Source organism: Lepagella muris (assembly GCF_004793975.1).
Lineage (GTDB): Bacteria > Bacteroidota > Bacteroidia > Bacteroidales > Muribaculaceae > Lepagella > Lepagella muris.
In genome coordinates this window covers 1-57,671 of sequence record NZ_SRYB01000010.1, presented here as the reverse complement: position 1 = coordinate 57,671, position 57,671 = coordinate 1, and the positions used below count along the sequence as shown (strand labels likewise).

The window sequence follows — 57,671 nt, the reverse complement described above, 5'->3', positions numbered from 1 at the left end:
AGAGGACTGAGAAAAGTAAGTTGTCGGTGAGTGATGTAAGTCAGTCCGGAGTCGCAGGTTCCGTGAAGGAGGAGAGGAATAATGCCGGGATGGCAACCATGCTGCTCAACCTGACAAAGGGGATACGTAGTATCAACACTACTTTCCATCTCAATGCCAATGCTCTGTTGCGTTCGGGGGAAAGCATGCGGTCTGCCATGACGGTGACCACAAAGAACTCTATCCTTGTGTTGAACGGACGTATCGAGACCTATCAGTTTTCAGATATGGTGTCGATAACCGCGGGAGCTACAGGTACGTGGCAACGCCAGACTTTCGGAGGTGTGCTTCCCTCCAATTCCACAAATTCCTTTTCCATTACCGGGAAACTCGGAGTCTATCCGCTTAGGAATATCGAGATTTTCTATAAGACAGATTATTCACGGGTGAAGATGGCTACCGACAACTATCGCACCAACCTTTTCATGGATGCCGGTGTGATATGGACGCTGCGTAAGATCGACTTTCAGCTTGATGCGCGAAACCTTACAGACCGTAACCAATACGCATACACTCTCTATAATTCACTTGACATAAACTATTATTCATATTCACTACGTCCATTCGAGATTATCCTGTCGGTGAAATACCGTTTCTAATCAGACAGACCCATATACTGATGCTGATTGCACGCACTGATACCGACAACTGACAAAACAAAAGACCGCACGCGGAATTTCCACGTGCGGTCTTTTGTCGGTTGTCTTTTTATTTGGTTGTTTTTTATTTGATGGTGAGGGTGGCGGGGCGGAGAAGGGGGGAGGTGAGCGTTATGGTCATCGGCTCTGCCGGATTGTCGGTGCGGACGTAGGCGAGTAGCCTGCCTCGGAACACGCGCTGACGGTTGTCGCGGTAGTTGCCCATGTCGGAGTTGTCGCCTGCCTCAAGTCCCAAGAGTTCGCCACCTTTCACGTTGACGCGTATCTCGTTGTCGGCAAGTTTCACAGGCACGCCGTTCTCGTCAACGATCTCTATTGTGACGTGTGCCACCTCTCCCGGTTTCGTGAAGGATGTCTTGTCTGACGAAGCTTGTATGGCGAAGGGGCGTCCCGAAGTAGTGATGTCATATTTGGATTCCACATTTCCGTCGTTGCCGATCCCCTCAGCCGTCAGCTTGCCGGGTGAGAATGGGATATCCCAATGGATTATGCCGGAAGCGTCATCCATAGGCTTGACCGCACCCACCTCTTTGCCGTCAAGAAGAAGACGTGCCTTCGGGGAGTTGGTGTAGCATACCACCCTTATCATTTCGTCAGGTTCATAGTTCCACGAATCCCACGCATCAATGGAGAGCCAGTCGCCATGACGCGGTTTCGGATAGGTGCCGATGTAGGTTACAGGTGTCTCGCTCCAAAGCGATGCGCGGAACATGCCGCGCGGTTTCGGATTGCCGGTGAAGTCAAGGAGTCCGGTGTAGAGTCCGCGTGAGGGCCATGCGCCTGATTCTCCCAAATAGTCGATACCCGTCCAGATGAATTGACCGAAGATGAAATCCTTGTCGCGTACCGCCTTCCATGCCTCGTAATCCGAACGGTTCTCGCTGCCGTAGATCACACGGTCGGGATAGGTCTTGTGGTCCTGGTCATAACGGTCTTCCGTATAGTTATAGCCGACAACATCGACAGCCTCCGGATATGCAGTCTCGTTCGACATGACCACCCCTGCAAGTGCGCCGGTAGTTGGGCGAGACGTGTCGATACTCTTCACCACCTTAGTAAGCCGCTTTGCAATCTCCCCGATACGCATGGCATCCGGAGCCTCCGGATTGTAGCCGCCATACATGGGCTGGCTTATGCCCGAATCCTCGCCGTCGAGTACAGAGTGGGAATATGGGTCGTTGGGATAATCCACCTCATTGCCGATGCTCCATAGGAATACGGAGGGATGGTTGCGGTCCCTGCGCACCATGTCCGCCACGTCGCGGTCTATCCATTCCTCAAAGAAATCGTAAGTGCCGTCAAAACCGGGGGTGCCTTTGTTCCAACCCTTTATCCATTTGCGTTTCGGAAATTCCCATTCATCGCTTGCCTCATCCATTATGAGCAGACCGATGCGGTCGGCAATGTCATACACCACCGGAGCCTGTGGGTTATGACTCATGCGGAGGGCGTTTACACCGAGATTCTTCAGGTTGCGCAGACGGCGTTCCCACACCTCTTCCGGCACAACGGCACCGAGCGCGCCGGCATCATGATGGATGCAGACTCCCTTAACCTTCATATTCTTCCCATTGAGGGCAAAACCGGTATTGGGATTGAAAGCGAGAGTGCGTATGCCTACGGGTATATCTGACGAATCCACGACCTTGCCGTCGCGAGTCACCTCCGTGCGGAGTGTGTAGAGGTAAGGATTCTCAAGGCTCCAGAGCTTTACGTCGGGCACTGTCATGGTCAGGGAATTGTCGGCAGACGCACGCTTCTTTGCAGACGCTACACATTTGCCGTCGGCATTGATGAGCGACATACTGACCTCCATACCCTTTGCAGGATTCTCGATTGCCACGTTCCCCTTCACGGTGGCTTTCTTCCCCTTTACCGCCACGGTCTCGAAGCCCACGCCCCATTGCGCTATGTGGGAGGCGGGAGCCTTCACGAGCCACACGTCGCGGTATATGCCGGAGCCGGTGTAATAGCGGGAGTCGGCATAGCGGCTATGGTCAGCCTTTACGGAGAGAACGTTGTCACCCTCCTTCAGATAGGGGGTGAGGTCATACATGAATGAGGCGTATCCGCTGGGACGCTTGCCGAGGAGATGACCGTTGAGATAGACTTCACTACGATTGTAGACCCCTTCGAAATAGATGTAGGTCTTCTCCAGCCCCGGTGTGGGGGTATATGTGAAATGCTTGCGATACCATCCTATGCCGCCGGGGAGATAACCGGTGCCGCTGGCGAGGTCGGGGGAGTAGGTGCCCTCAATGCTCCAGTCATGAGGAAGGTTGAGGGTGCGCCATGTGGAATCTGCAAATTCCGGACGTGAGGATTCCTCGATGTTGTCAAGATTGAAGAGCCAGCCGTCGTTAAACTTTTCCGGATGTCCGAAGCTTACCTGTGCTTCTCCGCAGAATGTGGTTAGAGAAAGAGCCGCGCACAACGCGGCTCTCCCTATATTGATGAATGATAATGTTCCCACTTATCAGAAATGTATTAGAAATTATATACGATGGTAGTGACACTCGCCGGATCAACAAACACCTTATCCTTAAGATTGAACTGCGCCTGTTTCATCTGTTTTGTGGCGGTTGTGGTGTAGGTGTAGACTGATTTTGCATCCTTCGGTGCATCCATTGCCAGGCTTATGCCGCGCTCCTTGTCGTAGTTGGTTATGACGAGCACAAGGCGGGTATTGTCAGGTGCGATGTAGGCTGTACCGAAGAAATCCTTGCTCTCATCGAGAGTAAGGTCCACACGACGGTAGCCGGGACGAACGAAAAGACTGTAGTTGCCGAGCACCCATAGATTGGGAGTGGCGACTGCATTACCCTCAGCCGTGAAGTCATCACTGTAGTTGCCCCCTGCCGGAGTGGTCTTGATAAGTTCGAAGCGGTTCTTCTGCCCGTATCTCTCCACCGACATTGCCGTCCAGTAGCTCCATGATGAGCAGCCTGCCACGGTTATGTCGTTGTGGATGATGCGCGACATATATTGTGCAATGTCGAACTCACTCACGTCGTCATAACTTCCTCCGAGTTCCGACGGCTCCTTGTCGAGCATTGACCATTCGGTCTGCCATACCTTGATGCCACGTGCATCGGCGGAAGTCTTCACTTTCGCACGAATGTCGCGCATGTGGTTCCAGTTGTCGAATGTCCAGTAGCTGTGTCCGGCGATGGCTTTCTCGATATGACCGAGATCACCTACGTATGCTTCCGATGCCGGATCAAAGAATGCGTTGATGGTGTTCTCTCGGTTATTGTTACCCTTATAGGTGTATTCCCAAGATGCCGCCTCTCCGATGAGAATCTTTGTGGAGAGACTGCGGCTCTGGAGAGCTTTGTCGAGTTCGCGGGTGAGACGTGCCACCTCAGTATTCTGCCAGCCGGAACCCTCCTGATCACGTCCGTCCCAGTTGTACTGCGGCTCGTTGACCGGAGAGATGTGGGAGATGTTGTATCCTTCCAGTGTGAAATGCTTTGCCACTTCCGCCATATATTCAGCAAACGGGGTGTAGCAGTCATCCTTCAGGTTTGCCGAGCCGCCATTGTCGGAACGTCCCTGACCGTTGAGCGTGTACTGCACGAGCGGGGAGTTGCTGAATAGCACGAATTTCTCCACGCCGTTGTTCTTCGCCTGTTGCATGAAATATTGCTGTCCGTTGCATCTCTTCCAGTCGTAGGAGCCTGACGTCTGAAGATAGCTTTCCGCGCGGTTGTTGATGTTGTCCACACCACCGGCATCACCTGCCTCTTCTGTGCCGGCACCGAGGTTAACGCGCCACATCGAGAGCCCGATTCCTTGCGGCTGTCCGTCGGACGATACATTCTTGGAGAATAGCCAGCGGGCTATCTGAAGGCGGTTGCCACCCCAATATGTGCCGATTTTATTCGGTAGCCAGCAGTCTGATGCGCCGAATCCTTCCATCTCCTGGTAGGTCTTTGCCGTGTTGACCGCTACGGTGCGGTTGTTGAGAGTGAAAGATGGAGTGGGGGATACCACATTGTCATCACCTCCCGGTTCGGGGGTGGGTTTTGGATCGGGGTCTTGTCCTGCCGGGCGTTTGGTGGATTCTCCGGAAGGTGTGTCGGAGCATGCGCAGAATGAGAGCGCGAGTCCGCCACAAAGGATTAGATTTATCAATTTCATGGTTTCGGATGTTTAAAACAAACGGGGGCATGTCGGCAGTGATGTCGGCGTGCCCCCTGATTGACTAACTTATAATTTTACCTTAAGATTGTATCCGTTAAGAATTTTTAGGGAAATCACCATCCCGGATTCTGTACGATTGCACCGTTGGAGTGCTGTATCTCGTATAGAGGAATAGGATAGAGGAGGTCGCGGTCCTCTTGGAAACGGGTTCCTTTGTCGCTGGGCTCACCCTGATTCCATTTCTCATACATGTCGGCATTTTCGCCTGTGTTGTATTTCACGAAGGAACCGTTAGGACCGAACACGTTGCACATCATCTTCTTGCCGTTCTCGCAATCCCAGCGACGGAGGTCGTACAGACGGCACTGCTCGTGGGCGAGCTCGAGACGACGCTCAGCACGGATGGCATCGCGGAGTGCTGTGCCTGTTGAGGTCACGTTGACAAGACCTACGCGGTTGCGCACCTGGTTGAGTGCCCACTGAGCGTTGGTGTTGTCGCCGGTCTCTGCGCATGCCTCGGCATACATCAGAAGCACGTCGGCATAGCGGAGAATGCGGTGGTTCAAAGGAATCTTGTCGGTGTTATAGATTTCCGGACGATCCTCAAGTGGCACGAAATATTTGCGGATGATGCGTGCCGACTTATGCTGTGCCGGGTCGATGATGTAGGAGCCGTAATAGGTCTCGTCAGTCCAGCCGAATTTCTCCTTATAGTCTACAAACTTCTGGTCTGTCACCTTGCAGAGACTCGTGTTGTTGGCGATGAACTTGTCAAACTCGTTCTCTCCGGCAATCTCGGTGCATGCGGTTTTGATGATGGTCCAGCGCAGACGCTCTGTGTCGCCGGCGGCGATGAAGGCGTTTTCAAGGTCGGATGTGGGCTGACCCCAGCTCCAGCCGTCGCCTACACCGTTACGGCAGCCGGTGACGATTGTCAGTGAGCCGCCTGTGGCATACTGGTCGCCGTTATACATCTGCTGAGCCTCGAAAAGCGACTCCTTGCTGTTGTTGTGGTTCACGCTCCACACGTCGCCGAAATTGGGAAGGAGCTCATACTCACCCTCGTCGATGATGGTCTTGAGTGTGGCTTTAGCCTCGTCCCATTTCCCCTGATAGAGCTGAGCCTTGCCGAGGATGCCGAGAGCGGCACCACGTGTGGCGCGACCCATGTCGGCTGCGGCATACTGGCTGCGCTGAGGAAGCACTGCGGCTGCATCCTTGAGTTCCTTCTCGATAAACTCATAGCATTCCTCCTGGGAAGAACGGGTGAGTCCCTCAACCGACTGTGCATACTGGAGCACCAAGGGAACGCCGCCGAAGTTGCGGACGAGGTCGAAATAGAAGAAAGCACGGAGGAAACGCACCTCAGCCGTGCGCTGGTTGCGCAGTGTCTCGTTCATGTTGGCTGTCGGAATCCTTTCCAATCCGAGGTTGCAGGATGCGATGCCCTGATAGCGTGCGCCCCAGAAGTTCTGGAGGATACCGCTGTTCTGTCCGTTGGGCATGAAGTGGGAGATGTCCTGATAGCCGTCGTCCTGGGTGGTGTTGCCGTCCCAGAGGTCGTCGGTGGTCATGTCGGCGAGGAGCCATGTATTGTAGACCTGCCACCATCCGCCGCCCTTGGCAATCTGGAAATAGCAGCCGCCTACGTAGGAGTTCACCTCCTCTTCGCTTGAGAAATAAGTCTCGAGATTCTCCTGTCCGCGCACATCTTCTGTGAGGAAGTCGTTGCACGATGTCAGTGTCGACAATCCTGCGATTACTGCGAGAGAATATATGAATTTTTTCATTTTATTAGCTGTTTATTGGGAATGCACGAAATTATTCGCTCATTATTTAGAATTTGAAGTCAACACCGAAAAGGAAAGTCTTGGGTGTAGGATATTTAGCCTTGTCGATACCTGTCTCGATCACGCCGCCATCGTAGAAGGGGCGTTCCGGATCCATTCCTTTGTATTTTGTGAATGTGAAGAGGTTCTGTGCCGAGAAGTACAGACGGAGGTTGAAATCACCGAGCCATTTCTCCGGGAAAGTATAGCCGAGGGTGAGGAGCTTGCAGCGGAAGTAGCTGCCGTCTTCCACGAAGAAGCTCGACACGCGGGTATAGTTCTGGTTGAGGTCATTGTATGACAGACGCGGGATGTCGTTGGTAGAGCCTTCGCCGCTCCATGCCTTGCCGAGAGTGCCGGCATATACGTTCTGACCGCCGCCACCGGAGTAACGCACCTTCTGAAGGTTGAAGATATCGTTGCCGAATGTGCCGTAGAAGTTGGCGAGGAAGTCCCATCCCTTGTAGTTAAGACCGAGGTTGAAGCCCATCATCAGGTCAGGATAGGGGTTGCCGATATATTTCTTGTCGTCGTTGTTGAGCTGACCGTCGTGGTTAAGGTCGAGGAAGCGGATATCGCCGGGCTGTGCGTCAGGCTGGATGAGCTTGCCGTGCTCGTTGGTGTGGGCATAGACCTCTTCCCAGTTCTGGAAAAGACCGTCTGCCTGATAGCCATAGAAGCGAGAGATGAGACCGCCGTCTTCGTTGCGGATGATGCTCTCAGGCATACCCTCGCCTGCCCATACCGGACCGTCGCCGGAGAATTTTATGGCTTTGTTGCGCACTCCGGAGAGCTGCACGCCGAGGTCATAGCCGAAGTCGCCCACCTTGTCGTTCCAGCTCAGAGAGAGTTCCCAACCGCGAGCACGCATCTCGCCGATGTTCTGTGTCACTGCGCCCATCCATGAGGGGTTACCGGTGATGAGAAGGCTCTGGCGTGCATAGAGCATGTCGTGGCTCGTCTTCTGATAGAGGTCGAATGTGAGGTTCAAGCGGTTGCTGAGGAATGTTGCGTCGATACCGAAGTCAATATCCTCCACAGTCTCCCATTTCAGAGCGGGGCTGCCCATCTGTCCGACGATAGAGGAGGGATAGCGTGTCGGAGTTGTGCCGAAGACGTAGTTCACGCCGTTGTCAAGAGTGGAGAGGAAGAGACCGGGATTGATTGCCTGGTTGCCGACCTTACCCCATCCGAGACGGATCTTGGCATTGTCGAGCCATCCGCGTGCGCCTTCCATGAAGTTCTCCTCAGAGAGACGCCATGCCACGGAGACAGAGGGGAATGATGCCCACTTGTTGCCTTTCGCGAATTTGGAGCTGCCGTCATAACGGATTGATGCAGTCAGATAGTAGCGGCTGTCGTAGTTATACATCACACGACCGAGCACTGATGCGAGAGTCTGATATGTGGTGCTGCCGGAAGCGAACTGGTCGCCTGTGCCGGCACTCACTTCGTGGAGAAGGTCGCTGTTGCCGGGGATGTCCTGACGTGATGCTTTTGCCCACCAGTCGGCGTAGCGTTCAGCGGTGAAGCCTACCATAGCTGTGAGGTTGTGCTTCTCGGCGAAAGTATCCATATAGGTCACGGTGTTGTTCCATGTCCAGTTGAGGGCATCGGAATAGTTGCGTCCTGCGCTGTTCTTTGCGCTCTGTTCGAGTGCATCGATATGGAATGCGTAGTTATAGTAGTCGTTGCGCTGATACCATGCGTTGACACCAAACTGTGTGCGGAGAGTGAGCTGCTTGATGGGCTGCACCTGGATGTAGGGGTTCATGAGCACCTGCATCTTGGTGGTATTGTTGTCCATACGGGCGAGAGAGCCGGCAGGGTTCCATTCCTGGTTGTTGTATGAACGCTGATAGTTGTTCATCGGGTTTGCCGGATCCCACTCCTCTTCGGGACGGAACACGGGAGTGGTCGGGTCCATAGCCATTGCTGCAGAGAAGAGTTCGGGGGAGTTTTCCCATTTCTCCATGTTGGGAGCTATGTCAAGACCTGCCTTCAGCCAGTCGGTGAAATTGTATTCTGTGTTCAAGCGCACGTTGAGCTTGTCCCAATAGCCATAATCAAACTGAGAGTTGTTCTTGAAGTAGCCGACGGAAAGGCTGTAGACAAACTTGTCGTTACCGCCACGCACGCTCAAGGAGTAGTTCTGGATGAGTGCAGTCTTGTTGACAACCTCATTCCACCAGTCGGTGCCGTCAACGTCGGCATAATCCACGTAAGGAGAGTTCCACGGAGCCACACGTCCGTCGTTCTCGTAGCGTTTGTTGAATACCTTCTCGTATTCGTTCGCGCCTGCGATTGAGGGCTTGGAGATGTGCTGCCAGCCTACGGATGCTGAGAAGTCGACGTGTGTCTGACCTGACTTACCCTTCTTTGTGGTGATGATGATGACGCCGTTAGATGCACGCGTACCGTAGATGGCGGAAGCGGAAGCATCTTTAAGCACCTCCATGCTCTCGATGTCGTTATTGTTGATGAAGTTGATGTTGCTCGTATTGAGAGGCACACCATCCACCACGTAGAGAGGGTTAGAGCCGTTGACAGATGTGACACCACGGATCATGACCTTAGGTGTGGTGCCGGGACCGCCGCCCGAAGCCACCTGCACGCCCGGCACACGGCCTTGAAGTGCATCCATTGCGTTGCCTGCAACCATCTCGTTGATCTCTCCACCCTTGATAGTGGAGATTGAGCTGGTAAGGTCGCTCTTCTTTGCGACACCGTAGCCCACAACCACCAGCTCATCGAGTGCGGAAGTAGTCTCGGTGAGCGCGGCATTGACAGTGGTCTGTCCTCCGACAGGGAGTGAAAGCTCTGCGAAGCCAACATAGTTGAATATGAGGGTTGCATTCTTTGCAACGTTCGGTAGGGTATAGTTGCCGTCAATGTCTGTGGCTGTGCCCTGATTCGTGCCCTTCACGCGCACTGTTGCGCCGATCAGCGGCTCACCGTCGGTCTTCGATGTGACAACACCGCTGACGGTTATGTTCTGCGCCATCATCGAAAGACCGATGAGCGCGAGGCATAAAGTTAGAATATACTTTTTCATGATATATGAAAATCGAAATGTGGAATTAGTCTGAATATGGATCACTTCTGGGGCACAAGACGAGCGCGTTCCAGATGTGCGTCAAAGATTAGTTTATAGGTTCCTCCGGTGGTCACGGTCGGTTTTACCCAATTGTCGGGTACGTAGTTCTTACGGTAGCCTTCATCTGGCCAGCTGTTGGCATCAAAGCCATCGATATCGCCATACTTATACTCGAAATAATCGGCGTTACCCTGATAATGGTCATTATCGGGATGAAGGTTGCCATAATACATGAACTTGTCAGGATCAGAAGAATTGTCAACGCGCCATGTCACACAGTTCCACCATCCGTTGCTGTGCCAGTTGTGGAGAATGAAGTTCATCTCCTCACCTGATTCCAGTTTCCAGTCTTCCAGATAGTAGATATGTGGGTTTTTCGGATCCTGTGTCATGCGGGTAACGTTGTCCGGACCGGATGCCGGACCGAAATAAAATTCCTGCCACCAAATGACATTAGGATCTTTCCAATCCCACCATGTGTTGAGGTCGTTGCCGCCATAGTGCATGTGCATGACGGGGTCGATTGCCTCAGCGACAGAGTAGGTAGACATGCTGTAGGTGCGGTTGTAGGTGTCTACATCTATCAGATAATATACGCCCGCCTGGTCAAGCTTGATGCGTCCTACCTCGTTCGGGTCGTCGCCGAGTGTGGAGGGATCGTTGTTGTCAGGTGCGAAGCAGATAGGACCAAAGTCTGTCTTCTGAGCGAGGAAGCAGATCTCTGTGCCCGCTTTCTCGTTGTAGTATCTTGCACGATACTTGTATTCGCCGACATGATCGATCAGCATAGGCACGCCGAAGACATCGCTGTTGAGCTCGGCAGCCGTAGCCACGTCGCAGAGATACAGCTTCTCGAAGTCGGGAAGAGCACCGACAGTGATTTTTGATGTGATGGAAGTGGCGTGAGCCGGTTCGTTAGCCTCCTTGTCATACGCTGTGATTGTGGCGATGAGAGTGGCTTCCTGGCTCGGCAATTCAAGTTTCTCGGCAAAATTGAAAGTGTTTGTGCCGTTGCCCTGAAGAGTGCGTGGGAATCCCTCCACCTTTTCCGGTAGGTCTTCACCTGCGGTAATGTCCTGTATGTCGATGGTCACATAATCAACCACCCGGTTGTCCTGCACGGTAAACTGGAGGTTGAAGGCTGTCTGAGGTTTGAGAATCACTGTCACTTCCTTGTCGGGAGCAGCCGTGAATACAGGGGCTGCGAAGTCGCCGTCAAGTGTCACCTTTACCTGTTGCTTGTCCTGACGTCCGCCTATATCGGTAATGATGACATCAATGACGAAATCATCTCCCGATTCATTCTCCTGAATCTTGAAATCATAATCAAGGTCATACTCCTTAAGGGGCTCTCCGTAGATCTCGATGAGATTGATTCGCTTGTTAAGGTTGAGTGCTTTGCATACAAGGTCGATTGACGAGATGCCGTCGTTGTCGGTCACTGTCCCTGCAATCTTGATTGTACGTCCCGCTTCTGTCATCTCATGTACTGAAGTGAGGGAAAGCTGCGGAGTACCTCCGTCTACGTCTTTCCAATCGTCATCGCTGCTGCAGGCGGTCAGTGCCGCCAATGCCGACACACACAGTCCTGTGGTAAGGCATCGTGAAAATAGGTTCATGCGATTTTAAGATTTAATTAATTTATGTAGGTTGATTTTTTTAATTTTTATGTAGGTTGATTTTTTATATGAAAATCTGCCGGCGTGACGTTATATCGGAAACACCGGTTTCGGCTGCAAATTTATATGATTGGAAAATAGTGATGATTGAAAAATCATGCAAAGTAGATACGTGAATCATTCAATGTGCTGTTTGTGCATCCAAAAAGATTCTATATCAGCGGGAAAACGAATAACTTTGAAGCGTGATAATTCAATCGCGTATATTTTACTAATACATCAAGCCTGAAAAAACTCATTTTATATCATGAGACAGATATCATTTTTTATTTCCTTAATATGCGTGTTTTCCACCCTCGCATCACGCAATGACTATACTATAAGGTATCTCGGTGTGGAGAGCGGGTTGAGCAATAATCATGTGGTGGGGATCACACAAGATAAGGACGGATTCATCTGGATAGCCACCGATGAGGGGCTCAACCGTTATGACGGACATAATTTTAAGAATTATTATAAGGAGGAGGTGCCGGGTGTGGCATCTCTTACGGGTAATGAACTTAATGCCATAATTGATGATCCTCAGCGTCCCGTGATATGGATAGCGACTCAGAGGGCGGGTCTGGATTCCTATAATTATTCTACGGGAGAATTCCGTTCATACCGCAACATACCGGGCGATGCCAATTCCCTTGCCACTGACGACGTGACATCTATCACTCCCGCTTCCGATGGCGGATTGTGGATATGCACGTTCTCGCGTGGCATAGACCATCTGGATCCCGAGAGCGGACAGTTCAAGCATTATGACAGCCGGACGGTGAAGGGTATGCCTGCTGCCTCAATATGGAAGGCACTGGATGGTGGCGACGGATTTCTCTATGTGGCGCATGAATCGTCGGGTCTGACAGTGATAGATATAGCCAACATGACGGCGGTGAATTATCAGGCAGACCATAATAATCCGGATTCTCTCCCCTCCTCATCGCTGAGTTGCGTATATAAGGATTCTTTGAATAATCTTTGGATTGGTACTGACCGTGGTCCGGTGCTGTATAATCAGGATGACAAGACGTTTATGGATCTGGGTAGGTATCATCCGGAACTACGTTATCCGGTAGGCGATATGAAGCAGTTTGCCGACAATTGCCTGTGGGTGGCGACGGAGCGCGGCGGTATCGTGATAATGCATCTCAACGACAAGGTGTTCTCTCATCCGGAGGAGATAGTGTGCGACACTTTTCATTCCGATTTCGGCAAGAGCCTTCTGTCAAGTCCGTCGGTTAGATGCCTCTATCAGGATGATTTCTCCAACGTGTGGGCGGGAAGCTGGGGAGGTGGCGTCAACGTCATCAGTCCCGGGAGCCCTGCTTTTAGAATTCATCCCGTACATACGGCGTCGGGTGGGGAAGTGCTCTCTGCCAACAGTGTGCTTTCCGTGGCGGTTGACAACGACAATCATGTGTGGATAGGGAAGGATGGCGGAGATCTCGACATCTATGACGGCGATTGTTTGGTGTCGACGTTCAGCAAGCGTCGAGGTAATCTTCCCGGCTCTATCGTGCAGTCGTTGCATAAGGGTGCTGACGGCACGATGTGGCTCGGATTCTTCAATGAGGGTGCTTGCCGTTATGACGCTAATACGGGACGATTCGTGGAGGTCATTCCTGCGGCGTCAAGAATCGACGTGAGGGATATTGCCACCGACAAGAACGGCAACATTTTATTTGGCACTACGGGAGGGGTGTGGAGGTATAATCTTGCCGACAAGAGGGTGGAGGGTCCTTTCAATACGGGTAATAATCTTGTCAGAAGGGTCTTCCCTCTTGATGACAATACTTGCCTTGTCGGTACGTTTGGTGCCGGGCTCATCGTCACCGACAATGATTTCAAGGAGATCCGAAGATATGATATAAACAACGGCATACCGTCAAATACGGTGAATGACATATTCCGGGCGCGAGACAACCGCGTATTCGTGGCTACGGGGGAGGGGCTGGTCATATTCCCCGATATTGTGAATAAGCCCGATAGTGTCAGTGTGGTCAACCGTGCCTCCGGACTTGGCAATGCGCATCTCCTTGCCATAGCACAGGACCGTAGCGGGAGTATATGGCTATCGACAAACGGGGGTATAAGCTGCGTGAAGGGGGATGATATATATAACTATACGCATCGTGATAACGTGCCGATCGGGAATTTTCTCGGGCATAGTGTGGCTTCTGACCGTCAGGGCAACCTATATTTCGGAGCCATAAGCGGGTTGTGTGTGTTCAATCCGGTGGAGGTGCTGGAGATGATGGATGTGCCACAGCCGGTGATAGTGGATCTTGAGGTGCTGAGCAACTCCTCTTCCGGTGAGGACAGCCCTAAGGAGATACAGGTGACCGGGAAGGATAAGGTGAGTCTCGGGAGGGGATACAATAGTTTCGACATATCGTTCACCTCCCGTAATTTTGCGACGGCAAGGGAGGTGGAGTATGCCTATATGCTTGAAGGTGTACTTGACCGTTGGGTTATGGCGCGTAACGGCAATATAGCCACGTTTCGCGACCTCTCGCCGGGCACCTACGTGTTTAAGGTGAAATGCCGTGTGCGTAATCAGGAATGGGGCTCTCCTGCCGAGCTGAATATTGTGGTGCCGCCGCCGTTGTGGTGGTCCTGGTGGGCGAAGATGATTTATATCATGGTGCTGGCGGGTGTGGTCTGCGCTCTACTGTATCTTTATCGGAAGCGAGTGACTGCCGAGGCTATGCTGAAGACGGAGACGGAGAAGCATCTGAAGGAGCAGGAACTTAATGATGAGCGTCTGCGATTCTATACAAACATCACTCATGAGTTGCGCACACCTCTGACCTTAATTGTAGGTCCTCTTGACGATCTGGCTAAGAGCGGCGACATACCCGAGCGGGAACGTCGCAGTCTTGGAATGGTTCACAGGAATGCCGGCAGGTTACTGGATCTTGTCAACCGTATCCTTGAGTTCCGGAAGACTGAGACGCAGAACAGGCGTCTCTGCGTGCGTCGTGGAAATATCGCCGCCACGGTATATGAGGTGGCGTTGAAATATAAGGAGCTGAACCGCAATACGAAGGTGTCGGTCGATGTCACTGTGGAATCGGGCGAGATTCAGGCGGTCTACGATAAGGAGGTGGTGACGGTGATGTTGGATAACCTTATCTCCAATTCTATTAAATATACCCCTCAGGGACATGTCGACGTGGATTGCCGGGTGAAAGACGGAAATATCGTGCTGACTGTGGCGGATACGGGTGTGGGAATATCGAAGGATGCCGTTGACCGTATCTTTGACCGCTATTATCAGGAACGTGGACCGCATCAGGCTGCCGGCACCGGGATAGGCCTTGCATTGGTGAAGAATATGGTCACTCTTCACCATGGCACAATCTCTGTGAGCAGCGAGGAGGGGAAGGGCACGTCGTTTGTCGTGACATTGCCGATAGCTGACTCATATCCGGAGGCTCTTCATTTGGAGGAGAATGTGGAGCATACACAGGAGGAGACGTTGCCGGATACGGATAAGGAGACAGTGGCAGCAGACCGTAAGCCGCTCATCCTTGTTGTGGAGGATAATGAGGATATCCGCGACTATATCCGTCAGTCGTTTACCGATCTTTACGACGTGAGATGTGCAGAGAATGGCAAGGAGGGTCTTGAACGTGCTTATGAGATTATGCCGAGCCTTATTGTCAGCGATATAATGATGCCTGTGATGGATGGCGTGGAGATGATGCGCAAGTTGAAGGCTGACGTGCGCACAAGCCATATCCCCGTGATATTGCTGACTGCCAAGGAGTCGGATTCGGATCGGGAGGAGGGCTATGCAAGCGGAGCCGACAGCTATCTGATAAAGCCGTTCAGCTCTACGTTGCTTCAGAGCCGTATCAACAATCTTCTTCTCCAGCGCATGAAACTGACTGAGCGGTTTGCCGGACGTCCTGCGCCTGTGGTGTCGTCTGAAGGGGAGTCGATTGCCGAGAAACGAGAGCGTCTCATAAAGTCGCTCAGTGAGGTTGACCGCCGGTTTATTGAGAAACTCAACAAGGCTATCATCGACAATATACCGTCGGAGAATGTCGACGTGAATTTCCTTGCGGGCACACTGTGTATGAGCACGTCTACGCTCTATCGTAAAGTGAAGGCTCTTACAGGCATTTCTCCGAATGAATACATACGTAAGACAAAGATGCAATTGGCGGAGAATCTGCTGCTCGACGGTCAGTTGACCTTCTCGGAGATAGCATTCAAGGTGGGAATGAACAGTGTGGCGTATTTCCGTCAGTGTTTCAAGGATGAATTTGGGATGACCCCCTCAGAATATCTTAACCATTTGCGCTCGGATAGTCTTGACAAAAGTTCAGAAGAATGATTAATAAAATGTAAAATATGGCTTGATTGTCGGATGATTGCGAAATTTTTGCTAATTTTGCAGTCGTATGGCAAATAAGGTAAAATTTGGAAGCCGGATAGGTCTTATTGCCGCTACGGTCGGTTCGGCTGTGGGTCTGGGTAATGTATGGCGATTTCCGGCAGAGGCGCAGTCTAACGGAGGCGCGGCGTTTCTGATATTGTATATATTTTGTGTGCTGCTACTGGGCATACCGGTCATGTTGGCAGAGTTCTCTCTCGGACGCGGCACCGGCAGTGATGCTGTGGGTGCTTTCTCCCGTCTGTCGCCACGTAAGAAATGGTGGGTGACAGGAGCGGTGGCGATTCTTGCCTCCTATCTCATATTGTCGTTCTATATGGTGGTGGCGGGATGGACGCTTGAATATTTCTGGCAATCGGTGACAGGGAATCTGTATACTCCGGTGGCAGGAGCGGAAAATGCCGCTGATCCGTTGGCTGAATCGTTTCATGCAAGGATGGGGGAGTATATCACCGGTAGTTGGAAGCCGCTCGTGATGACGTATCTGATGATAGCCTTCAATCTTGTGATACTCCTGAAAGGTGTGCAGAAAGGTATTGAGAAGGTCAGCAATGTCATGATGCCAGTTCTCTTCCTGCTCCTTCTGGTGTTTGCCGGGGTAGCGATGACATTCCCGAAGGCTTTCGACGGACTCGCGTTCTTCCTGAATCCGGATTTCTCCAAGATTACTCCCGGAGTGGTGATAAATGCGCTTGGACAGGCATTTTTCTCACTGTCGCTCGGCATGGGTATATTGATAACGTATTCGGGTTATTTCCCAAAGAAGACCAATCTTGCATCGACGGCAGTGACCGTGGCAGGTCTGGATCTACTTGTTGCGATACTGATGGGTTTCATCATCTTTCCGGCAGTTATGTCGTTTGGTCTTTCTGATGAGAGTCTGGAGGGAGCTACGCTGGTGTTTGTCACTCTTCCGGAGGTGTTTGCGCGTATGCCGTTCACTCAGTTCTGGTCGGCATTGTTCTTCCTGTTGCTGATGGTGGCGGCGTTGACATCAACAATATCGTTGGCAGAGGTTTCGATAGCGTTCATGCAGGATCATTTCGGCATGAAGCGCGTTAAGGCATGTCTGGTGGTGATGTTGCCATTGGCAGTATTGAGCACGTTCTGCTCACTCTCGCAGGGAGTGTTGTCCGACTTCAAGATGTTCGGATTAAATCTGTTTGACTTCCTCGATACGGTGGCGACCAACTATATGCTTCCGACGGTGGCGATATTGACGTGCCTCTACATCGGTTGGTTCGCTCCAAAAGACTTCTTCCGCAAGGAGCTTGACAACAATGGTAGCATGGCAGCACGTTACATTCCCGCTGTCCTCTTCATCATCCGTTACATAGCCCCACTTCTGATCTCCATTATCCTCCTGACCAAAATCATAGGGTAAGACATAGACAGTAGGCTCGGCCCCCAAAACAGTCAGCCCCCCAACCCCCTAAAGGGGGAGTTGAGGAATGCGTATTACCCATGTGTGGAGGGGTGTTCAGTCTTTGATTCTTGATAGGTTTTTGACAGCTATTTTTAACCTATATTTTTATTATTTGAATGCGTTAATTTAATGATGAAATTGTAATGGTATTCGATTGATAATTAGATGTTATGTTGCTTTTGATAGGGCGTTTGGAGGAATTTTGATAGGGCGTTTGGAGGAATTTTGATAGGGCGTTTGGAGGAATTTTGATAGGGCGTTTGGAGGAATTTTGATAGGGCGTTTGGAGGAATTTTGATAGGGCGTTTGGAGGAATTTTGATAGGGCGTTTGGAGGAATTTTGATAGGGCGTTTGGAGGTTTTAATAAGATGAGTAGCAGTTATCGGTATTGGTAGGGGGATGCTACGGATTATTTATGATTCAATCAACCATAAAATTATCAATGATTTAAGTTTCGCAAGTTTTCCAACTTGCTTCACTTAAATGGTTTAAGGTTTAATGTTTATGGTTTATGATCATTAAATTTTGTATAATGAAAAGATTCGTGGATTTTCGTAAATCTTAAACCTTAAACTATAAACTATAAACCACAGAAGTGCAGCTTGCGAAACTTCAGTCAATGAATAAAATGAAAGTAGAGTCTGATCAGCCGATATTGATATTGGGGTTGATTTCTTTGAGATGAGAGATGAATTTGTCGCGGTCTTTGGGTGAAATCTCTAATGGCATGGAGCTTTTCATCACCGAGCGGTCCGCAAATTTGATGGATACCCTACGAACTGACATTCCTGCTGTGGCAAGGATTCCTGTGGTTTTCTTCACCTCTGAAATCTTGTCTATGGGGAATCTGTGGGGACGGAAGAATTGATATACCACAAGTTGATTACCGTCTATCTCATACCAGCATCCTACCATAAGCAGTATGCAGAATATCATGACTCCACAAGTCGGGAGTGCCACCCACAATGTTGAGTCGATGGCTATCGCTATGGTGACGCCGGCAACGAATATCAGCACCAACCACATCCACCAATCGATTCCTGATTTATAAATCTGTCTTGTCATATCTCTGAGAGGATTTTATTGACTATTCTCGGTTGATTCTTTTGTATAAAGGTGTGTATAAAGGTGCCACAAAATTATAATAAATTTGTTACGTCTCCAAATTATATTTGCCTGGGAATATGAGATTTCCTAATAATATTATTACCTTTACGATTGGATCGGCATTTTTGAGCCGGTTACGGAAAATGTTAAAATAGCGATGAGAAATAGTTAAAATCCGGAATTCTCAACATTTGTTGATATTTTTATTGGAAATAATTACGAATTTTGTTCTTTGGTAATGTAACCTATTCATTATTGACGAGTCAAATATAAAAATAACAAGTATAAGTATATAAAAATAGCATGAAATGAGATCTATAGTTAAATTAATGTTTTCGCTGGCACTTGGGTGTGCCTTATCCACAATAACAGTATCATGTACGACATCGCAAAGCGTTGTGTCGCAAAGTGCCGATCTTTCAAAATACAAGTATGCGTCTGTCATTAATAACGATACATATCATATTCCGGCGGAACTGATGGAATATGAGATAATGCTGTTTGATGCGGTCGAAGCCTCCAGATTGAAACTCATAAGCGATATGCGTCTTTATGAACTTACACCGGAGCAGCAAGCCCAACTGTTGATTGTGAAGTATGGTGTCAATATCCGACAGGAGGAAACTGTGGTGACGGTCAATTTCATCGACTATCTTTCCGGTCGTCCTGTCGCCTCATGCCGTGGTGCATACTCCACATTAGGTATCAGTAGCTCCGCCGACATGAAGGGTGCCATCAAACGTGCAGAAGAACAGATTTCACAAACATTCCCCAAAAGATAAATAAATTATGAGCCAACTTATCACCGTCATGATTCTGTTATCTATAGTCTTTCCCATTATGGCTGAAAATAAATGTCCGAAAGCAGATGTCGAAGTAAGCTATAATGCCAGGTCATATTATAAGAATGGAAAGGAGAGAAATCATTCTTATCATCTATTGGCAACTACGTCATATTCAAAATATTTCAGCCCAAAATCAGAGCAGATTGATTCCATAACTTCGACTCCGGAGGGAAAAGCAAATTACAAACAGACTCAGATAGCTGCCATGCAAGCGATGATTTCGCAGGGAGCGATAGATATGAGCAAGATGCCAAGAAAGACTGAAAATATATATGTTCTGAAAACATCGGCTGATTCTACGATTACTGTATATGATATGCTTGGTGATGAAGGTGTCTTCTATCAAGAACCATTTGCAGAGATGACATGGGAAATCGGGGACTCCACTAAGACAATACTTGGTTATGATTGTATTGAAGCATCTACTGATTATCATGGCAGAAAATGGATAGCATGGTTTACTACCGAACTTCCGATATCGGATGGACCTTGGAAGTTTCGCGGTTTGCCCGGACTGATATTGGAAGTGTCGCTACCAAATGGAATAGGTTTTTATGCACATGGAATAGAGCAGACTAATAAGACAATAGGCGATATATATGGGAAGGAGAATTATAGCAACGCTGACCGCAAAGAGATATTGCGCACAAAAAGGGCTGTCATAGATAATCCTAAAGGTGCATTAGCCGCTCAGGGACTGCTTGAAGGTGTATCCATAGATTGGGAATCTCTATCAAAGCCGGATGAAAAATTCGATTTCCTTGAAACTGATTATCATTAAAATAATAGGTTATGAGATGTCTAAATATCGGTATAATAAGTCTAATATGGCTCTTCTCCATATCCGGAATGCAAAATTCTTTTGCACAACACCCAAATAAAATTCCGGAGATTGAAATGGTTGAAGTGAAGGGAGGTGCGTTTTATATGGGTTCTGATGATAGTGATAAATATGCGGAGAGTATGGAAAAACCGAAGCATACGGTCACATTAGACAAATTAGACATCGGGATTCGCCTGTTTCGCCTGTTTCACCTGTTTCGCTTGTTTCACCTGTTTCAGGTGAAACAGGTGAAACAGGTGAAACATTCTATTGCCTGCTGATCTTGGTGAGGAGGTCGGCGACGGCGGCTTCCGGTGTGGGGTTGGAGGCGAGACATTTGATAAACTGCGAACCGATGATCGCTCCGCTGCTGTAGCGGCATGCCTCGTCATACGTCACTTTGTTGGAGATGCCGAACCCGATCAGACGCTGATGTTTCAGGTTCATGTCGTTGATACGACGGAAGTAACCTAACTGTTCCTCATTGAAACGGTCACGCGCACCGGTGGTGGATGCTGCCGACACCATGTAGATGAATCCTTCGCAATTCTCATCAATCAGACGGATGCGTTCTTCAGAGGTCTCCGGAGTGATGAGCATGATCATCGGCAGGTCATAACGGTCGCTCAGTGCCTTATATTCACTCATATATATGTCAAAGGGTAGGTCGGGGATGATCACGCCGTCAATGCCAGATTCCTTTGCCCTACGGAAGAAATTTTCCGCACCCATCTGCATTATAGGATTGATGTAGCCCATTGCGATGAAAGGGGTATCGGGGTTATCCTCCCGTGCTTCCTTCACTTGGTCGAGGAGAAGCGAGAGCGTCATGCCGTTACGCAGAGCAACTGTGCCGCTGTTCTGGATAACGACACCATCCGCCATAGGGTCGGAGAATGGTATGCCCACCTCAATCATATCTACGCCATTCTTGCAGAGGGCATTGATGATGCCGACGGTGGAGTCTAACGCCGGATAGCCGGCAGTGAAGTAAACGGAGAGAAGGTCTGTGGTTTTGTTATTCAATAGATTGGTAAGACGGTTCATATTTGGGGAGTATTGTTTTAATGGTTTTAGGAATCTTGAAAGCAATTCGATATCCTTGTAGCCGGGACGCGATTCGAAACGGCTGTTGATGTCGATGCCGATAAGGTGAGGATGCCGTAGGAGAGCGATTGCCGACGTATCGTCTGGTCCGATCCCGCCGCTCAGAAGGAAATCAGTCGTTATATCGGCTTCATCAAGCAGATTCCAATCGAATTTCTTCCCTGAGCCCCCTTTCGAGGCTGCGGCTGTGTCGAGAAGTAGCATATCAGCTACCCTTTCATATCGGGAGATAAGCTCCATGCTCTCTTTCCCATGTATAGGAATCGCCTTGATTATTTTCAGCCCCTTCGCTTTCAGCCACGCGCATGTGTCGGGAGATTCCTCACCATGCAGCTGCATGGTGCGTATGCCGTATCTGTCGGCGATAGAGAGAAGGTCGGCCGCCGGAGCATTCACAGTCACCGCCACAGGTTCTATCCCCGCAGGCAATTGACTTATAATCTCGGGATCGATACCGATACAGTTGCGTGGAGAGGGGGGATAGAATATAAATCCCATGAAGTCGGGATGCAAGGCTGCGACGTCGGCAACGTTATCCCTGTCGCGCATCCCGCAAATCTTTATACGCAGTTTCTCGGTCATGATTCGCAAACACTTATGAATTCTTTCAATGTGTCGCCCGGTGAGGTAGTTGACATGAAAGCCTCACCGATCAGGAATCCGTCGAATCCCAAGCCTTTGAGTTGCAAGATATCATCGGGTGTGTGTATGCCGCTTTCCGCAATCTTCACAGCATCTGCCGGCAACGAGTCGATTAGACGGGCAGAGTGGGAGATGTCGGTGGCGAATGTCGAGAGGTTACGGTTGTTGATCCCCACCATATCGGCATCTTTCGGCACTATTGCCGCCTCTTCGGCAGAATGGACCTCCACGAGAGTCTGTAGCCCTATGAAGTGGGCAATATCGTTGAAATCCTTCAGGTCCTCCTCGCTAAGCATGGAAGCGATCAGCAACACGGCATCGGCACCAAGAAGTTTGGCATAATGGATCTGGTATTCATCCACGATAAATTCCTTACGGAGAATGGGGAGTGATGGAGCCGCCACGCGTGCCATAGACAGATCCACCAGTGAGCCTCCGAAGAAGGGTGTGTCGGTAAGCACCGACATGGCTGCCGCGCCGTTGGCTGCGTATGCCGTTGCCACCTTCCCCACGTCGCTCATCGGTGCAATCTCACCCCGTGATGGGGAGCGGCGTTTATGTTCGGCTATGATTGCCACCGGATGGCTCAGTATGGAATCGCGCAAGGAGAGAATCTCCCTATTGCCTGCCTCCGACGAGCATATCAGATCAGTGATGCCAAACACCTGTTTCAACGCTGCCACCTCACGACGTTTCGTGGCGGCGATCTTCTGAATTATATCCTCTTTCATCGTCTTCAGCTGTTGAGTTCTACAAATTTACGGAAACTGTCGAAAGCCGCGCCACTCTCCAATGATTCGCGAGCCTCCCTCACTGCCGATGCTATCGGCAACTCCGGGTTTAACGTGTGGATCGCGAAGGCTGCGTTCGCTATCACGCAGTTCTTTTTCGCATCGGATGCCTTGTTGGAAAGCACTGAGTCAAACACTTCCGCCGCCTCCCTGACGGTGTCGCCGCCATAAAGATCCTTCTGTGTGGCGGTGTCAAGACCGAGATCCTTTGCCTCCATCACCTTCTCGGAACTGTTGGTGACAACCTTGAATGGGGACGTGAGTGAGATCTCGTCATATCCGTCGAGAGAATGCACTATCGTGCAGTTGATACCCTCATTCTGCGCTATGTAGCGGTAAAGACGCATGAGTTTCAGATTATATACGCCAAGAAGCTGATTCTTAGGCAGGGTAGGGTTGACGAGCGGACCGAGCATATTGAAGAATGTGCGCATCTTCAGTGAGCGACGTACCGGACCGACGCTCTTCAACGCCGGGCTGAAGAATGGGGCATGGAGGAAACTTACGCCACACTCTTCAAGCGAACGATGCAGCTTGTCGGGGTCTGCGGTGAACTTCACGCCATGTTCTTCAAGCACGTTTGACGCGCCCGACACGGAGCTTGCGCCATAGTTGCCATGCTTCACCACCTTGCGCCCGGTGCCTGCCACTACGAAGCATGATGCTGTAGAGATGTTGAACGTGTTCTTACCGTCGCCGCCGGTCCCCACTATGTCGATGGTGTCGGCGTCGCCGAAATCCACTGCCACGCGGCGTTGCAGGATTGCATCGCGGAAACCTGTAAGTTCATCGGGAGTGATGCTGCGCATGAGGAATACGGTCATGAAAGCCGATAGCTGATTGTCGTTGTATTTGCCGTCGGCAATGTTGAGCATTATGTCGTGCGCCTCCTCGCGGGTAAGGCTCTTATGTTCAAAAAGGTTAGATAATATCTTGTTCATATCCTAATGTTTTTTGGAAAATTCCTGATTTAAGTTTCGCAAGTTTTCCAACTTGCTTCACTTAAATGGTTTAAGGTTTAATGTTTATGGTTTATGATCATTAAATTTTGTATAATGAAAAGATTCGTGGATTTTCGTAAATCTTAAACCTTAAACTATAAACTTTAAACCACTGAAGTGAAGCTTGCGAAACTTCAGTTACTGACCATTTCAAAATCCTGGTCAGTGCATTAAGAAATTGCTGATGATTTTATTGCCGCCCGGAGTCAGGAGGGATTCCGGATGAAACTGCACTCCGTGGATGTCGAAATCCTTATGCCTTAACGACATTATCTTACCGGCGTCGTCGACCGATGTGACCACGAGAGATTCCGGAAGATTCTTTTCGCTGACTATCCATGAGTGGTAGCGTCCTACGGGGAAGTCGTTGCCCATACCCTTCACTATGTAGTCGTCGGCAATAACGTGGGTCATGGTCTGCACGCCGTGATAAACGTCGTCAAGATTCTCCAGGGTCGCGCCGAAGTTCTCTCCGATAGCCTGATGCCCGAGGCATACGCCCAATATCGGTTTCTTGCCTGCATATTCGCGCAGAAGCTCCGGCAGGATACCGGCTTCGGAGGGTATGCCCGGTCCCGGGGAGATTATTATTTTGTCAAACTCATCAATTTCCGGCAGTGTGATCTTATCGTTGCGCACGACTGTGGGGGTGATGCCGAGTTCGCGCACTGCATGCACTATATTATACGTGAATGAGTCGTAGTTGTCGAGTATAAGAAGTTTCATATCTTTTCGGGGGATTATGCGTTGAATGATTCAGCTTTGGCTACCGCCTTGACGAGTGCGCCCAGCTTGTTGTTGGTCTCGCAGAGTTCGCTGTGTGGTATGGAACGCGCCACCACTCCGGCACCCGCCTGTGAATAAAGACGGTTGTCTTTGCTCAGGAAGCTGCGTATGGTGATTGCCTGGTTGATTGATCCGTCGAATCCGAACGTACCGATACATCCGGCGTAGGTGACGCGGCTGTGAGGCTCTAACTCATTGATGATCTGCATGGCCCTTACCTTGGGCGCACCGCTGAGGGTGCCGGCAGGGAATGTGTCGCCGAAAAGACGGTAGACATCGGCATCTTCCGGCAACTGTGCCTTAACGCGGCTCACCATGTGGATCACGTGGGAATAGAATTGTATCTGTTTCAGATACTCCACGCTCACCTTCCCACCGCTGCGGCTCAGATCGTTGCGGGCGAGATCCACGAGCATGATATGCTCTGCATTCTCCTTAGGGTCTTTCAACAGAAGTTCGGCAAGCTCTCGGTCTTTCTTGTCGTCGCCGGTGCGTCGGAATGTGCCGGCGATCGGGTCGATATACGCCTCGCGGTCTGCCGTAACGCGAAGGTGGGTTTCGGGCGATGATCCGAACACCTTGAAGCTGCCGAAGTCAAAGAAGAATAGGTAGGGGGAGGGGTTGACGGAGCGCAATGCGCGATATACGTTGAATTCATCGCCGGTGAAGCCTTGGGAGAAGCGGCGGGAGGGTACGATCTGGAATACATCGCCACGGCGTGCGTGGGCGATACCTTTAGCCACCATCTCCTCAAACTCCTCATCCGTGACAGTGGATTCGAGGTCGTTGAGGGCACGGAAGGGGTAGGTGGCGATATTATTGTTGCGGATAATCGACACCAGTTCATCGCTGTGGGGTTTGTCGTCCTCCGGCACATTCTCAATGATGGTCAGTTCATTGCGGAAATGATTCATCTGTATCACGAAGCGATATAGAAGATACTGCATGTCGGGGATGTCGGCAAATTTAGCCTCCTTGGGCTGTATGGGCACTGACGGCTCGAAGTAGCGCACGGCATCATACGACGTGAATCCGAATAGTCCGTTAAAGAGTTTTGCTTCCGTTGCGCTGTCGCTGAACGTCTGTATGTAGTCACGCAGGGCGGAAGTCACGTCTTTTGCGGGTGTGCGGGTCTCGGTGCCGTCGGGATAGCGACAGATGATCTCCTCATTCAGCACTGTGAAAGAGCCTATGGGGTCAACGCCGATAAGCGACATGGAGTTTTGCGATGTATGGTAGTCCGAGCTCTCAAGAAGCGCGGAGCAGGGGTAGAGGTCTCTGACCTTCAGGTAAAGTCCGACCGGGGTTTCAAGGTCGGCTGATAAGATGGTTATATGCTGGGTCATTGCAGTTTAGGTTTATGGTTCGGTTTATACGGAACCCCTCGCCCATGGGCTCGGGCACGGGACTCCAGAGAACTGAGCGGCAATGCTTTCACTCCCCTTTTAGGGGGTTGGGGGCTGTGTGTGGCAGTATTGGGTGGTTAATTCTTCTGTGCTTTCTCGTAGCTCATCATGTCTTTGTCGCCGCGTCCGGATACGTTGATGACCACGATGTCGTCGGGGCGGAACTTGCGTTGGTCAAGCACGGCAAGAGCATGAGAGGATTCCAGGGCGGGGATTATGCCTTCGGTGCGTGTGAGGCGGAAAGCGGCATCGAGTGCCTCGCTGTCGGTGACAGCGGCTACTTCCGAACGACCTGTGGAGGCGAGGTAGGCGTGAAGCGGACCAACTCCCGGGTAATCCAGACCGGCAGAGATGGAATATGGCTCCGTGATCTGTCCGTCTTCGGTCTGCATCACGAGAGTGCGAGCCCCGTGGATTATACCCTCCTTGCCGAGACGAATCGTGGCGGCACTCATTCCGGAGTCTACACCTAATCCGGCTGCTTCAGCGGCAATCAGTTTTACCGACGGCTCCTTGATAAAATGATAGAACGCGCCTGCCGCGTTGCTTCCGCCGCCGATGCATGCTATCACATAGTCGGGTAATTCTCTGCCTGTTTGCTTTTTCAGTTGCTTCCGTATCTCGCGGCTGATGACCGACTGGAAACGTGCCACCATCTGCGGGTAGGGGTGTGGACCTACGGTGCTGCCGATCACGTAGAACGTGTCGGACGGGTTGCAACACCAGTCGCGTATCGCCTCGTTGGTGGCATCCTTCAGGGTCTTGTTGCCTGATTCCACTGGCACTACTTTCGCGCCGAGCATCTTCATGCGTTCCACGTTGGGCTGCTGGCGTGCCACATCGGTGGCACCCATATAGACGATGCACTCCAGCCCCATGAGGGCGCATACGGTGGCTACCGCCACACCATGTTGCCCGGCACCTGTCTCCGCGATGATGCGGCTCTTTCCCATCCTTTTGGCAAGCAGCACACTGCCGATGGCATTGTTGATCTTGTGCGCACCCGTGTGGCAGAGGTCTTCGCGCTTCAGATATATGTTGGTGTTATAATGCGCGGAAAGACGCTTGGCATGATAGAGGGGAGTGGGTCGCCCTACGTATTCGCTGAGCAATTCTTCATATTCTGCAATAAATTCAGGATCATCAATATATTTCAAGAAAGCCTGATGCAGTTTCTCCACATTGGAATGGAGTATTTCGGGGATATATGCGCCGCCGAAATTACCATAGTATCCGTTTTCGTCTACTGGAAGGCATGGATCTGTATTCATTATATAGTGGGGTTTATTGTTTATTGTTTATGGTTTATTGTTTAGGGGGGGACCCTTTCAGTGGGTTAGGGGTCTAAAAACAGGCAGCCACCGGAAACGTCTTCCGATGGCTGCTGTAAGGTTATTCTTAACCGATATTCATATCATACATACACACGGTCATTGCCATCGGAGATTATCACCGATGCGCCACCAATTCTGTATGTTTATACTGTTTATCATATAGTGCTTTCAAATTTATGCCGCAAAATTATAGACATTTTTACAATAAAGCAAATTTTTGATGTGAAAAGTTCAGATAAGATTGAAATTTTTTTATTTGGGCTGAGGCTTTAATGCATAATTATGCATTAAAGCATTATCATTATCGTCAATACTGACAATACTGACAATATTGACAATAGTGACAATTTGTCAATACTGTCAATACTGACAGAAAAGACAGAAAAGACAGAATTGACAGAGACTGCATCAATGGCAATATTTGTCAATATAATATCGTTAGGAAAGGAAATTCGTTTTTTTGTTGGAGATATGAGGCGGAATCGTTATATTTGCGGATTATTGCTTCACTTGAAATATATCGGCTATGGATAAGGATTATGACAGCATTATCAATGAGCGCGCTCAGCACGTGTTTGATGTAATGGCTCCGCGCACGTCAGACGAGGATTTAGTCAGGCTGCGTGACGCTTTTGAACTCGCACGCGAGGCTCATGCCCCGCAAGTAAGAAAGACAGGAGAACCCTACATACTGCATCCGATAGCCGTGGCGTCGATTGCTGCGGAAGAACTTAATCTTGACGTAAACTCCATAATTGCCGCTTTCCTCCACGACGTGGTGGAAGACACCCCGCATCCGATTGAGGAGATTTCAACCCGCTTCGGCGATGACGTGGCATTCCTTGTCAACGTCCTTACCAAGAAGGAGAAGAAGAATTACGACATGAGTAAGCAAGTTGATAATTTCAAGCAGATTCTCAGCGCGATACAGCACGACATACGTCCTATAATGGTGAAGCTTGCCGATCGTCTGCACAATATGCGCACGCTCTCTTCAATGGGTCCCGACAAGCAGATGAAGATAGCCGGAGAGACGGATTATTTCTATGCTCCACTCGCCAACCGTCTGGGGCTTTATCATGTCAAGACCGAACTGGAAAACCTTAGCTTCCGATTCCGTTGTCCGCATGATTTTGAGGAGATTTCGCATCTCATAGAGAATGACAGGCATCAGCAGCATGAGCGTCTCGAACGTTTCCGGGTGCAGCTGGAGTCAACGTTGGCTGAGGCGGGTATGTCGGTGAAGGTTGCCGTGGAATATAGGGAGCCTTATAGCATCTGGCGGAAGATGAGAAAATTCGGGGATGATTTCAACCATCTTAAATATAGGCATTTCACGGATATCATCTTCAAGACGGCGGAGGGTATGGACGATAAGGAGACTGCGTTGCATATCTATTCAATATTGACCGACCGATTCAAGGAGAAACCGGGTGGCATATCAAACTATATAGATTCGCCGAAAGAGAACGGCTACCAGAGTTTCCATGTGAAACTGCTGGCGGATTTCGGACGTTGGCAGGAGGTGCATATCTCCAGTGAGAGGATGGTTCGCAATTCCAGACTCGGGTATCGGGCAGAACGTTCGCAGGATTATATCGGACGTTGGGTGGATAAGTTCCGTGGTGTGTTGCGTGAGATATCAAGTCATACGGAGGGGATTGACTTCATGGAGAAAGTGACGTCTACATTCTACAACGATGACATAATGGTGTTCACCCCCAAGGGGAAGGCAGTGGTGCTGCCTCAGAAATCATCATTGCTTGATTTCGCCTACGAGATATCTACCGAGCTTGGAAACCATGCCAAATATGCGCGTGTAAACGGATTCCTTTCCTCAATGAAATCTGCATTGCGGAGAGGAGACGTGGTGGAGATCTTCACCGACCCCAACGTGCATCCTAAAAAGGAATGGCTCGACATTGTGGTGAGCTACAAGGCAAAGGAAGCTATCGAATCATATCTTGCGGCGCAACCCGCCCCGAAATTCTACCGTTGTGAATGCTGCCTGCCTATACCCGGGGAGGAGGTGGTGGGATTCCGCGATAAGAAAGGGACCCTTACCATCCATAAACGCGATTGTCCGATAGCAATAAGGCTCGCCTCTCAGTTTGGCGATGACATAGTGAGTGTGGAATTTGAGCCCGACGACACGCTATATCCGGTCACAGTCACCGTGAAGGCGGTCGACAGGTTTCATCTCTTCCTGGACGTGGTGGATTGCATATCCAATAAGCTTAACCTGAACATCGACTCATATAATTCCACTTGTGAGGACTCTATCGTCACGAGTCAGCTTTCGTTTGGAGTGCACTCCTACGAGGAGCTTCAGAAAATAATAAGTCATATATATGGGATAAGAGACGTGGATGAGGTGAAGCGCAAATTGAAATGATTAAGGAAAAATTTTTTAATAATTATATTAAGAAATACGGAAAATTTTAATATATTTGCAAAAATATATTGTTCCCGTAACCAAATTAAATACCTGACGAAGTGAGACGTTTTTATTTTACAATAATTGCTCTGGTTGCTATCTTTTGTTGCCAGGCAGCCGATGAAAATTACACGTACTTGTTCAGAAGAGAAGAGTCGCGTCGTCTTGCCGACACCTTGAAATCAGCGAAGTCGGCAAAAGACAGTATCCGTATCCTGTATGATATCTTTGATCTTCTGGAGTATGACAACAAGACCCAGGCGGCATGGAAGTTGCTTGATGTGGCAAAGAGAAACAAGGAGTATGACGTGGTGTGTGATATCGTGCCGCATATCGCCGTGATGGAGTCGCGCGACAGCGTGATGCTTGACAAGTTGCTCGCAATTGTCTCGGAGCTGCCCGAAAGCAACATGAAGCGCGGTGTGGAGCTTTTCGTGAATGTGGAAAAGGTGGGATGCGATGCATATTACATGCCGTTAGAGCAGCGGCGTCATGCAGTGGTGGAATATGCGAAGGAAGACCTCAATTTTAAGAACGACATATACCAGGACATATTTGACCTTTACAGAATGGTGATATTTATACGCTACACCAGTAAAGGGAGTATGTATCTCGAATATCTCGCACGTCTTGAGAAGATGATAGAGGATCTTCCGGAGGAGAGCAAGTTCTTGCGTAACCTGTTCTACACCACTGCTGCCAACTTCTACAGCAACAACGGATTCCCCGACAAAGCGATAGCCTCTGACAGAAAGCTGCTCGAGATAATTAAGAATCTGGAGAGACATTATAAATCTGTAGGGAGAAAATACCGTAGTCTCGACCGCAACTACTATATATGCTATCGCAGGATGCTGCGCAATTATAAGGCCCTTGACCTGAAGGAGGTGAAGCATATTTATGCGGAATGCGCACGCCTTGCCGAAAACGACATCGACATCAGAAAGGCATTTTATGAGGACCGCCGCACCACGGCATATCGCCTTATGGCCGAACGGAAATATGCCGATGCAATACCGTATATAAAGCATGCCCTCGAAATCGTGGACGACGACAATATCCGCCAGTTCTTCCTTAACATGATGGTGGAGGCGTCTGATTCAGTCGGCGACAAGGAGCTTCTTCTCTCAAGCCTTAAGGAATATAATGAGTTGCTCCACAATAAACTCTCTAAAAAAGCCGAGGAGACAATGGCTGAGCTGGCTATAAGATACGATGTCAACAACCTCAAGTCAGACATGACGGAACTTGAGCTTCAGAAAAGGGATATTGAGCTGAGTACAAATCAGAAAATCATCACCGTGTCGCTTGCTGCGCTTTTCCTCCTGGCGATAGCATTGATGCTGCTTTATCGCAGCCATTTCAAGCAGTTGCAGAAAAACCGTGATCTTGAGGAGGCTAACGAGAGATTGCGTAATGATATGGAGAGCCTGCTCAGTAAGGATATCCCGGCAGGCACCGTGGATCTCAAGGTGCGGAGCGATGCCCCGCACAGATAAGTATGCCGGGATGCCACCCGCCGACAGTATTAAATAAGCGGCATGTGCCGTTATCATATTAATCTTAAAATTTAAAATACCATGGACAATTTATTGTTTTGGATTGTGCCTGCGGCATCGATAGTCGCTCTTCTGTTTGCCCGTATATTCTATGTGGGCATGATGAAGGAGAGTGAGGGCACGGAGCGTATGGCACGCATCGCGTCGCACGTTAGGACAGGCGCAATGTCGTATCTGCGCCAGCAGTATAAGATCGTGGGGGTAGTCTTCATTATCCTCGCTATCGTGTTTGCAATCATGGCGTATGGCTTCCAGCTCCAGAATGCATGGGTGCCTGTGGCGTTCCTGACGGGCGGTTTCTTCTCCGGGCTGGCAGGTTTCCTCGGAATGAAGACAGCCACTAATGCGTCGGCACGCACGGCAAATGCCGCACAGCGTTCGCTCGATAGCGGATTGAGAGTGGCGTTCCGGTCGGGTGCCGTAATGGGGCTTGTCGTTGTCGGACTCGGACTCCTCGACATATCATTCTGGTATATCATCCTCGACCGCTTCATGGACGTGACCGGTCCGCAGAAACTTACTGCCATTACCACCACGATGCTCACCTTCGGTATGGGAGCATCGACGCAGGCTCTTTTCGCCCGTGTGGGTGGGGGCATATATACGAAGGCTGCCGACGTGGGTGCAGACCTTGTGGGTAAGGTGGAAGCCGGAATCCCGGAGGATGACCCGCGCAACCCCGCCACGATTGCCGATAACGTAGGTGATAATGTGGGCGACGTGGCTGGCATGGGTGCCGACCTGTATGAATCTTATTGTGGCTCAATATTGGCTACAGCTGCCCTCGGTGCGGCTGCTTTCATGAACACCGGCGACGAGGTAATGCAGCTGAAGGCAGTGATGGCTCCGATGCTGATAGCGGCTGTCGGTATACTCCTTTCCATCGTGGGTATCTTCTGCGTGCGGACGAAGGAGAACGCCAATATCCGCGAATTGCTCGGATCGTTGTCGTTGGGCACAAATCTCAGCTCGATACTGATTGTCGGTGCTACATTCCTTATCCTTTGGGCTCTTGGGATTGATAATTGGGCATGGATCTCATGTGCAGTGGTGGTAGGTCTGATTGTCGGCATCGTCATCGGGCGTGCCACGGAATACTATACTTCCCAATCATATAAGCCTACGCAGCGTCTGTCGGAGAGCGGCACGACTGGACCCGCCACAGTGATTATCTCCGGAATAGGTCTCGGCATGATCTCCACCGCCATACCGGTGATTGCCGTGGTTGTCGGCATCATCTTGAGCTATTGGTTTGCTTCCGGCTTTGATTTCACCAACGTCGGCATGGGGCTTTACGGCATAGGCATAGCCGCCGTCGGCATGCTCTCCACGCTCGGAATAACTCTTGCCACTGATGCCTACGGACCGATTGCCGACAATGCCGGTGGCAATGCGGAGATGTCGGGTCTTGGTGAGAACGTGCGTCGCCGCACCGATGCCCTCGACTCGCTCGGTAATACCACGGCTGCTACCGGAAAGGGCTTCGCAATCGGTTCGGCTGCATTGACAGGACTCGCGCTGCTTGCCTCTTATATAGAGGAGATACGTATAGGTATGGCACGTCTGGGTGAGACGTTCATACAGATAGGTGACCGTGCCGTGGATCTGCATCAGGCTTCATTCACGGATTTCATGACGTATTTCGATGTCAACCTTATGAATCCGAAAGTGCTTTCGGGCATGTTCATAGGTTCGATGATGGCATTCCTTTTCTGTGGACTTACGATGAATGCCGTAGGACGTGCTGCCGCCCACATGGTGGAGGAGGTGCGCAGGCAGTTCCGCGAGATAAAGGGTATTCTTGAAGGTAAGGCAGAGCCGGATTATGCGCGTTGCGTGCGTATATCCACCAAGGGTGCGCAGCAGGAGATGATATTCCCATCGGTGCTTGCAATCGTGGTGCCCATATTGATAGGCGTCATCTTCGGAGTGCCGGGCGTCATCGGACTTCTGACAGGCGGACTCTCCGCAGGCTTTGTGCTCGCAATCTTCATGGCGAATGCCGGAGGTGCGTGGGACAACGCGAAGAAATACGTGGAGGAGGGTAACTTCGGAGGCAAGGGTTCCGACGTACATAAGGCTACGGTGGTAGGCGATACGGTAGGCGACCCGTTCAAGGATACGTCCGGTCCGTCGCTCAACATCCTTATAAAACTGATGTCGATGGTGGCAATCGTGATGGCAGGTCTGACCGTGGCATGGTCACTCTTCTGAAATTTTTATTGATAATAAGGAACTTAAGTGATGAATGGCGACTGACATATAGTCTGTCGCCATTCATTATTGTTTTGATCCTGATTTCTCTGCGATGATCACGCCGATGATCGTTATTGCCGCTCCGATAATCGCCATGACCGACAGCGGTTCGTGGAGGAAGATCACCGCCGTGATTATCGTGCCGATAGGGTTGAAATAGATGTAATTTGAGGCTTTGTCCGGACCGATTGCCTTAATTACGCGGTTCCATACGGCAAAGCATACAAAAGAGGCGAGCACTCCGAGAAACAGAAGATTGCCATATACTTCTGGACGATATAAAAGATGCAAATCCAATCCGTGACCGGAGAACGGGATATAGAGGGCGATTGTAAGCAGACCATAGAAGAAGACCTTCCGCGTGATGAACAGGGTGGAATATCCTCTCTTGATAAGCACTTTCATAAGGATGCTATACACCGCCCAGCATAATGCGGCAATGATGGTGAGAATATCCCCGACGGGAGCAACATGGAAGGAGGTGTCGCCGTTCAGCACTACAAGCACCACGCCCGCCAAGGCAAGGAGTGAGCCGCCTATCATGTTCTTGCTGAGTTTCTGCCGATAGATGAGTGCCGACAGAGCGATTGTCAGAAGTGGGGTAGTGGAAATAAGGATAGAGACATTCGTGGCATACGTGAAACGCAGTGCGGTATTCTCCGTGAAGAAATAGAGCGAACCGCCTGTCAACCCGGCAAAAAACAGAAGCAACTCATCCTTCGCCGACTTCGCGAATAGACGGTCGCGGGCAATGAACAGAATCAACACGTATGCAATAAAGAAACGATAGAAGAATATATTCTCCGGCGACAGCCCGGCAAGGATAAGCACTTTCGTCGACACAAAAGTAGTAGACCACACACAAGCCGTAAGCAGAGCCACGACATGATACCTCCACAACGGAGTCTTGTCCGTATGACGGACACAATCCAGCTTAGTCATGATTCAAAAAAATACAAAGCGCAAAATTACAAAAAAGAAAGAAGAAAAGATAATATTTGGGTTGATTCTTTGTGCACACGCGGTGTCAAGAAGTATTTTGGGGAGTGGAATTGTTAAAACCGGATTGATTTTAAGTTAATTTGTTAAATAACGGAATTTTTTGATTGATTTTTTTGGATGGAATAAATATTTCTTACTAAATTTGCCGTACCGACATTCCGAAGCCCACTGTCGTGGGCATGAGGGGTGGGTGGTAAATTACATAATTATCTAAAGCGTTACTTTACGCTAATTCTTGACGGATTGGAACTTCGCAACTTTCATCTGTAGGTCAGGATTAGAAGCAGTAGACGCCGCATGGATATGATTACCGTGCATGTAAGGCTAAACGCGCGAGCGTTTAGTCTTGCAGACTGCATATTATCATAATTTGCGTGGGCTTCACTGTTGTCATCTTACCTACAAGGGCAATGCGAAGGCCCCAATCCAAGAGATGGCAACAAGACAGGTTCCCACGCTTTCATGTTTTTAATACCCCTCGTATCGGGAACTAAGAGGGATGCAGACTTATCACGCATTATGCTTACTGACTTATTTATACTAACTGACCATCGACATAAACGCAATTCGCATGCGTCACTCCCTGTACTTGCATTGTCTGATCAAAATCTGACCATTGACAAGGGGGGCTACATCGGAAATTGAAATCTCCGTACTCCTCCCTCATCAATGATAATGATATTGAAAGGCTCATATCTGATTTTCTTCAATAGAAGTCTGAATTTTTCTACCAACAGAAAAAACAACACCTTCTTTTCCCGAAATTCAAGTATAAGTTCGCAATTATCACTCCATTTATATCCAGATAATCACATCTTACTTACCCATCATATACCAATCAGAATATATTAAGCGATGAAATCAATATTAATATCCATCGTGCTGCTCGCCCTCTTCCTCTCTCCCGGCGCAGCCGCTCAACAGATAGCCCTCAAGACCAACCTACTATACGATGCCACTACGACACCTAACCTTGGTCTTGAGTTTGGCTTATCCTCCAAATCCTCTTTGAATATAGTCTACGGTTTGAATCCTTGGAAATTCAGTACCGATACTCATGGCGAGAGGTTTGTCAAGCATTGGGTGGTGATGCCGGAATACAGATGGTGGACTTGTACGACTATGAATGGTCATTTCTTCGGCGTGCATGCCATGGGCGGACAGTTGAATGTCTCAAATGTGAGCTTGCCGGTTCCCGGAGTATTCTTTAGTGGACTGAATCTGAAGAATGCAGCGCGAGATGGACGCTATCAAGGGATTTTTGCCGGTGCCGGATTGACTTATGGATACCAGTATCCGCTGTCAAAGCATTGGAATATTGAAGGAGAAATCGGAGTAGGTTATGCTCATCTGTGGTATGATCAATATCCCTGTGGTGACTGCGGCACTAAAATATCTACCGGAGATGCCAATTATTTGGGTCTTACTAAATTAGGACTCTCCATAATGTATGTTTTCTGAAAATGACATAACGGATGGATTAAGTTCGCTCTTAACATGTAAAAAGACATTTCAGGACTACGAAAAATAAGCCAATATGAAACATATAAACTGCATAAAACGATATATACTGATATCCGGAATCCTCATCCCCGGTATCGCATTTGGCGTCACACCCAACGAAATCGAGATTGAGAATGCGCTTGCCTTACCCGTGAACGACAATCTTAAATTCAGTGCTGACATAGTGCTTGATGATCTTCGCGTCGGAGCAAACCGTCAGGTGTATATCACTCCGATATTGGAGGATGGCAACGGTAATTCGGCTACACTCCCTTCCACTCTTGTCAATGGTCGCACAATGCAGATCCTGTGGGAAAGGGGTGCGGTGAAAGTTCCCGCCAATTACGAAAACGGTGTGCAGACTACCGTGAGACGTAATAATGGGAAACCGCAGCAGATAAACTACAATGCAGCTTTGCCGATGGAGAAATGGATGTGGAGTCCGTCTGCATCAGTGAGATGGGTAGTTGACTCATGTGGGTGCGGACATTTCAATGGCTCTGTGATAAAGAAGCAGGAGCTCCTGTCGCTCAATCCCGCCGAGAAGATGAGGGCTTCTTATCTTGTGCCGGCAATCGCGCCACTCCCCGTGACGATTCATGAAGGGAAGGCTCAGGTGCAATATGAGGTGAACCGTTCCGACCTTCATTCCGCCCCCTACGTCTGTGCCAACGGACAGGTGATCGACAACCGTTTTGAACTCAAGATTATTGATGATTCCATATCAAATGCATTGAGCAACAAGAATATGGAGATTTCAAAGATAAAGATATGCGGATATGCTTCTCCCGATGGTTCATACGTGGGTAATGAGCAGCTATCCACAGAGCGTTCCCGTTCGTTGGCTGAATACGTGGCTTCAAGATATAATCTGACGGATGATAAGGCGGAATATTCCGCAGTCGCGGAAAACTGGAAAGGGTTCCGTGATATTGTGGAGATCGACACTCGTCTTTCCAATGAGCAGAGGAATGCCCTTTTGAAGCTGATTGACCGTCCGGCATACGGCCCATCGGATTACGATGCCAAGGAGAAAGAATTAAGGACCTCTCCGGAATTCCGGTCATTATACAGCAGTATAATCTTGCCTGAATGGTTCCCGCTTTTGCGAACCACCCGATTTGAGATAGAGACACGCCTGAAGCCCCTTGACGATGCTCAATTGGCTGAGGTGATAACGACCGATCCCGATAAGATGTCACTCAATCAGATGTTCAGGGTCTCGAAGTTATATCCCGAAGGTTCGGAAGAGTTTAACGATGTGATTCAAATCATGCTCAAATATTATCCCGAGGATGAGGCTGCCAATCTTAATGCCGCGTCTGCTGCATTGAAGATGGGCAATCTTGATGAGGCGGAGGTGTATCTGAAAAAAGCCGGTGATTCGAAGGAGGCATGGAATGCGAGGGGTATACTTGCCACGTGGAGAGGAGATATGGATGCTGCCCGCGATTGCTTCCGGAAGGCCGGAGCGTTGTCGGAAGCTGCCAAGAACCTTGAAATGCTCGGAAACTGATTTTCTCATAGCCTTTTTTACATTGTATTCTACCTTTTAGGAGTCCCGATTCGGCGACCCCATGGGTTTTGCATACTTGAAATAAACGGTCATTTATCGTGAATTTAAAGATAATATATAATATATCAATAATTTACATAATTAACATAAAGCAATAACAATTAATTTGTAATCTTATGAAGAAAAGATTCTATTACGGAGCGATGGCCACAGGCCTCGTCTTCACGGCTTGTTCATCGGAGGCATTGAACGAACCGGACAACCGTCCGGCAGAAGCCGATCAGACACTCTACGTGAAAATGGCAATTCACGGAGATGACCTCAACGGTACACGTGCCGGCGATACCAACGGAGCACCTGACGCAGAAGGTGACTTTGAAGCAGGTGTAGGTGCTGAATCAGAGATTAAAAATGCCTATTTCGTTTTCTATGACGCTGCAGGCAAACAGGTAGGAGACATTGTTCAGATCAATCTTGACAAAGCAACGACCGGTGTTGATGGCGCAACAGTTGAAAAATACTATGAAAGTGTTGTTCCTGTGAGCATCCGTAAGGGTGAACTTGACCCGGCACAAGTGGTCTGCTACATCAACCCGATTTCACCTGCTGAATTGCAGAATCCCCTCAGCGAGATAGAGACTGTGACTCGTGAAATGGCCGTTTCCGGCAGTGATAATAAGCTCTTCCCAATGAGCAACTCTGTTTACTATACTTCCACTGAAAATGGTACGAAACCTCAGATTGCAGTTCCTGTGGCTACAGACCAATTGTTTGACACCGAAAAGGAAGCTTTGGAAGCAACGAATAAGGCAATCGACGTTTATGTAGAGCGTTATGCTTCCAAACTTAAATTCACATCCAAAGATGCGGAGGCATACGAAACACATACAATGTTGAATGGAGAAGAGGTGCCTGTCTCTCTTTCATTTGTAGCAGAAAAGTGGGCTCTTAATGCAGAGTCTAAGAAGACATACGTGGTTAAATCATTCCGTAAGGAGTCAGCAGAAGGTATAATCCTCCCGGATGATTACACTTATAATGATCTTAATACTGCAATTAATGGGACGTTATCCACTGCAGACTCTTGGGTATGGAATAATGCTGATTATCATCGTTCATATTGGGGTATGTCTCCGGCTTATTTCACTGCTACATATCCTGAGGTGGCTGGTGATGTTAATGACAACTCGTTGCAGACTTATTATACCTACAATGATTTGACTAAGGAAAATAGTAAAGTTGGTTATCCAACTACTGATACAGATGCTAAATATTTCAAGGAGACAACTGTTGGTTTGAAGGCACTTGACTCAAAGAACCCGGCAGCTGCAATGCCTTCAGTTATACTCGTAGGTAAATACAAACTTTCTGTAAATGGTACTGAAGTTGAAGGTAATCCTGATTTCTATACTTATCTTAAAGGTAGTGATGGTAAACCTTTGGTTTATTTTGCTGCTAACGATGGTACTGCTGATAGCAAGGTTGCCGGTGGAGAAAGTATGTTGAAACGTTTCATTAATCAGGTAACAGTCTTATATAAACGAGTTAATTATGGAACAGAGGAAGCTCCGAAATACAGATATGTACGTCTTAACCCAACAGTTGCTGCTGATTTAGCTATGATGGTTGGTGCGCTTAAAATTGATCGTCCGACTGAGGCTGTTCTTAAAAATCCTACTACTACTGAGGGTTATGATGAAATTAAGCTTCCTGCTCGTCAGCAGACTCTTCAGTTCAATGGCATTAACAATACAACCGGTATCTATATTGCAAATGGCAATGGTTACAAGGAGATTGTGGCTGATGATGCTACTCCTACAGGAACTCAGATTACACTTACAGCCGCTAACCGTGTGCTGATGCAGCAGGTCGGTTTTGCTAATTTCTATAATACCGGTATGGCTTACTTCAATATCCCTGTTAAGCATTACGGCTGGTATCGTGCAGGAAACACTCAGAAGGAAATCACTGAGGGTGAGACTACCAAACCCAATACAACTACAATTGATTGGGGTAAGGTTCGCGTAGGTGACTTCGGCATGGTTCGTAACCACTCTTACAGCATTAACATCAGCTCTATCACTGGTCTTGCAACCGGTATCGCAGGTGTGGATGATCCTATCGTTCCGCCGGCTGAGACTAAGGATTACTATGTGGCTTACAAGGTGCGCATCCTGAAATGGGCTGTTGTTCCTGTGCAGAACGTAGATCTCTGATAAGGTAGTGTAAACACTTATATTCTGCCGGCTATGTCGGCAATCCCCCGGGTCTTTCGTGAGGCCTGATTCAGGACGGAGGGGGGTGATACCCCCTCCGTTCACTAAGGGTTCCGATTGATTGGAACTTCGGCTTAATGGAAAAAATAACAACACCATGCATATAGTGAACATAAAAAACAAATCTCTCATCCCCGCTTTACTTTTTGCAGGACTGATGACCACGGGATGCACCATGGTGACCGATGATCTCGACCCATGCCCCGCATTACTGCGTATTAAGTTTGAATATGACTACAATATCAAATGGGCTGATGCTTTCCGGCATGAGGTGAAATCCGTGAATGTCTGGGCATTCACTCCTGATGGCAGACTCGCATGGAATGGTGAGGCTTCCGGTGAGACGCTTGCCTCCAGCAGTTTTTATCTTGACACACCGCTGACAGAGGGTGAATATGACTTTGTGACATGGTGTGGGCTAAAGGATAACAACGGTTTTGACCTCGCCACCTACACGCCGACTACGAAGGAGGAATTGGAGGTGACGCTCCGCACCGTGGAGAAGGATGGCAGAAACGTTTCTGACATACGGCTTCCCGGTCTATATCATGGTTATGTATCGGATTTTGAATATGAGGTAGACCCCAATAACCCCACGGTGAAGACGGTTGTGTTCAGCCTTATGAAAGACACTAAGGATATCCGCGTCATGCTTCAGCATCTTGACGGCTCGCCGATTGAGAACCGTGATTTCTCCGTCAGCATAACATACGATGATGGGGAATATGCCTGGGACAACAGTCTGCTTCCGTCGCCTGTGATATCTTACGAACCGTGGGAAGTGCGCTACGGAGTAATCACCACACCCGATGATGAGCCGGGCGCGGGAAATGGGTCTCGTTCCTTGCTGACACGTGACGACGGCACTATCTCTTCCGTGGCGACACTGCTGTTTGATCTCTCGACAGGACGCCTTATGGCAGATGACGAGAATAAGGCAATCCTGACGATACATCGCAATTGGGATAACCGCGACATTGTGAGAATACCGCTCATCAATTATCTCCTTCTCGTCAAGGGGCATTATGGCGATATATCCGATCAGGAATATCTCGACCGACAGGATGATTATTCGATCGTATTTTTCATCGACAAGAACAGCAACTGGGCGTCTGCCGCAGGTATATTCATCAACAGTTGGGCGGTGGTTCCTCCACAGGATCTTCCGTTGTGACATATTATTTCAACCGACATAATCTATCAATGAAGTTTGCCTTATGAGGTTTTTGAAATATATATTCAGCATATTATTATTGGTGATTGCATTGCCGATTATAACATCGTGCTCGGCAGTCACCGATCATCCCGACCCCTGTCCTGCTGAGAATGATATCACGCTTAGTTTCACGATGCATACGACCGCCCGTATGTCAGATGGCAGTAGAGCCGACGGTGCAGGACATGAGGAGGTGGACAGCGAATATGAGGAATTTGAAGATGCGGTCAACGTAAATGACTTTATTTTCTTTATATTCGTAGGCGAAGGGGATGATGCAACGTTGCTTGTGAAAAATAAGGATATCGCATCATCGACAGATCCGACCACGATGATAACCGGTGCACCGGGTTCATACACCATCACCACAAAGATTGAGAAGCAACATCTGGAAACGGTATTGGGGCATCCGGCACGTCCTACGAGTGACGATGAAGTGAAATTCAGGTTCCTTATTTTTGCCAACTGCTATTCTCCGAAGGATGATGAGAACACTGTCGGTGGTGGACGCTTCACGAATTATGATGGGCTGAACATAGGAGTAACCACATATAAGGAGGTGATGGATGAAGCCATACAGTGGGGTTTCAACATGGATGAGATCTATAATGACAATGAAGGTGATTCACAGGTGTCCGGATTGTATAAGGGCTACATCCCAATGTTCGGTACAAACAATTTCACTACAACAGAGCGTGCGTTGTATGCGAGTCGTCCCGACGACAGAATCTATCTTGGAGAGATCGACCTTCTGCGTGCCCTCGCCAAGATAAGGGTAATCGATAATATTCCGGATGCCGATAAGGATGCTGACGGCTACCCTAAGATTAACAATGTGGTTATTGAAAGTTCTCAGAGTCATGCCCGTCAGCTCCCTTATGATGCGTTATCTTATATTAACGGGAATCAGGTGCACACTCCAAATATTTTTTCAGATATAGTGCCAGGCACTGACAATGTATATAGGTATAAACTTGGAGTCATTGAAGGGAAGGCTATCCCCGAAGTTGGGAACAAAACCGTCAGAATCGGATATATACCGGAACAGCGGATTGCTCATGTCAATGGAAATGTTAACGAAGGGATGCCTCAGTTTGTGATTGCTGTTGATACTAAACGCAATTCAGATGGAAGCGTGGAACAGGAAGTGTATCGAATTCCGATGACTGGCTACAAGGATGATTATATATTTGAATTTGGGAATAATATTCTTAGGAATCATATATATACATTGAGTGTGAATAGAGTGAAAGTAGGAGTTCCTGCAGATATAACTCTCTCGGTCGTTGATTGGGTACAGCAGTCATTGACACTTGATTACACAGAAAATGTGAATATATCCGACCGGATAAGCTGGCAGTCCGGGACGTATGAAAATGATAATACCGAAACCGGAGAGCTTGTCTTGTTGCCATGGCATGACAATAATGTAGTTGAGGCTATCTGTACGTTCGGAATCTCCACGCCTATAGGTGCGACATGGACGGCAAGTCTTCCGGTTATTGAGGGGACTCCCGATGCGTTTAAGTTTGTTGACGAGTCCGGTAATCTTGTTTCAACCATTTCCGGCACGGTGGATGGAAAGACCCTATCAAAATTAAGGATTGTCTCGACGGATCCTTCCCCCCGTGATACAAGCAAGGCGCGTCTGGTAGTAACGGTGTCGCTCGCTAATGGCAAATATATGGAGGCGCGGATATGTGATGCCGGAAAATCCTACAAGAATTACACTATTGTTCAGAACATGCAGTAAATGTAGCTTGGAATATGATTCTAAAATTTTTAAAATATATATCGGTTATTGCGGTGCTTCCGTTTATATGCGGATGTACAGACAATGTTGATGACCCTAATTCCGGGGATAATGCCGGAATCTTGACGATTACGTTGCGCAATTCTAATGCATCGCGTTCCACGGAATCGGATAACAGCGAGGTTCTTATTAAGAATGCGGTGATAGCGTTATATCCTGATGCGTATGGTGAGGATCAGCCGGCAGTGGCATTGCAGACCTTTGACGCGATTGATAAGTCAGGCAGTGCGACCGTGCAGATGAAACTTACAGATGATATGGTGCAGACGCTTTTCGGCGGGGCATCCGGAGCAAGATGTAAGTTATATGCAGTGGCAAATATCGACAATCTGGCGGATGTGGCAGCCAATGCGTCGATATCATCACTTAAATCAATCTCGGTGGGTTCATCTTTTGATATTATCAAGGTGCAGCCATCCTTTGCCATGAGTGGGTTGGGAGGAGTTACATATACTTTGTCGGGAGGAAATGGGACGGCTTCCGGCAGTGTTGACTTGATAAGGACGGCTGCAAAGATTTCGTTGAATGTGAAACTTCCGGAGTCTGTGGTGGATGCTGATGGTGCAGAATGGGTGCCGGCAATATCGTCAACCGGTGGTATGCGTGCATTCCTTGTGAATGGTGTGAAGCGAACAGATTTGGTTCCGTCTGATGGATATACTCCGCAGGATGATGATTACTTTATAATGTCGCTTGCGGATGCGGATGCGGTTCGTGGTCTTTCGAGTATAGGTGTTGGGGAATACTCTTACCGTATGGACGTTCCGCTTTATACATATCCTAATCACTGGACAGAAACACCGGAGGAAAAACACCGTACCTCCATGACTCTTGTTGTGCCTTGGCAGAAACGTGGTGAACAGAGATGGAACACGTTCTATTATCAGGTGCCCGTGACGGATCTTGTGGAGATTGTCTCGAATCATTCATATAGTGTCAATCTGAATGTCGGGATGTTGGGAAGTCTCTCTCCGGAAACACCGGAAGAGCTTGACGATTTGAGCTATCAGATTGTTGATTGGAACTCAGCCCCGATTGACGTGAATATCACGGACACACGTTATCTCGTAGTCAGTCCGAAAGAGATATCTGTCAATAATGAGGAGAATATGATAGTGCCGTTCTATACTTCTCATCCTGTAGAGATATCAAATGTTGAGTTGCAATATTCTCGATTCAATTATTATTCAGATGGTAATGGAACAGTGGTAGATTTCACGGTGACGAATGAAATGATCATCAAGTCAAATGAGAATAGCGGTTCTGATAAAAAACTTTGCACTTATAGTGTGGAGAAGGATGCTTTAGGAAACAATATCTTAAAAGTGATGCACCCACTGACAGTGTGGGAACCCTATAATAGCTCCGGTGGTGAGATATCTTTGACAGGACAGACAGTGGCTCCCTCAAATTTGGGGATCGATTATTACAAACCGTCGGATCCGGCAGAGAATGCATTCTCTCCCTATAAGATTATAGTGACCATACGGCATATTGATAAAAAAGAATTTACACAGACTATTACGATAACACAGTATCCGAGTATTTATATTGAACCGAAAAATAATCCCGGAGGCAGTTATAATACTGGATATAGTAGTCGGAACGTAGGATCATTCTGGAATCCTCGCTATGAGTACACGCCAACAACATCTCCCTATGGATTCGTTTATGTAAATCCGACATACAATACAGCTCCAACATCCGGCTCATCCGGTGGATTTGGATATTGGGATAATAGTTCGGATTTAGGAGATGTGCTTGGTCTTGCTGGAAATAATTCAAATCCGAATATGTATGTGATAAATGTGTCAATCCTTGGTGATAATGAGAATAAATATGTGATTGGAGATCCCAGATCTTTAAATATTAATAACAATTTAACCGGTACGGGATCTATAAATACTTCTGAGGATTTAAATAATACTTGGAGTGTGGATGCGGATGCTTTATATGAAAATTCTGCAAAAAGAAAATTGAGGTATTACTATCCTACAATAGAAAATGAATCAGATAATTATGCATACATGATTGCACCCAAAATTCGTGTGGCATCATCATACGGAAAAACATATACTATAAATCGGACTAATTGCCGAAGAAGAGCTGCGTCTTATCAAGAGCAAGGATGTCCTGCTGGCAGATGGAGATTGCCGACGCTTGGTGAATTCATGTTCATAACCCAATTATCGGCAGAAGGAAAGATTCCAGCTTTATTTAATTTATCTACGTCTAATAGCAGTAGTTACTATATGACTGCTCAAGGAGCATATAAAGTTGAAAATAAGAATGGAAAGGCTGTGGTTACAAAACAGACAAGTAATAGTAATACTTTGATACGTGCAGTGTATGACGAATGGTATTGGGAACAACAGTCGGCATATCAATTGCAGCGGAATGCTTCGGGTGGTTATGATTTCACTTGGGGTGATGTGCCGCGTGATGCAACCCGTAGCGCGATGTTGATTAATTCTTATAAAAGCAAGATGACAAAATGATGGAGATATTAAGATATTTATGGATTGTCGGACTGTCGCTCGCTTTATGTGCGTGTTCATCCGATGGCATGCCTGTTCAGGAGCTCCCTTCCGATGAGTCGGGGGAGTATGTTAGTGTGGATTTGTCGGTCAACATACCGGACTTGATGTCAGCCCCGACGCGTGGCATAATCGGTGATAAACCGGGATCAGGTCTCAAATTGACATTGCTCGAGTTCTCGAAGGGTACGGATGGCGCCAATTCTTTTCTCACGAATATATATAAGGCGGAAACCTCATCCGCGACGAATGTCGACAACGGAGGATTGTTGAATTTCAAGGTTACTTTGATGAAAACAAGTGAGCCGAGGGTGCTCCATCTTTTGGTGGCTGAAGATTTTGTCAATTGTGACTATGGCTCAGAGGCAAATCTTCTCCCCCGTCTCACTGTCGGAGGATCGGGTTATCAGAGTGAGGCATACTGGGGTAAAGTGATATTTGACAATGGTTATGCCACAGCAGCGGATATGGATGGTAATGCAACGTTGTTACCGGAGGTGGAGAAAAAGTTGACCGGGGTACCGGTAATAAGGAATTTCTCACGGGTGACAGTCCGGGAGAGTCTTGATAATTTTGAGCTTTACGGCTTTGTTATTGTGAATGTACCTACATCGGGCACGATTGTGCCTTGGAATCAGAGTGACCTTTCTACCCCGAATCTTCTTGGTGGGGCGGATGGCAAGTCAATGCTCTCTTATCCCGAGATAGGAGATTCTTATTCGGGATATACGCCAGCTACTGCTGCGTTTGACAATCAAGAGAGTGAGGTGAAGTCTTGGACGGATGGTAATGTTACGACATCCCCGTTCACACAGGCTGATAAATATATATACGAGCATCCGTTTGAATCCGGTAGGCACACGTATGTCATTATAAAAGGCGTTTACAACCGATCCGGTACACCTACATATTATAAGATAGATTTGGGTTATAACGATGAGAATTATTCGTTCCACTATTATAATCTTATCCGCAACATATCCTATAATGTATCAATCAACGGGGTGTCGGCAGCCGGTGCTGCGACGGTGGCTGAGGCGATAGATGGTGTTTCATATAACAATATATCTGCCGATGTCAAGACGGGTTCGATGTTGAACGTTTCGGATGGTCAGAATATGCTTATCGTCAGCAACACGAATAACGTTTTTGTAAAGAGTTCAGATACATTCCGCTTGACGTATCAATACATAATGGATGTCACCGGAGCCAATAGTGTCGATAATTCCAAGGTCAGAGCTGTGGGACTCGCGGAGGGTGATGTAATAAAGAGCTTCAGTGAGACGGAAGAGGGTGAGTTTAAGGTGATAACGATCACTCCCAATGAGCCGACTGCCGTGACAAAGATTCAATCGTTCAAAATTGTTGACGGCAACGGATTGGAACGCACGATTTCGCTTGTGTTGCGTGTGCCATGGGATTTTTCTGATTATATCTTTCAGGAGGGAAAGAATAATGAGCCACAAGGATCGGATTCTCAGAATATAAGCAGTAGTGCGGGAGATGCCTTTACGTTCTATTTCAATCTTCCTGACGGCATACCTGAATCTGTATTCCCTCTTCAGTTTAAGATAGAGGCGAATCCCCAATGTATAGAGAATAATCCGATCGGTACTTTGGCGGTAAGTACAGGCGAATCCCTCTTTACCCCGGGAACTCCGGCAATCTCCTATATAAAGACTGTATCGTGGCAGGAATACCTTTATAAATATGGAGCTGGTGATGGGAATGATGTTGATGTGAATGTTTCAAATCCGAATCACACGGTGCGTTGTCGTTTCCGTACCATATCAACCGGAACCGGAATTGTAAATGTTGCGGTTTACAATCCATATTTTAATATGGGTAACACTTCATTCACCCGACGCTAACGATGTAATGGATGGCTATGAGGCTGTCCGGTTAAGATAATCAATAAGTTGTAGAAAATTGCTGTGAAGCAATGTGAACTTGTAAGCAAATAAGTCATCGCGCCGTTGTGAAATGACCGTGAATGGCGTTCGAAGCCTACCTTAATTAGATTCACACCTTATTAAGAATCTTCGAATCAAGGGAGGATGCATAGTAGATGTGCATCCTCTTTTTTGTACGAATAAATTATGGCACGAAGAAATAAAAGAAAAGAAAGAAATTATTTGATTAAAAATTCTTTAAATAAAAAATGCATTAAGAAAAAACTGTACGAATAAAATATGGCATGAAGAAATCAAAGAAAAGAAAGAAATTATTTGATTAAAAAAATTCTTTAAATAAAAATGCATTAAGAAAAAACTGTACGAATAAATTATGGCACGAAGAAATCAAAGAAAAGAAAGAAATTATTTAAATAATAAAATTTCTTTAAATTCTTTTGTTTCTTCGTGTTAAATGCTACAACAGAAATTCTTTTGTATTTTGTCTTAATTTTATTTGGTTATTTATTTTATTTGTAGTTCTTTTGTGATAAAATATTAATTGATAGATTTATGTGCGGTCATAAATTGACATACATCATACGTGGAGCCATATATGAAGTGCATAAGATGCTTGGATGTGGTTTGCTGGAGGAATGTTATCATCAAGCTTTGGTGAGAGAACTTCAATTGCGGGGTTTGAAAGTCAAGAGTAAGGTGAAGGTGCCCGTAGTGTATAAGGGAATGGAAATTAAGAACGCTTATGTTCTTGACATCCTTGTGGAAGATAAGGTTATTATTGAATTGAAAAGCGTAGAAGAGTTGACGAATTTACATTACAAACAACTCATTAATTATCTTCATCTCAAAAATCTTTATATTGGTTATATTGTCAATTTTAATTCAATCTATCTCATTGAAAACAAAGATCTCAAACGAATATTTAATAACGAGGCTACTGATAAATCAGATCTTTAAAAATTTCTTGCGAATTAATAATAATCGCATGAATAAAATATGGCACGAAGAAATAAAAGAAAAGAAGGAAATTATTTTGTTTTAATTCTTTAAAAATTAATAAATTTCTTTCTTTTCTTTGATTTCTTCGTGCTATATGTTACGATGGATTTCGTTGTGGGGTCAGATCTTGACGTGGATCATGACGGGGAAGTGGTCGGAGGGGGTGCGCGCTACGTAGCGTTGCAACTCAATCTCCTTGGGTGCGTCGGTGGCGGAAACGGATTCGGTCTGCTCCGGCGTGCGGTAGGTGTCGGTCAGGACACCGTATTTGGTCACTTCTACGTCAGGGGTCACGAAGATGTGGTCGATGCGGCTTTCGGTGAAGTTGTCGGTGGAGTAGTCGTTAAACGTGCCGTTGGGCGCGTAACGGAATGCTGCCGTTTCGTAGGAGTCGGCAAGCGTGCCGCCGTCGGTGATCGTGAAGTAAGAGTCGTTGGTCTGGTCAACGTTGAAGTCGCCCGTGACGAATGCCTGACATCCGGCTCCGATCTCCCCGATTTTCTGCTTCACGAGTTTCGCACTCTCCACGCGTGCCTGCGTGCCGATGTGATCCATGTGGAGGTTGAAGAAGATAAACTCCTTGCCGGAGGGCTTGTGGATGAACTTACCCCATGAGCAGATGCGGGGGCAGGCTGCATCCCAGCCGAGTCCCGGCTTGTCGGGAGTCTCCGACAACCAGAAGTCACCTTTGTCGACGAGCGAGAATATGTCGGTATTGTAGAATATGGCGGAATGTTCGCCGGCATCCTTACCGTCCTCGCGTCCGATGCCGATATAGTCGTAGCCGGGAAGATCACGTTTCAGGTCTTCAAGCTGCGACTTGAAACCCTCCTGGGTGCCGAATATATCGAATCCGTGGAACTTGATGAGGGATGCGACCACGGGGTGACGGCGGTCCCAGCCATTGCCCGCTGCGGAGTCGCCACGGTTGAGCTGACGCAGATTGTAGGTTGCCACGTTAAATTCGGCTGTCGATTCCGCCTTCTTTGAACAAGCTCCTAAGGTCAGCGACAGCAGGAGCAGAAAAATCAGTTTTTTCATCAGATTGAGTTTAGAAGATCTATTTTGCCTTCGTTGACGAGTTTAAGGATAAGCTCGCCGAAGAGTGTGTTCTGCCAGGCAAACCAGGGGCGGGTGAAGTTGGCGGCATCATCCTTATGGAATGACTCATGAACGAAGCCCAGACCCGCCTCGGTGTCCATCACCATCTTCACGCAGTTGATGATCTCGGTGTCGTCGGTGCTTGTGAACGCTTTCATCATGATGCTCATGGGCCACACCATGTCGTAGCCCACGTGCGGACCACCGATGCCTTCGCCAGCCACCCCCTTGAAGAAGTAGGGGTTGCTGTCGCTCCATACGAAACGGCGAGTATTCTGATATACCTTGTCGTTGACGTCAACGTCGCTCAGATAGGGGAGTGAGAGGAGGCTGGGTGCGTTGGAGTCGTCCATCAGGAAATGGTTGCCGAACCCGTCAACCTCGAAGGCATAGATCTCTCCAAATTCGGGGTGATTGTAGGTGGCATGTTTCTTCAGTGCGAGTTCCACCTCCTTGGCCAGACTGTCGCAGCGGTCAGCGAGATCCTTACGATGGTTTACGGTGTTGAGAATCTCTGAAGCCTTGTGCAGGATAGACACGGCAAAGAAGTTGGACGGAATGAGGAACTGAAGGGTGGTGGCATCATCTGAAGGGCGGAAGCTCGACACGATCAGACCGCATGGCTTCACGGGGGTGCCCATGCCGTCGTTGCTCAGGGTGTCGAACGCACGGTCGGTCTTTCGGCGGAACGAGTATTTACCGCGAGAGTCGCGGCGTTGCTGGTCGGTGAATGTGGCAAGGATATTCTCGATAGCCTCAATCCATTCCTCATCGAAAATGGATGCATCGCCGGTCACTTTCCAATATTCGTAGGCGAGACGCACCGGATAGCAGAGAGAGTCGATCTCCCATTTCCTTTCGTGCACTTCGGGGCGCATGTCGGTGAAGTCGGACATCCATTCTCCTCCGGTCGGTCCGTCGTTGAAGGCGTTGGCATACGGGTCGATGTTGATACATTTGAACTGGCGGCGTATCGTGCCCTCCACCATTGCCTTCAGGGCAGGGTCGGAGTTTGCGAGCTGCACGTAGGGCCACACCTGAGCACCGGAATCGCGGAGCCACATCGCGTGTATGTCGCCGGTATATACGAAAGTGTCGTTCTTGCCGTCGTCGCCCACGCGGAAGTGTACGGTGGTGTCGATGGTGTTGGGGAAACAGTTCTCAAACATCCACGCCAGCTTCTTATTGGTGAGCATGGATTTCACGCGCTTTATCTCTTTCTCCACCGCCTCGGAATGGAACAGACGTTCAGATTTTGCCGGACGGCAGCATTTATAGTCGCCCTTACTGGAGTTGGTCTTCACATTGTCAGGCACGCAGACACCGCTTCCGGCTGCATGAGCCGGAAAAGCCATTGATGACAGGAAGAGTCCTGCTATCGGAAAAAAATACTTATTCATAATGTTGTCAGATAGTTTTTTGCATTTTGATGCAAAATTAAAATAAGTATCTGTATAATATGTCGCTGTCAGTGACATTGCTGTTGCGAGGTCGGAAAATGCAAAAGTGTATACAGATTTGTCATTCTCCGGCACAGCATGAAGCCTATTCCGAAAGGGAGTAGTCTTTCTGCGTGTTGGCAGTGCGGTAATCCTTTGGAGTCATCGAGAAGCGTTTGTCAAACTCCTTGTAGAAATGCGAGCGATTGGTGAAGCCGCTCCGGTAGATGATTTCCTGCACGGTGAGCGACGTAGTCAGCAGCAGCTTTGCGGCATAGCTGATACGTTGGCTCTTGATGAAGTCGTTGGGGGGCACCTGTCCGAGATCCTTGAATTTGCGGTAAAGGTTGCGCACGCTTATCTTCATGTGGTTTGCCAGATGGTCGGGGGAGAGCGAGCTGTCGTCGATATGCATCTCGATGAAGGCGGATATGGAGTCGATGAAATCCTTGTCCTCCTTATGTATGAGCTGCCCCTTGTTGTATTCAAACACGCTTGCCGACGAATTGTAATACTCCTTGAGGTAATTCCTGTTTTCGAGGAGACGTTTTGCCACAGCCTTCAGATATGATATGCTGAACGGCTTGCCGATATATGCGTCGGCACCGGATTCGATACCCTCGACTTTCTCGTCGGTGCTGTTCTTTGCAGAGAGGAGCACGAGCGGGATGTGCATCGTGTGGCGGTTCTGTTTGATCTGTCGGGTAAGGTCCATGCCGTTGGTGCCGGGCATCATTATATCGGATATTATCAGGTCGGGCGCGGATTCCTTGATGATGTTCAGACCCTCTTCCGCATTCTCGGCGGTGATTACGTTATAGTCGGAAAGCGAGTCGGCAAGAAGCGTCAGAATCTCGGTGTTGTCATCGATCACGAGGATAGTGTCTTTCCCATCGGCGTCAGGCTTTTTCGTGGCGATTATATCTGATGTTGTTTCAGTCTCGGGTGCCACGGTCGGGATATTCTCCTTCTCCGGATTCTTCTCCGTGTCGTTGCTGCTGTTTGTCTCCAGATATGGGAGAGTCACCACAAACTCGGCGAAGCTCCCCACTTCGCTGTTGATCTCTATCGAGCCACGCAGCATGTCGACCATGCTGTGGCATATCGCCATGCCGAGACCGTTGCGGTGAGACAGACCTTTGACGGCGTTCTCCTCCACGTTGTCGAGCACGCTGTAGCGGTTGAATATCCTCTCCTTATCCTCCTCGCGAATACCTTTGCCGGTGTTGTAGACGCTGATGGTCAGTTTATTGTCTGCCATTCTCATGCTGACTTTTATGGTGCCACCCGGTGATGTATATTTGAAGGCGTTGGATATGAGGTTGGTGATTACCTTGCGCAGGCATCCGAAATCGCTGTTCCATAGCATATCTGCAGGGAAATCCTTCACGAAGGTGATGTTGTTGCGGTCAGAGAGTTCGGAGAAAGAGGTCATTATGTCGGAACACAGGCGGGAAATGTCGGTCTCGCGAATCTTGAGGGTCTTGTGTCCGGTCTCTGTCCTGCGGAAGTCAATAAGCTCCTGGATGAGATTGTTAAGACGCTCGGTGTTCATCCGGATAAGATTGATGTATTTCTTCACGTAGTCGTCCGCACCGGGATACGTCAGCACACGTTCGCACGGACCGTAGATGAGGGTCAGCGGAGTGCAGAACTCGTGGGTTATGTTGGTGAAGAAGCGAAGTTTCTCCTCATACAGTTCCTCCTTGTGGGTCTGTTCGAGTCGGGACATAGCCTCCTCCTGACGCTCACGCTGCCGACGCAGATACATGCGTGCGGCGTAGAATAGAGCACTGATTATAATCAGCAGATAGAATCCTTTAGCCAGATCAGACAGATACCATGGCGGGATTACCATTATGTTGAGCGAATAGGGTTCACTCTCCACTCCGGATGCCCGGTTGAGGTATCTCACCTTCAGACTGAAATTGCCGTAGCTCATCTGGTTGAATGAGATGGTGGGGTTGCTGCCGTTGTTGATCCAGTCATGCCCGTCGATCGAGTAATAGTAGGTATAGTTCTCGCCGTTGATGAAGTCGGGCACTGCAAAGGTGAGGGAGAAATGGTTCTGGTCATGATTGAATCGGAGATATCCGATATTCTTCTTCTGCTCGAAATGCTGCGACAGGGGGACGTCAATGCCCGAGATGCTTATTGAGAGGAGGTGAAGGGAGGTGGTGAACGGCTTGTGGTTTAGGAATCTCTTGTTGCGGCTTACGGTTGCTATGCCATTTATTCCTCCGAATATAAGGGTGTTGGGCGTGGAGAAACTGGCACCATCGCTGAACTCTGAGATGGTTATGCCATAGTTTCTGCCGTATTTCAGAGTCTCATCGTTTTCCGGATTATAGCGTATTAGACCGTCGTTGGTGGAGATCCAGATCTTACCATCATTGTCGCGTATCATCTTGTGGATGGTGTTGTTGGTGAATCCATACTGCGGACCGAAGAAATGTTTCTCCCCGTCTTTATCCATCTTGAGCAGACCGTTTCCGGTGCCGAGCCAAAGTATTGAATCGCTCTTTATCGCGTCAAACACGTCGTAGATTGCATTGGTGGAGTATTTCCCACGCAGCGGAATAGAGCAGAGGGAATCGTTCTTCAGATGATACATCCCTCGCCCGCGGTTGCAGAAGAGCAGGTCGCCTTTCTCGTCGATAGTGATTGAGAAGAATTGGTTTGATGAGAACTCTCCGTTGTCGAGAGAGTAGATCTTTATGTCGGAGAGCGTCGGGTGATCGCTGTTGCCGGATATCCGGGCCTTTATGATGCCGTTGCCCAAGGTACACATCCATAGTGTTGAGTCGTTTGACTCCACCACGCCGTGCATGAATTTGATCTCCTTGCCGAGGTCAGCCTTGTGTATGCGGTTATCGGCATAGTTGTAGTAGTTAAGACCGTTTTCCGTGGCAATCCATAATATCGGGCGTTTGCTTTTCCCGAATGCGAATACCGAATTATGGTGCAGGTCGCTGTTGAATGATGTGTATAGCGTGCTTTCAGAGAAATTCTGATAGCTCCTTGAGTCGTCGAAACCCTCCACTCTCAATATGCCGTCGCCTTTAGTGCCGAGCCAGATGTTGGATTTGTCGTCGACGAATATGGATCTCACGGGATTCGATATTTTGTTGCCGAATGTGTTGAAATCGAATGAACGGACGTTGTAAAGATCGTCCCAGATTGTGTATACTCCGCGGCAGTCGGATCCGATCCATACCACGTTCTGGTCTTTTGATTTCTCCAGACAGAAGACACCGACGGGTATCTTGAGATTGGTTGCCTGAAATTCATATTTGTCGTTTTTCGAGATCCTGATCGCACCCTCCGTGCTGAAAGAGATGTAGTAGTTACCCTGATTGTTTCTAATTATGTGGGAGATGTGTCCGCGTTGTGCGATATACTGTGAGAGATCGGTTATTCTGCTGAGATTCCCTTCCGGAGAGATCTCAAAGAGGATTCCCTTGTCGTCGACTATAAACATTTCGTCATGATTGGTCTGGGCGAAATTTATCGGGATGTCGATATGCCGGCTTGTTTTCCCGATTTTGAGGGCTTCCCCCTTGGAATTGTGTTCGATCGGGAGATAGTATATGCCGTCGGAAGCGAAGATGAGGAGATTGTTGCCACAGATTCTGATGCTTTTTGTCTTATTGAACGGTATGGCGGACTGTCCGCCGATTAAGAAGTCTCCGTCAGCCTTACGTCTGTGGAGATGTATCTTGGAGTCTTCGGTCATGATGAAGAGAGTCCCGTCGTCGTCGATTGCCATAAGCTCCTGTCCTCCGAACCGGCTATAGGTGGTGATGGTGCGGCTTTCGGTATCCACAAGGTTAAGACCGTGGTTGGTCAGCACCCACATTATGTTGTTGTCGCCGTTTACGATAGTCTCGATCACGTTGCCGGATAGTGTCTGTCCCGGGAATAGTTGTGAAAAGGGGTATATCGAAGTGCCGTCTGAGATGTTCACTCCGTCGCAGGTGCCGATCCAGAGGAAACCGTTGTCGTCACGACACATTGAGAGGATGGCACTGTTGGATAACCCTTCGATATTGGAAGATTGCCTCATATTGTATGCCGCGGAGGGTAGACACGATAGAAGCAATATTAGAAAGAAGATTAATATGTTGCGATTTTTCATGATAGGATTAGTCCTGATCCGGACAATTAGTTTTGATGATTAAGAATTATTTAATCGGAAACAAAGTTAATAATAGTTTTGAAAATATACAAATTATCATTAAAGGATGGATTGCTGTAATGACAGCGGGGGAGATAATGTCAATGATGACAATATTAACGATTGGAACAATATTGTCATCATTGACATTATTGACAAAAGGGGGATAAGCGATGATTATCTATGGGCGGAGAGTGAGTAGGGCTTCTCTTCGGGACGATGATTGCCGCTGCTGCAAGGGGAAGTGGATTCATAATTTAGAATTTAAATCTTTTGAATCTATATGTGAAGAATGGTGAATAAAAATTTTTATCCCTTGAAGAATCTTTCAGAGTCCTTGAGGAATTTTTCAGAGTCCTTGAAGAATCTTTCGGAATACGTGAAGAAAAACTTCTGATTTTTGGAGAACATATTGTGAAGATATTCAAGCATTTTTAAAATGTGCTGAAGAATTCTTAATGCAGTGTGAGGAAAAATCAAGAAGCCATGAAGAAAAATCAATCACTCTTGAAGAATCATGAAGAAAATCGTCAGAGACTTGAAGAATGTTGAAGAAATTCTTCAGAGGCTTTAATAATGGTGAATGCACGCTTCTGACATTTTGAAGAGATGCCGGAGAATGAATTTATGCAAAATTACATCAAAATAATGATATGCAATGCGTCTGTTTGGCGTGTCGGTGTGAAAGTTTGTATGAATGACAGACAAATGTGTCCATATCTTGGCATTTGAGTCTGCGAGTCATGTTTTGGCGAGGATAATGACAAGGAAAAAATATAAAGGATATAAATTTGTAAAGTAAATTTAAGTTTAACAATATTGATAACAGTATGAGCATGAAACGTAAATTGTCAAGGTTTTTTGTAAGCCTTGCATTGGGAGTGATGTCGCTTACGGCATCGGCTTCCGTACCCCGTGAAGAGTATCCGCGTCCGCAGTTCGAGCGCACGGATTGGGTTAACCTTAATGGAGACTGGACCTACGAGTTTGACTTCGGTAAGTCAGGCATGGATCGTCGTCTCTATAAGTCAGAGGGATTCAAGGATAAGATAACGGTGCCGTTCTGTCCGGAAAGCCGTCTGTCGGGAGTTGCGTATGTGGATTTCATCCCGGCAATGTGGTATCACCGCAAGATACAGATCCCTTCCGAATGGCAGGGGCGCGATGTGATGCTGAACTTCGGTGGCGTGGATTATTTCAGTGCAGTATATATTGACGGTCAACTTGTGGGTCGTCATTGGGGCGGCAGTGACTCTTTCGGTCATGATATAACGAAATTTGTTTCCGACGGCAAGGTGCATGACCTTGTTGTGAGAGTGGAGGATGACGTTAGAAGTGGCGACCAGGCAAAGGGTAAGCAGTCGGGCAATTTTTATTCACAGGGTTGCGATTATACGCGCACCACAGGAATCTGGCAGACAGTATGGATGGAGCCGGTGGATCATGCCGGACTCTCTTCTGCATATATCGTTCCGGATCTTGACCATAAGAGATTCGTGATAGAGCCTTCATTCCGTAATCTGGAGAATGGTCAGAAAGTTGAGGCAGTTGTGCGCGATGGTGGAAAGGTGGTGTCACGTGCTACTGAGAAGGCTTCGCGCCAGGTGAAGCTGGAGCTCCCGATAAAGAATGTGAAGACATGGTCGCCGGAATCTCCGTTCCTCTATGACGTGGAACTGACCGTATATGACGCTGATGGTAAGGCAATCGACAAGGTTTCCTCATACAGCGGTATGCGCAAGATACATTGGGAGGGTGATCGCCTCTATCTCAACAACGAGCCTTATTTCCTTCGCCTTGTGCTTGACCAGGGTTTCTATCCCGAAGGTATCTGGACGGCACCGGACGACGCATCGCTGAAATGCGACATAGAGATGAGTATGGCGGCTGGCTTCAACGGCGCACGTCTGCATCAGAAGGTGTTTGAGGAGAGATTCCATTATTGGGCTGACAAACTCGGTTATCTGACTTGGGGTGAGACTGCAAGCTGGGGTGCGAATACCAATAAGATAGAGGCTGCACGCAATTTCATTCCGGAATGGGAGAGTATCGTGATTCGCGACAGGAATCATCCGTCGATAGTGGCATGGACCCCGTTCAATGAGACTTGGGAGCGTCCCGGAGACTCAGAGCAGGCAAAGCAGCATGACCGTTTTGTGAAGGATGTATACACACTCACGAGCCATCTTGATTATCGTCCGATAAATGATACGAGCGGTAATTTCCATGTTATCACTGACTTGTGGACTGTTCACAATTATGAGCAGAATCCGGATAAATTGGCAGAGTATTTCGTGATAAAGGATGGACGCTATCCTCAACTTGACCCGAATAAGGAGATTTCTTACGGAGGTCAGCCATTCTTCATCGACGAATATGGTGGCATCAAATGGGTTGACGGTGCACAGTTTGCCGATAATTCTTGGGGTTATGGTGACTCTCCGCGTACAAAGGAGGAGTTTTATGACCGTCTTGAACGCCTGACCGACGTGATTCTTGCGGTGCCTTATATGTCGGGTTATTGCTACACGCAGCTCACTGATGTGGAGCAGGAGCAGAATGGTATCTATAACTATGACCGCACGAAGAAATTCGATATGGATCGTATAAAGAAGATTTTCAGCAAGGTCCCGAAAGGGTTCAAGTAAAACCCGGTAATCGTGTGGATGTAGGTTATGCCGCAAAAAAAATATCAGATTTAATGGATTGCGACACAATAATCTCTACAAATCCTCCGTTTACTAAAATAGATGTTATCATTGACTGAAGTTTCGCAAGCTGCACTTCAGTGGTTTAAAGTTTATAGTTTAAGGTTTAAG

The 57,671-nt window shown here is 48.3% G+C and carries 35 protein-coding genes and 1 pseudogene (1 of these 36 running past the window's edge); 19 read left to right on the top strand and 17 right to left on the bottom strand.

The window, feature by feature from the left end; all coding sequences use genetic code 11:
• On the top strand, positions 1 to 638 hold the final stretch of the coding sequence (locus E5331_RS08545; protein WP_135986329.1) for a Plug domain-containing protein. Its footprint begins 1,930 nt before the window's first position; 638 of the gene's 2,568 nt are visible here — the last part of the coding sequence; the start codon falls outside the window, past its left edge; its stop codon occupies positions 636 to 638.
• Between the two features lie 124 nt (positions 639 to 762).
• Here E5331_RS08545 and E5331_RS08540 read toward each other — a convergent pair whose 3' ends face one another.
• The 5 genes from E5331_RS08540 to E5331_RS08520 form a co-directional block, all read right to left on the bottom strand.
• Entirely contained in the window at positions 763 to 3,153 is a 2,391-nt protein-coding gene (locus E5331_RS08540) for a glycoside hydrolase family 2 TIM barrel-domain containing protein (RefSeq protein ID WP_123482194.1), read from the bottom strand.
• 32 nt (positions 3,154 to 3,185) lie between these two features.
• Positions 3,186 to 4,841 carry a glycoside hydrolase gene (locus E5331_RS08535; protein ID WP_136013246.1) on the bottom strand — a complete coding sequence of 552 codons (1,656 nt, stop codon included), beginning with the start codon at positions 4,839 to 4,841 and terminating at the stop codon, positions 3,186 to 3,188.
• A gap of 116 nt (positions 4,842 to 4,957) precedes the next feature.
• Positions 4,958 to 6,634 (bottom strand): RagB/SusD family nutrient uptake outer membrane protein, encoded by a 1,677-nt coding sequence (locus tag E5331_RS08530; RefSeq protein ID WP_136013245.1) that lies wholly within the window; start codon positions 6,632 to 6,634, stop codon positions 4,958 to 4,960.
• Between the two features lie 46 nt (positions 6,635 to 6,680).
• Entirely contained in the window at positions 6,681 to 9,728 is a 3,048-nt protein-coding gene (locus tag E5331_RS08525; protein WP_136013244.1) for a SusC/RagA family TonB-linked outer membrane protein, read from the bottom strand.
• 41 nt (positions 9,729 to 9,769) lie between these two features.
• A complete protein-coding gene (locus E5331_RS08520) occupies positions 9,770 to 11,389 on the bottom strand; it encodes a hypothetical protein (protein WP_136013243.1) in 1,620 nt (539 codons plus the stop codon).
• Between the two features lie 307 nt (positions 11,390 to 11,696).
• Between E5331_RS08520 and E5331_RS08515 the strand changes: the two genes are divergently transcribed.
• Positions 11,697 to 15,779: a hybrid sensor histidine kinase/response regulator transcription factor gene (locus E5331_RS08515; protein WP_136013242.1), complete on the top strand. Its 4,083-nt coding sequence runs from the start codon at positions 11,697 to 11,699 to the stop codon at positions 15,777 to 15,779.
• A 67-nt stretch (positions 15,780 to 15,846) separates the two neighbouring features.
• A complete protein-coding gene (locus E5331_RS08510; RefSeq protein ID WP_123482144.1) occupies positions 15,847 to 17,223 on the top strand; it encodes a sodium-dependent transporter in 1,377 nt (458 codons plus the stop codon).
• A gap of 688 nt (positions 17,224 to 17,911) precedes the next feature.
• On the opposite strand, the gene E5331_RS08505 is transcribed toward E5331_RS08510, so the two are convergent.
• The gene (locus E5331_RS08505; protein WP_135986149.1) at positions 17,912 to 18,331 is read right to left on the bottom strand and encodes a PH domain-containing protein; all 420 of its coding nucleotides are present in this window, start codon (positions 18,329 to 18,331) and stop codon (positions 17,912 to 17,914) included.
• Between the two features lie 371 nt (positions 18,332 to 18,702).
• On the opposite strand from E5331_RS08505, the gene E5331_RS08500 reads away from it, so the two are divergent.
• The 3 genes from E5331_RS08500 to E5331_RS08490 all read left to right on the top strand — a co-directional run bounded on the left by E5331_RS08500 (position 18,703) and on the right by E5331_RS08490 (position 20,322).
• On the top strand, positions 18,703 to 19,155 hold the full coding sequence (locus E5331_RS08500) for a hypothetical protein (protein ID WP_123482147.1): 453 nt from the start codon (positions 18,703 to 18,705) through the stop codon (positions 19,153 to 19,155).
• Positions 19,156 to 19,162: 7 nt separating this feature from the next.
• Positions 19,163 to 19,999 carry a GLPGLI family protein gene (locus tag E5331_RS08495; RefSeq protein ID WP_136013241.1) on the top strand — a complete coding sequence of 279 codons (837 nt, stop codon included), beginning with the start codon at positions 19,163 to 19,165 and terminating at the stop codon, positions 19,997 to 19,999.
• A gap of 68 nt (positions 20,000 to 20,067) precedes the next feature.
• Positions 20,068 to 20,322, top strand: coding sequence for a hypothetical protein (locus tag E5331_RS08490; protein ID WP_123482149.1), 255 nt, complete (start codon positions 20,068 to 20,070; stop codon positions 20,320 to 20,322).
• Here E5331_RS08490 and trpA read toward each other — a convergent pair.
• From trpA to trpB, 7 genes and pseudogenes are all read right to left on the bottom strand, one after another.
• Positions 20,309 to 21,088 (bottom strand): tryptophan synthase subunit alpha, encoded by a 780-nt coding sequence (gene trpA, locus E5331_RS20675; RefSeq protein WP_275441147.1) that lies wholly within the window; start codon positions 21,086 to 21,088, stop codon positions 20,309 to 20,311. The two genes, E5331_RS08490 and trpA, sit on opposite strands and share 14 nt — an antisense overlap.
• A 36-nt stretch (positions 21,089 to 21,124) precedes the next feature.
• Positions 21,125 to 21,697, bottom strand: a pseudogene (locus tag E5331_RS20670) (phosphoribosylanthranilate isomerase); the annotation flags it as partial.
• A gap of 29 nt (positions 21,698 to 21,726) precedes the next feature.
• Positions 21,727 to 22,521 carry an indole-3-glycerol phosphate synthase TrpC gene (gene trpC, locus E5331_RS08480; RefSeq protein WP_123482151.1) on the bottom strand — a complete coding sequence of 265 codons (795 nt, stop codon included), beginning with the start codon at positions 22,519 to 22,521 and terminating at the stop codon, positions 21,727 to 21,729.
• A 5-nt stretch (positions 22,522 to 22,526) separates the two neighbouring features.
• Positions 22,527 to 23,522 carry an anthranilate phosphoribosyltransferase gene (gene trpD / locus E5331_RS08475; protein WP_123482152.1) on the bottom strand — a complete coding sequence of 332 codons (996 nt, stop codon included), beginning with the start codon at positions 23,520 to 23,522 and terminating at the stop codon, positions 22,527 to 22,529.
• Positions 23,523 to 23,744: 222 nt separating this feature from the next.
• On the bottom strand, positions 23,745 to 24,308 hold the full coding sequence (locus tag E5331_RS08470) for an anthranilate synthase component II (RefSeq protein ID WP_123482153.1): 564 nt from the start codon (positions 24,306 to 24,308) through the stop codon (positions 23,745 to 23,747).
• Positions 24,309 to 24,322: 14 nt separating this feature from the next.
• Entirely contained in the window at positions 24,323 to 25,714 is a 1,392-nt protein-coding gene (locus E5331_RS08465) for an anthranilate synthase component I family protein (protein WP_123482154.1), read from the bottom strand.
• A 137-nt stretch (positions 25,715 to 25,851) separates the two neighbouring features.
• A complete protein-coding gene (gene trpB / locus E5331_RS08460; protein WP_123482155.1) occupies positions 25,852 to 27,045 on the bottom strand; it encodes a tryptophan synthase subunit beta in 1,194 nt (397 codons plus the stop codon).
• A gap of 589 nt (positions 27,046 to 27,634) precedes the next feature.
• Between trpB and E5331_RS08455 the strand changes: the two genes are divergently transcribed.
• The 3 genes from E5331_RS08455 (at position 27,635) to E5331_RS08445 (ending at position 33,318) form a co-directional block, all read left to right on the top strand.
• Positions 27,635 to 29,503, top strand: coding sequence for a RelA/SpoT family protein (locus tag E5331_RS08455; RefSeq protein ID WP_123482156.1), 1,869 nt, complete (start codon positions 27,635 to 27,637; stop codon positions 29,501 to 29,503).
• Positions 29,504 to 29,682: 179 nt separating this feature from the next.
• Positions 29,683 to 31,044 (top strand): tetratricopeptide repeat protein, encoded by a 1,362-nt coding sequence (locus E5331_RS08450; RefSeq protein WP_135986145.1) that lies wholly within the window; start codon positions 29,683 to 29,685, stop codon positions 31,042 to 31,044.
• 81 nt (positions 31,045 to 31,125) lie between these two features.
• On the top strand, positions 31,126 to 33,318 hold the full coding sequence (locus E5331_RS08445; RefSeq protein WP_123482158.1) for a sodium-translocating pyrophosphatase: 2,193 nt from the start codon (positions 31,126 to 31,128) through the stop codon (positions 33,316 to 33,318).
• Between the two features lie 66 nt (positions 33,319 to 33,384).
• On the opposite strand, the gene E5331_RS08440 is transcribed toward E5331_RS08445, so the two are convergent.
• The gene (locus E5331_RS08440) at positions 33,385 to 34,302 is read right to left on the bottom strand and encodes a DMT family transporter (RefSeq protein ID WP_135986143.1); all 918 of its coding nucleotides are present in this window, start codon (positions 34,300 to 34,302) and stop codon (positions 33,385 to 33,387) included.
• A gap of 915 nt (positions 34,303 to 35,217) precedes the next feature.
• On the opposite strand from E5331_RS08440, the gene E5331_RS08435 reads away from it, so the two are divergent.
• The 8 genes from E5331_RS08435 (at position 35,218) to E5331_RS08400 (ending at position 48,093) form a co-directional block, all read left to right on the top strand.
• Positions 35,218 to 35,823, top strand: coding sequence for a DUF3575 domain-containing protein (locus tag E5331_RS08435; RefSeq protein WP_123482160.1), 606 nt, complete (start codon positions 35,218 to 35,220; stop codon positions 35,821 to 35,823).
• Between the two features lie 76 nt (positions 35,824 to 35,899).
• Positions 35,900 to 37,381, top strand: a complete 1,482-nt coding sequence (locus E5331_RS08430) for a tetratricopeptide repeat protein (RefSeq protein WP_123482161.1) — start codon at positions 35,900 to 35,902, stop codon at positions 37,379 to 37,381.
• Positions 37,382 to 37,557: 176 nt separating this feature from the next.
• The gene (locus E5331_RS08425) at positions 37,558 to 39,597 is read left to right on the top strand and encodes a fimbria major subunit (protein ID WP_135986141.1); all 2,040 of its coding nucleotides are present in this window, start codon (positions 37,558 to 37,560) and stop codon (positions 39,595 to 39,597) included.
• Between the two features lie 157 nt (positions 39,598 to 39,754).
• Entirely contained in the window at positions 39,755 to 40,831 is a 1,077-nt protein-coding gene (locus E5331_RS08420; protein WP_123482163.1) for a FimB/Mfa2 family fimbrial subunit, read from the top strand.
• Positions 40,832 to 40,874: 43 nt separating this feature from the next.
• On the top strand, positions 40,875 to 42,626 hold the full coding sequence (locus tag E5331_RS08415) for a hypothetical protein (protein WP_123482164.1): 1,752 nt from the start codon (positions 40,875 to 40,877) through the stop codon (positions 42,624 to 42,626).
• 14 nt (positions 42,627 to 42,640) lie between these two features.
• Positions 42,641 to 45,184, top strand: a complete 2,544-nt coding sequence (gene fimD / locus E5331_RS08410) for a fimbrial tip adhesin FimD (protein ID WP_123482165.1) — start codon at positions 42,641 to 42,643, stop codon at positions 45,182 to 45,184.
• On the top strand, positions 45,181 to 47,094 hold the full coding sequence (locus E5331_RS08405) for a hypothetical protein (RefSeq protein ID WP_135986139.1): 1,914 nt from the start codon (positions 45,181 to 45,183) through the stop codon (positions 47,092 to 47,094). The genes fimD and E5331_RS08405 overlap by 4 nt, the downstream gene beginning before the upstream one ends.
• 594 nt (positions 47,095 to 47,688) lie before the next feature.
• Positions 47,689 to 48,093, top strand: coding sequence for a GxxExxY protein (locus E5331_RS08400; protein WP_123482167.1), 405 nt, complete (start codon positions 47,689 to 47,691; stop codon positions 48,091 to 48,093).
• Between the two features lie 162 nt (positions 48,094 to 48,255).
• Here E5331_RS08400 and E5331_RS08395 read toward each other — a convergent pair whose 3' ends face one another.
• From E5331_RS08395 to E5331_RS08385, 3 genes are all read right to left on the bottom strand, one after another.
• Positions 48,256 to 49,176: an endonuclease/exonuclease/phosphatase family protein gene (locus tag E5331_RS08395; protein WP_123482168.1), complete on the bottom strand. Its 921-nt coding sequence runs from the start codon at positions 49,174 to 49,176 to the stop codon at positions 48,256 to 48,258.
• On the bottom strand, positions 49,176 to 50,591 hold the full coding sequence (locus tag E5331_RS08390) for a glycoside hydrolase family 125 protein (RefSeq protein ID WP_275441146.1): 1,416 nt from the start codon (positions 50,589 to 50,591) through the stop codon (positions 49,176 to 49,178). Before E5331_RS08390 ends, E5331_RS08395 begins: the two co-directional genes overlap by 1 nt.
• A 190-nt stretch (positions 50,592 to 50,781) precedes the next feature.
• On the bottom strand, positions 50,782 to 54,741 hold the full coding sequence (locus E5331_RS08385; protein WP_168355182.1) for a hybrid sensor histidine kinase/response regulator transcription factor: 3,960 nt from the start codon (positions 54,739 to 54,741) through the stop codon (positions 50,782 to 50,784).
• Between the two features lie 178 nt (positions 54,742 to 54,919).
• Between E5331_RS08385 and E5331_RS20665 the strand changes: the two genes are divergently transcribed.
• Entirely contained in the window at positions 54,920 to 55,054 is a 135-nt protein-coding gene (locus tag E5331_RS20665) for a hypothetical protein (RefSeq protein ID WP_275441141.1), read from the top strand.
• Between the two features lie 634 nt (positions 55,055 to 55,688).
• Positions 55,689 to 57,500 (top strand): glycoside hydrolase family 2 protein, encoded by a 1,812-nt coding sequence (locus E5331_RS08380; RefSeq protein ID WP_135986136.1) that lies wholly within the window; start codon positions 55,689 to 55,691, stop codon positions 57,498 to 57,500.
• Positions 57,501 to 57,671 lie beyond the last annotated feature (171 nt).

Excerpts from the sequence above, each read along its gene's own strand:
- E5331_RS08535 (WP_136013246.1), bottom strand. The coding sequence starts at position 4,841 with ATGAAATTGATAAATCTAATCCTTTGTGGCGGACTCGCGCTCTCATTC.
- E5331_RS08525 (WP_136013244.1), bottom strand. The coding sequence starts at position 9,728 with ATGAAAAAGTATATTCTAACTTTATGCCTCGCGCTCATCGGTCTTTCG.
- trpB (WP_123482155.1), bottom strand. The coding sequence starts at position 27,045 with ATGAATACAGATCCATGCCTTCCAGTAGACGAAAACGGATACTATGGT.
- E5331_RS08400 (WP_123482167.1), top strand. The coding sequence starts at position 47,689 with ATGTGCGGTCATAAATTGACATACATCATACGTGGAGCCATATATGAA.
- E5331_RS08430 (WP_123482161.1), top strand. The coding sequence starts at position 35,900 with ATGAAACATATAAACTGCATAAAACGATATATACTGATATCCGGAATC.
- E5331_RS08425 (WP_135986141.1), top strand. The coding sequence starts at position 37,558 with ATGAAGAAAAGATTCTATTACGGAGCGATGGCCACAGGCCTCGTCTTC.
- E5331_RS08510 (WP_123482144.1), top strand. The coding sequence starts at position 15,847 with ATGGCAAATAAGGTAAAATTTGGAAGCCGGATAGGTCTTATTGCCGCT.
- E5331_RS08395 (WP_123482168.1), bottom strand. The coding sequence starts at position 49,176 with ATGAAAAAACTGATTTTTCTGCTCCTGCTGTCGCTGACCTTAGGAGCT.
- trpC (WP_123482151.1), bottom strand. The coding sequence starts at position 22,521 with ATGAAAGAGGATATAATTCAGAAGATCGCCGCCACGAAACGTCGTGAG.
- E5331_RS08420 (WP_123482163.1), top strand. The coding sequence starts at position 39,755 with ATGCATATAGTGAACATAAAAAACAAATCTCTCATCCCCGCTTTACTT.
- E5331_RS08440 (WP_135986143.1), bottom strand. The coding sequence starts at position 34,302 with ATGACTAAGCTGGATTGTGTCCGTCATACGGACAAGACTCCGTTGTGG.
- E5331_RS08515 (WP_136013242.1), top strand. The coding sequence starts at position 11,697 with ATGAGACAGATATCATTTTTTATTTCCTTAATATGCGTGTTTTCCACC.
- E5331_RS08385 (WP_168355182.1), bottom strand. The coding sequence starts at position 54,741 with ATGAGGCAATCTTCCAATATCGAAGGGTTATCCAACAGTGCCATCCTC.
- E5331_RS08520 (WP_136013243.1), bottom strand. The coding sequence starts at position 11,389 with ATGAACCTATTTTCACGATGCCTTACCACAGGACTGTGTGTGTCGGCA.
- E5331_RS08530 (WP_136013245.1), bottom strand. The coding sequence starts at position 6,634 with ATGAAAAAATTCATATATTCTCTCGCAGTAATCGCAGGATTGTCGACA.
- E5331_RS20665 (WP_275441141.1), top strand. The coding sequence starts at position 54,920 with ATGGATTGCTGTAATGACAGCGGGGGAGATAATGTCAATGATGACAAT.
- trpA (WP_275441147.1), bottom strand. The coding sequence starts at position 21,088 with ATGAACCGTCTTACCAATCTATTGAATAACAAAACCACAGACCTTCTC.
- E5331_RS08415 (WP_123482164.1), top strand. The coding sequence starts at position 40,875 with ATGAGGTTTTTGAAATATATATTCAGCATATTATTATTGGTGATTGCA.
- E5331_RS08390 (WP_275441146.1), bottom strand. The coding sequence starts at position 50,591 with ATGGCTTTTCCGGCTCATGCAGCCGGAAGCGGTGTCTGCGTGCCTGAC.
- fimD (WP_123482165.1), top strand. The coding sequence starts at position 42,641 with ATGATTCTAAAATTTTTAAAATATATATCGGTTATTGCGGTGCTTCCG.
- E5331_RS08435 (WP_123482160.1), top strand. The coding sequence starts at position 35,218 with ATGAAATCAATATTAATATCCATCGTGCTGCTCGCCCTCTTCCTCTCT.
- E5331_RS08405 (WP_135986139.1), top strand. The coding sequence starts at position 45,181 with ATGATGGAGATATTAAGATATTTATGGATTGTCGGACTGTCGCTCGCT.
- E5331_RS08495 (WP_136013241.1), top strand. The coding sequence starts at position 19,163 with ATGAGCCAACTTATCACCGTCATGATTCTGTTATCTATAGTCTTTCCC.
- trpD (WP_123482152.1), bottom strand. The coding sequence starts at position 23,522 with ATGAACAAGATATTATCTAACCTTTTTGAACATAAGAGCCTTACCCGC.
- E5331_RS08455 (WP_123482156.1), top strand. The coding sequence starts at position 27,635 with ATGGATAAGGATTATGACAGCATTATCAATGAGCGCGCTCAGCACGTG.
- E5331_RS08380 (WP_135986136.1), top strand. The coding sequence starts at position 55,689 with ATGAAACGTAAATTGTCAAGGTTTTTTGTAAGCCTTGCATTGGGAGTG.
- E5331_RS08490 (WP_123482149.1), top strand. The coding sequence starts at position 20,068 with ATGCAAAATTCTTTTGCACAACACCCAAATAAAATTCCGGAGATTGAA.
- E5331_RS08470 (WP_123482153.1), bottom strand. The coding sequence starts at position 24,308 with ATGAAACTTCTTATACTCGACAACTACGACTCATTCACGTATAATATA.
- E5331_RS08465 (WP_123482154.1), bottom strand. The coding sequence starts at position 25,714 with ATGACCCAGCATATAACCATCTTATCAGCCGACCTTGAAACCCCGGTC.
- E5331_RS08500 (WP_123482147.1), top strand. The coding sequence starts at position 18,703 with ATGTTTTCGCTGGCACTTGGGTGTGCCTTATCCACAATAACAGTATCA.
- E5331_RS08445 (WP_123482158.1), top strand. The coding sequence starts at position 31,126 with ATGGACAATTTATTGTTTTGGATTGTGCCTGCGGCATCGATAGTCGCT.
- E5331_RS08505 (WP_135986149.1), bottom strand. The coding sequence starts at position 18,331 with ATGACAAGACAGATTTATAAATCAGGAATCGATTGGTGGATGTGGTTG.